This window comes from Eudoraea sp. (assembly GCF_049669105.1).
Classification (GTDB): Bacteria; Bacteroidota; Bacteroidia; order Flavobacteriales; family Flavobacteriaceae; genus Eudoraea.
Map to the genome: position 1 here is coordinate 1 of NZ_JBATKE010000107.1, position 57,671 is coordinate 57,671.

The following is a 57,671-nucleotide window of genomic DNA, read 5'->3' on the forward strand; positions in this document are numbered from 1 at the left end:
GGTCCTTGTGGTCCTGTTTCTCCTATGTCACCCTTGTCACCATTTGATCCCTGAAGACCTGTCTCCCCAGTATCTCCTTTGGGTCCAAATTCTCCTACATCACCTTTGTTACCTTTATCCCCTTTGGGTCCCTGTGGGCCTATTTCACCCTGTATTCCTTGTGACCCCGTTTCTCCAATGGGACCTTGTGGTCCAATTTCACCGTCTGCTCCGTCAACGCCTGCTGGTCCCTGAGGTCCGGCATCACCTTTAGGCCCTTGTGTGCCATCGGCACCATCAGATCCTGCAAGCCCTGTATCTCCCTTTTCTCCTTTTTCACCTTTGGGTCCCTGAACTCCGTCGGTACCGTTATCACCAGCAGGTCCTTGTGTTCCTTGAGGACCATCAGCACCTGTAAGTCCGGTTAATCCTATAAGTCCTTGCGGACCAGTTTCACCCGTATCACCAGTTTCACCGGTATCACCCTTATCGCCTTTAGGGCCTTGTGGACCGGTATCTCCTATGTCACCTTTTGGTCCTTGTTCACCGGTGGTTCCATGAATTCCATTTGTGCCCGCTGGTCCTGTTAATTCTGCCTGCTCTGTCTCTCCTCTTTCGCCGCTATTCTGGCCATATGTAAATGAAGAACCTTCAGAATCTATTATGGTGAAAGTGCCATTGCCATTATCCGTAAAAGAAATATTAGATTCATTAGAATTACCGCAAAGGCTTCGCCAGTTTTTGCCATCATATTGATATACGCATGAAGTATCTGTATTATAAACCAACGCCCCAGCTAAGGGTTTGATCTTTTGCATCAATGAAGTGTTTACACGGGAAAGGACCAGTGCTTTATTCCTGCTTTCTAATTCTAAAAGTGAAGCCCCGTCAATTTCGTCAGGATTATCGCCAACTTTTAATTGCGAAACTGCAACATTGGTCAGTAAGAATAGAAATATAAATATTGAATGAGTAAATTTCATAAAACTAAATTTATTGGGTCTTATAAATGACTAAAGAATCGCGCTAACCATCAGTTATTTAAGGTCTGAAAATTGTTACTGTATCCCTTAATCATGTTTGAATTTATAGTGAGCTCATCCCTCTTATCCCTGAAAATCCAGTAGGAACGATATGCAGAATTAAAATTGTTTCTAATTTTGTTGAGAGCAGGAGTGCAATGAAGTAAACTGAAAAGGACTCTTAACGGATATGAATAGAGCATAGGGGTACTTCTTATATCGGGTCAAGCTAAGTTAAAAGCACTACTGTGAGAAATAAAGGTTGTAAACTTGTAGGAATAATATGTAAAACACAGTAATTATGTGGTTACAAAAAAGTAAGACAATACATATTTAATAATTCAATTATGTATTTATGGCGATTATTTTAAACATTTTATCGGTAAAATCAGGTAAATTTTAATAATTAGACTTAAAAATGATTCCCGTAATTTATTGACGATCCAAAAACAAAAAGCCCTGATAATTGAGGCCCAGATCATCCAGAGAGACCACATAAAAATAGACCCCTTCAGGAAGGCCCTGTTCCCTGTTAATTACCAGATTATCTATATTGGAAATACCTCCAAATTCATTCGTGTAATTAATCATTTCAAAAACCTTCAAACCATAGCGGTCAAAAATCTGGATGCTGTTGTTGGGGCTTAGTTCCATTTCTTCAATAACCAAAACATCATTTATGCCGTCTCCGTTAGGGGAAACAAAGTAATTGTCCAGGGTTAAAATATCCTCGGGTTCGGCCAGACTTCCAAAGGTGATCACTTCAAAGTCATCCGGGACAAAGGTTTCAGAACTTACAAATCCGTTCGTAAGATCGCCTCCAATTGCAGCATTCCCAAGAGGAAGCCATCTGCTGGCTTGTTTATTCCAGCCTATAAGGGTTACCGCATTAATTTCGGTGGCCAGAGTGGCTATGTCGCTTCTAGCATTCCAGCTTAGTGTTATGGTGGAAGGGACATTACCTTCCAGTCGCCAAAATTCCCGGGTACTAATCGCATCTATGGATCTGGGTTTCAGATCTGTATCGAAACCGGGAAAAGTGGAAGGATTATTAGGATCTTCAAAAAAATACGCACATCTGGCAAATGCATTTGGACTCTCTGAATTAAGAATCAAAGGCCTCAGTTGCTGAGAATCACCAACAGGAAATGTAAAGCTTTGTTGCTCCGTTATTGTGGCATAACCGTCTATTTTAGAACCGTCTCCTGCTCCCACATAGAAGGCATCCCGTATAAAATTGAAATAGACGTCTACGGAATTACGCGGCGTACTAAAGTCGCCCACCACAAAATTGGTATTGTTTATTACATTCAGGGAAGTGTTGAGCTGTACTCCGCTGTCATTCGCGATTTCTGTGTCGAAAAACACTGGTGCAAATGCCCCGCTAACGGAGATCAGGGAATTGCCGTAAAAGCCTGCCAGGCCTAAGTTTTCATCAAAAGAGGCATTATTGATAAGGTTGGTATGAAAGCCCAGCTGCCCCTCCTGATGAATACGTATGTTCCCGCTGTTGTACAGGGCGGTTTGGGCGGTTAAATTCAGCAAAGGGAGTGCCCCTAAAAAGAGGAAATATAAAATCCTTTTTCTACTATTAAAAAACGCCGATATCAAGGTTGTAGACCTAATCATTTTAATCCAGCTTTTTGTTTTTAAGCAGTTCTTTTATTTCTTCCAGATCTTTCTTTACCAAATCCAGTTCAGTGGCTAAAGATTCATTTTTAGTTTTTAACTGGTTGATTTCTTTCTCCTGGTTTATGGTATGTAAGAACAGTTCTTCAATTTTTTCGAGGTTTTGCAGATTCGACTCGCTTAAATTCCAAAACCCATCTTTTTGAACGTCTTTGGCTGATTTTATTCCGGGTAAATGATGGTTTTTCTTTACAAAGGCCTCAATTTCCTCAAGACTCGAGAAATTATAAGTTTCATTTATATCAGAGTGGTCTAAAAAGTATTTTTGAAAGACATAGTCGGGTACAACAGCATTTCCGTTCAAAAGTATATCTGCTCCAACACTCAGGCCACCAGTTGTTACAATACCTAAATTGAAATTTGGAATAATTTTTGTCCCGTCAATTGCAGCAGTAGCACTAATATCTACATTTAATATTGTACCATTAAGAATTTCTGTGGTTGTCACCGCATCGTCGGCAATTTCAGATGATCCTACGGCATCAATTCTAATTTCAGAGGCATCCACTGAATCAGGTTGTAAGTCTGACGCTGTTATTGAATTATCAACAATTGCTCCACCAGCTCCTCCTGAAATTGCTCCAATTGCAATTTTTGCTGCCGTAACACCACCGTCGGCAATTTGAAACTCATTTCCCATTGTACCATCGCCGTCAATTGTAACTTGATCTGCAAGTTCTGTTGTTCCTGCTCCTCCTGGTATGGTCACGGTATTCCCCCCGCTAATGGAAAGGTCGCTTCCTGAAATAGATAGTGATTGTATTTCGTTGGCTGGATCGCCATCGGCCTCGATAAGGAGGAACCCGTTGTTTGCCACAAAGGCATCAACCGCGGCTTCGTCTAAAGTTGTGTCATCGTCCACGTTGTCAGCGAACCCGGCGGGAATGCTGGTTATTGTTGACCAGTCGGCCGTACCTGCGGCGGGCAGGGTCACGGTATTCCCCCCGCTAATAGAAAGATCGCTTCCTGAAATAGATAATGATTGTATTTCGTTGGCCGGGTCTGCATCAGCATCATCAATTGGAAATGCAGCAAGTTCGATGTCCGTAGCCAGAGCGCTTAGATCTGCAATTGCGGCTGTACCGTCTTCAATGGCAATGGTCAAATCAGTTCCTGCAAGAATAGCTGAAGTTAGATTTTGATCATCTGACCCTCCAGTTACAGATAAGTCAAAACCTATTCCAGCTGATGCTATAGTTACTGAGCCATCACCAGAAGTAATATTTTGTAATTCATTGGTGTCATCCGTGTCACCATCTGCGGCATCAGAAACTGCAATGGCTGCGGTAACTTCTGTTTCAAGAGCAAAAGCAGCTAGATTGACATCTTCTCCTGTACCACCTTCAATACCGATGGTTAGTAATTCACCTGCGAGTCCGGATCCTTGGATATTCTGATCATCCGAACCAGCTGCAACTGATAAGTCAAAACCTATTCCCGCAGGCGTAATGGCTACTGAGCCATCACCAGAAGTTATGTTTTGAATTTCGTTAGTAGGATTTGCGTCAGCATCATCAATGGATAATGCAGCAAGTTCGGCATCTGTAGCCAGGGCACTAAGGTCTGCAATTGCAGGGTTTCCATTTTCAATTGCAATTGTGAGGTTTGTCCCAGCTAAAGTGGCTGAGGTGAGGTTTTGATCATCTGAGCCAGCGGCTACCGATAAATCGTAGTCATCACCTGTTTGAACCAGGTTAACTGATCCATCGGTGGAGGTAATATTTTGAATTTCATTAGTATCATCGGTATCTCCATCCGCAGCATCGGAAGCGGCAATAGCTGCTGCCAGTTCTGTTTCCAAGGCAAAGGGAGCGAGGCTCACATCCTGTGAAGTACCATTTTGAATACCAATAGTCAGTGTTTCCACGGCAAGTCCTGATCCCTCAATATTTTGGTTGTCCGACCCTGCTGGGACTGATAAATCAAAACCAGTACCCACGGGATTAATGGTTACCGAAAGGTCAGCGGAGGTAATATTTTGTAATTCATTAGCAGGATCCGCATCGGCATCATTTATAAATCCGGATAGATCTACATTATTTCCAACCGTTGCAGGATTGGTTAATGATAAAATATTACCCGCGAGTTGTAAATCCTGTAATTCATCAATAGGATTTCCCCCACCAGCAACAACAACGGCATCTAGTTCATCTTTCAATTGTGCAACAGCCCCTTGAACATTTGGAGAAGTTATTGAAAGATAATCCGTAAAGGGCACTTCAGCTGCTATCTGATCGTCTGTACCAGCAGCAGCTAGAGCAGAAAGATCAACGGTGGCAGATGTTCCGTCTTCAATATCTATCTGCAGGATATTAGCCGGACTAAGCGTGGCACCTGTCAGGTTTTGATTATCAGTCCCTATTCCACTTAGAGTAGAAAGGTCAACCGTGGCAGATGTTCCGTCTTCAATATCTATCTGCAGGATATTGGCTGGACTAAGCGTGGCACCAGTCAGGTTTTGGTTATCAGATCCCACACCACTCAAGGTGGAAAGGTCAACGGTAGCAGATGTTCCGTCTTCAATATCTATCTGCAGGATATTAGCCGGACTTAGCGTAGCGCCTGTCAAATTTTGGTTATCACTCCCTGTTCCGCTCAAGGCCGAAAGATCTACTGAGGCAGATGTTCCGTCTTCAATATCTATCTGCAGAATATTAGCAGGACTAAGAGTAGCTGCAGTCAGGTTTTGGTTATCAGTCCCTGTTCCACTCAATCCGGAAAGGTCAACGGTGGCCGATGTACCGTCTTCAATATCTATCTGCAGAACATTTGCGGGACTAAGGGTAGCACCTGTAAGGTTTTGGTTATCCGTACCCGTGCCACTCAGGGCGGAAAGATCCACTGTAGCTGACGCCCCATTTTCAATATCTATTTGTAAAATATTTGCCCCGCTTAAGGTGGCTCCGGTTAAATCCTGCTCATCTGTTCCAGGGTTGTTTAGTATGGACAAATCCACAGTATTCCCATCTTCAATGGCCAAAGTATTTCCTGTCAGCGTAAGTTGCTGATCATCTGTCCCTGCGTTGTTAAAAACACCCAAGTCAACTGTATTGGCTCCCGAAATAGTCAGGTTATTTCCGGCAAGTGCAAGATTTTGTATTTCATTCCCAGCATCCGTATCCCCATCTGCAGCTATAGCGGCCGCATTGGCTGCGATATCATTTTGTAGTGGGGTATTGTCGTAAAAAGCGCCTCCATTGTCCGTGATAGCATTGTTTGGGGCTGCACTTACAATATCTGCTCCGGTAATAAAACCTGCATCGTTGTTAAAATCATTCAGCGTTACCTGGTTATAATCTATTTCGGCATCTGCAACCGTATTATCCTGTAATTCTTCGCTTCCTACGGAATCCGGCGCTAATTTATCTGCCGTAATTGAATTATTTTGAATGTCATTACCACTGATGCTGAAATCCACAATGTTTGCCCCGGTTATTTCACCAACTTCAAAATTGCGATTATCGCCGTTTTCGGTAATCACAATGGTGCTGCTAGGATTTACAATAGGGTCTGCCGTAAATGTGAGCCCAAAGGTCTCGCACATATTTAACCAGGCAGCACCGTCGTAAAAGTATAAACATTGCTCGTCTGTGTTATAGATAATAGCACCCTGGGAAGGCACAATGCTGTTCATTTGGGAGGTGTTAATTCTTGTAATTACCAATACCCTGTTTGAACTTTCCAGTTCCAAAACAGAAGATGCGTCAATATTTTGTGGATTATCGCCAATTTTAATCTGACCTGAAAGAACATTGCAAAGGCAAAAACTTAGCAGGACTATCAGAAATTTCATTTTCATTTTGGTATGTATTTAGTTACCGGGAATCATATATTTTGGCTATTTTATCATACTTTTTCATACAATAAAAATGCTAGGGCACATTAACTATAAATCTCTTTACTATTCTCGTACATTGGGGACTAACAAAAATAGAATTATATCCACATTTAGCTAACTTTATACTCCAAAATACTTGATTATGGGGTAAAAGGATTAGTTGTAAGGTTAATAAACCCAATTTATCTGATATGACTGCATATCTAGTGCATGACAAGCCTGAATTTTTGGCTGCACATTCGGAAATTAACAAAAGTTTAATGGCGTTAAATTTTTTTATGACAAGAACATACATTTTCTTTATAAATTAGAGCATTCTTTTAATAAGCACAGTTGCCTATGAATACCAAACTACTTTTTATTTTATCATTATTTTGTATTTCCATAGGTACTTCTCAGGGGGATGAACGGGTTATTATGCGCGGTCAGGTCCTGTACAGAAATTCATTCGTACCCAACGAAAATGTTATCAATAGTACTTCACAAAGAGCGACGATTACCAATGATAAAGGTGAATTTAGTATCAGGGTAAAACTAAATGATGAAATAGTTTTTACTTCTGTAAACTATCAGATTGAAGTGGTTAAAATAACGCAGCAGATTTTGGATAATAACCGACTTGTGGTTGAGGTTAATGAGAAGGTAACTCAACTGGATGAAGTAGTGGTGAGCCCTGAAAATCAAAGAAAATTCCTCGAACTGCAAAATGAAGAATTTAAAAAGTTTGAATACGAGACCGACCAGACTACGGAAATTGTAAATATCGCGGAGGACAAAATAACACGGGGTATAATGAAAGATGGGATTAATTTTGTAAACATATTTAAGGCCCTTGTGAATACCAAAAAAGATGAATCAGATGAAAATAAAGAGCCTTTAAAGGTTAGCGAAGTCTTGCGACTTGTTTATGATGATGAATTTTTTGTTTTAGATCTAAAGATTCCACAGGATCAAATAGACGCTTTTTTAATCTATTGTGATGAAAAAATACCACCTCGCGCCTTATTGAAAAAAGACAATGAATTTGAACTCATTGAATTTTTGGTAACCCAAAGCAATATATTCTTAAAACAGATGAATGCTAAGGAATAAGAAATTTTTCTTGTTTTTTTTTCTGATTGTTACAGGAGCTTCAGCACAATCCGTTTTTTTTTCCAATTTAGAGGGAAAAGTCACCAATTTAAATAAGGGTATTGCAGATGTTCATGTTATGAATACGACTTCTAACAGAGCAACTATTACAGATGAGGAAGGCCGATTTTCAATTGCTACTAAACTTAATGACACTATAATGTTCTCTGCAGTTCAGTATAAACGTATGACCCTGGTAGTATCCAGAGCAATGCTGGAAAGCCGATCTATTATAGTACCCCTGGAGGAATTTATTAATGAATTGGATGAAGTAGTCGTGCGGCCCTATGACCTATCCGGAGACCTAAGCAGGGACATGAATAGTTTAAATAAAGAAAAGGTTTATGTAGCGGCCACATTAGGACTTCCAAATGCTTATGTAAAGCCAATCACTCAGGCAGAACGCAAGCTTAATGAGGCAACAACCGGAGGAGGATTAGTACCCTTAAACCCAATTATTAATGCCATTTCCGGCAGGACAAAATACCTTAAAAAAGTATTGGCCTCACAGGAAAAATATGCGCGCACAGTTAGGGTGAGGGAGTATTATCCCGATTCTTTGTTCGTAAAGCTTCTAAAAATACCTGAGAATAAAATAGAGGACTTCATGTATTTTTGCGAAGTTGATAATGCTTTCAGCGCTGTGGTAGACAGTCACGATAAACTTAAAATCTGGGAGTACCTTAAATTGCGCAGTAATGCCTATTTAGAGGAGGCTGATGAAGAGTAATTTTTCGCATGGCACGAATCTTGCAAAACCAAATTATGTATAATTTAAAAAAAGTTCTTTTGCGATATAGTTTCATATTGTTACTACTGCCTCTTTTTGCATTTACCCTAATGCATAAGTTCTATGTAAGCGTGACCAATATTCAATATTCAGAAGAGGATAACTCACTTCAGATTACCAGCCGAATATTTATTGATGACCTCGAAAATGTGCTGGAAGACCGCTATGGTGTTATAATGGATCTCGCAACGGAAAAGGAATCTGATGAGGCAAATTTTTATATTGAAAAATATATGAGGTCTAAGTTGGTTTTAAAAGCAGATGGCAAAGAAAGGGCTTTTGTGTTTTTGGGAAAGAAATACGACAACGACCTAATTATTTGTTATATGGAAATCGAGGACATTGATTTGCCTAACCTTAAGACTATCGAAGTTGAAAATGATATACTTACGGATATGTTTGAAGAACAACAGAATATAGTCCATTTTAGATTTAACGGTAAAAAGAAAAGTTTTGTATTGGTAAAGGGAAATAATAAAGGAATGTTAAACTTGTAACATTTTGAACTGCAATTAGTTGAAAAATTCTAAATTCGCCAATTCTAATAACAATTCAACTACATGAAGAAATTAAATTGTTCCCTCACATTCATATTGTGTTTAACTGTTACTTTGGGTTTTGCACAGCAGGAAATTAAAAAAGAAAGAGAATCTGGTCATTCTAATCAAAGCAAATTTAAACAACTTTACGAGGAATTTGCAACTCCAAATACATACAGGTCCGCTTCCGGAACTCCGGGTCCCGATTATTATCAGCAACAGGCAGATTATAAGATAGATCTTGAATTGGATGATAAGAATGCCAAAATTTATGGTGAAGAAACCATTACTTATTTCAATAATTCACCAGATGACTTAGAATACCTATGGCTTCAATTAGATCAGAATGTAAGGGCTAAAGATTCAAAATCTCCGTTGAGAGATGAAAGTGAATTATCTATCGCCTACAGTTCGGAGAAATTTGTGGAGACTCTAATGCAAAAACCTTTTGAGGGAGGTTTTAATATTGAATTTATCAAAGATGCCAATGGCAAAAGTTTACCATATACTATAAATCAAACTATGATGAGAATAGATCTTCCACAGGTACTTAAAAGTGGAAGTCAGGTTTCATTTTCAATAAAGTGGTGGTACAATATACCCGATCATACGATAGACCGGGCCAGATCTGGTTACGAATATTTTGCCAAAGACGGGAACAGGTCTTATGTAATCGCTCAGTTTTTTCCAAGGATGGCAGTTTATAGCGATGTGGAGGGATGGCAAAATTATCAGTTCTGGGGTCGGGGAGAGTTTGCCCTGCCTTTTGGGGATTATGAGGTAAATATTACTGTGCCGGCAGATCATATCCTAGATGCTACAGGGGAATTAACAAATAGGAAGGAAGTATTTTCAAAGGAAATGATGCAGCGATATGAGCAGGCCAAAAAGTCATATGACAAGCCGGTTCTTATTGTGACTCAGCAGGAGGCAGTGAATGCCGAAAAGGGATTTTCCGAAGATAAAAAGACCTGGAAATTTAAGGCCGAGAATGTCAGGGATTTTGGATTTGCCACTTCCAGAAAATTTATTTGGGACATGCAAGCCGTTAAAATTGGGAACAAAGATGTAATGGCTGTTTCCTTATACCCCAAGGAAGGTAATCCGCTATGGGAAGAATTATCCACCAGGGCTGTGGCCAGCACCTTAAAATCTTATTCGGCGCATACTTTTGATTATCCGTACCATAAGGCAATTTCTGTACATGCCCAAAATCAGGGAATGGAATACCCAATGATTTGTTGGAACCATGGAAGACCTGCTGAGGATGGCAGTTATTCAGACCGCGTCAAATTCGGGATGATAAGCGTTATTATTCATGAGGTTGGGCATAATTTTTTCCCCATGATCGTCAATTCAGATGAGCGCCAGTGGGGTTGGATGGATGAGGGCCTTGATACCTTTATGCAGTATATGGCGGAACAGGAATTTGGTGAAGAATTCCCCGAAGTTATTGCGCCAAATAAAGCTTATCCATCGAGAAGGGGCGCTCCTTCAAAGATTGTACCTTATATGAGTGGTGATCAATCTACAATATCACCTATTATGTCGAATCCGGAAAATGTATTCCAGTTGGGGCCAAATGCTTACGGTAAACCGGCTACAGCTTTAAATATTTTGCGTGAAACCATAATGGGTAAAGAATTATTCGATCATGCCTTTAAGACCTATGCACAAAGATGGAAATTTAAACACCCTACTCCCGAGGATTTCTTTAGGACCATGGAAGATGCTTCAGCAGTAGATCTCGACTGGTATTGGAGAAGCTGGTTTTATACCACCGATTATGTAGACATTGGAGTTAAAGGAGTTAAAAAATACTACGTAAGCGATAAGCCAACAAAAAAAATGAAAGATTATATGGTTTCGAGGGGTCTCACAGAAGCTAATTTTCCTCCATTGGTATACCTTGTGGATGAAGAGAGTGAGGATTTTGAAGAAGGCCTCAAGGGTAAGGCACCTTCAGAAACTTCACAAACCTTAAAGGAATATATGATGGATAATATGACGGCTGAAGAACGTTCTCAGGTTGAAGAACCAAAGTACTTTTATGAGATAGTTTTTAATAAACCCGGAGGGATACCAATGCCAATAATAGTTGAATACAAATACGCAGATGGTTCTACCGAGAATGTTACTTATCCACCACAAATTTGGAGGAAAAATGATCAGGAATTTAAACGAGTTATTTCTTCAGAAAAAGAGCTTGTTGGAATTGTAGTAGACCCAAAATCCGAGACTGCAGATATTGATTCAAGTAACAACTCCTGGCCCAAAAAGGAACAGAGATCTGAATTTGAACAGTTTAAACAAGATATAAAAGGAAAATAACTTTGCTCCTCCCAGGTTAAAAATACAAGGGAGTATTATAATAAAAACAGATGCCTTGGCTTAAATATTATTTTAAAGTCAAGGCATTTTCTTTTTACACCAGTTACATAATATTGTAATAAATAAGAAGTGAATAACGAATTTCAGAACACGGCGTTTATGCTTTTTTGAAATATTCGTTAGAGGTCCGTATTGAGATATTCAATAAGCTTTATAAGGTCTTCTTTATTCGTTGATTTAATTTTATGTTGCTTTACAAAGTCTTTTATGCCCGCGGCCTTTTCCTGGCCAAAAAGTTCGGTTAGATCCTTTTTAGAATGTTTATAATAGACTGGGAATTCATTGTCTGTTGCCAGAAAATAATCATGCTTATCCTCAAATTTTGGTGGATAGCTAGGGTGCATTGAAGTGGCTGCCTTTTTACCTTCTTTGTAAATTTTAGATTTTTTCTGATATAGAGTATATTTTTGTTGTGGATTCAATCTTATCAGGTACCCCTCCTGTATTACTCCTTTCTGATTGAAGTATTTGGTATAGACATATTTTTCATTATCAATATCGCAGCTAAGCGACATACTTTTATAGACAGATTCCATCTTATTACTTCCGCTTCTTTGAATTTCTACCTCATCGCTGAAAGCATTGTAGCGCATTGGAAAGTTACCGTATACTTTGTCTAAATAATACACGTTGCCTGCGATGAATTTTTCATTGTAATACACAGACCCTTCAATACCTGAAAGATCCAGGTTTTGATTGCTTTTTATGGCTTGAGGGTTATTCACATCATTTAGCCATTTTACAACTCCGTCACGTACAAGTGGGCTTCCGGAAACACGGATGGTACCTGGAGAGTTTTTTTGACCAAAAAGGCTCATGGTCGAAAGAAGGACGCTCAAGGAAAGTATTAGCGTATTTTTCATTGATATAATATTTTATTGCCTTACAAATTACATAGAAGCTTTTGGCCATTAAAATATTTAACGTCTTATGTAGCTAAAATTTATCCTATATCAATAATAGGATGGGTACTTAAATTATTTTCAAGAATTTCTTCCTTGATAACGCACAATAAAATCTTAACCTACGGGTTACAATAGTCTATTACGGATTCTCAAATGCGAACATAATTTACCAGGAAATATTTTCTATATGTTCTTTTAGTAGATTTATAAAGATATTATTCGATGGGTATCAGACACTCATTTGATTAGGTCAGCTCAAAAGATTAACGTACTTATTTGAGTTATTTTTTAAACAGACAAAGGAAGTTCTTGATAGTTTTTTTGAAATAGATAGATTGTACTTTTTTAAAAAGGACCCAAAACTTAACTATATTTGTGGTATGCAAGCAATGGTTTTTTTATTTATTAGCGGAGCTGAAATATTTTTTATCATGTTTATTGTGGTAATGGTATTTGGGGCAGATAAAATTCCGGGAATTGCCAAGGGACTTGGTAAAGGAATGCGGCAATTAAGGGATGCCACAGATGATATTAAGAAGGAAATTCAAAAAAGCGCCGAAAAACAAGGAATTGATACCAGCTTTACAGACGACATAAAAAATGAAATTGACAAAGTAAAGAAAAATGTTGACGATGTTACCGGTACAATTAAGCGTAAATAAGTGGGTTTATGCTCAATCATCTTCTGGAATGGGATAGGAATACTTTTATATATCTAAATAATCTGGGTACAGAAGATTATGATTTGTTTTGGGTGATAGTTACCAATATCACTTCCTGGATTCCACTTTATATTTTACTTTTAGCACTTATTTTTCTTAAATACCCAAAAAAGGAAGCATTATTCATTTCCTGTACAATAGTCCTGCTCTTAATTTGTATTTTGGGTCTTACCGATATATTTAAGACTTATTTTGAACGGCTCCGGCCCAATAATGACATTGAAATCAATTCCATTATAAGAATTTTAAAAAATCCGGCCGGCTTTAGTTTTTTTTCAGGTCATGCCTCCTCTTCCTTCTCATTAACCACCATATCTTTTTTATTTCTCAGGAAAAAGATTTCAATTATTTGGCTACTTTTTATTTGGCCTTTTATATTTGCCTATAGCAGAATATACGTAGGGGTCCATTATCCTTTGGATCTTATAACGGGGGCATTAATTGGCATGCTTTTGGGCTTTCTGTTTTACCTGTTTTATCGCAGGTTTATAAAACCCTGCATAGTGTAAGTCCATCTCTAACGGACAATATAACAGTCTCAACTCTTGGATCGTTTTTTAGCTTTTTATTGTAAGCCAGAAGATTCCGGGTTACCATATCTTTTTTGTCTAGCGGTTCAACTACTTTGCCAGACCAGAGGACATTGTCGGTTATTATGATACTTCCCGTTCTTGTCTTTTCAATCACAGCTTCGAAATAGGCATCATACATTTTCTTTTCGGCGTCAATAAAGATGAGATCAAAAACCTGGTCCAATTCAGGAATAATTTTTAAAGCATCACCGGTATGCTGTATTATTTTATCCCCAAATCCACTTCGATCAAAAAATTTACGCTGCATTTCCGAAAGTTCTTCATTGATGTCAATAGTATGCAATAACCCATCATTGGTCAATCCTTCTGCTAAGCAAATTGCTGAATATCCTGTATATGTGCCAATTTCCAAAATACTACTGGGTTGAATCAACTTAGAAAGCATGCTAAGTACCCTGCCCTGATAATGCCCTGTAATCATTCGGGGTTGAACTACCTTTAAATGTGTTTCACGGGTTAATTCACGTAGAATAGCGGGCTCATTTTCAGAATGAAGTGTGATATAGTTTTCTAAAGATTCCGGTAGAAAATGCATAAATCCTTTTTAGTAAAAATATGGATTTATATGCTATCTTAGGCTTAAAAATAAGCGCGATAAGGATGGGTGAAATAACCATTAGGACGGCTGCATTATCTGATTTGGAGGTTCTTTTAGCTTTTGAACAAGAGTTGATTAAGGCAGAAAGGCCATTTGATAAAACCATACGAGAAGACCCAGTGTGTTACTATGATTTAGAAGGGATGATTTTAGACAATGAAGTGGCTGTAATTGTAGCAGAGATAAATAACACTATAGTTAGTTGCGGTACTGCGGTTGTAAAAAGGGCAAGATCTTACTTAAATCATAAGGAGTATGCCAATTTTGGTTTTATGTATACCCTTCCTGAATATAGGGGAATGCAAATAAATAAAATGATTTTGGAATCACTTAGGACATGGGCACTGTCAAAAGGATATAAAGAAATGCGCCTTACTGTTTACTCAGATAATATTCCTGCTATAAAAGCCTATGAGAAAGCGGGGTTTGTAAGTCATATCATTGAAATGAGAATACCAGAGGACCAATCAGGGAATAGATAATTTAATCAGTGCTATCTTTTATATGGATATTGTATTTTTGGTTAAAAATTAGCCATGCCATTTCAAAATACATTGTCCTACGCCAAGGAATTGGATAACAATGATCCTCTTAAAAAATACAGAGATAAATTTTACTTTCCGCAATTAAATGGCAAAAATGTAATTTATTTTACTGGGAATTCTTTAGGGCTTCAACCTAAAAATTCACAAGAGTTTGTGGATGAGGTAATGGAAGAATGGAAGAATTTAGGGGTAGAAGGTCACTTTCATGCAAAGAAACCCTGGTGGGATTACCACGAAAGACTGGCAAAACCCTTAGCTAAGATAATTGGAGCTAAACCTGAGGAGGTATCTGTTATGAATACCCTTACGGTAAATCTGCATCTTTTAATGGTTTCTTTTTACTCGCCTACTAAAGAGCGCTATAAAATAATATGTGAAGAGAAAGCTTTTCCATCAGATCAGTATATGCTGCAAAGTCAGGTGCGTTTTCACGGTTTTGATCCAAAAGATACTATAGTTGAAGTAAGTAAACGCCCGGGTGAACATCACTGGAATACTGAGGATATTGTTAAAAAAATCAATGAAACAGGAGATCAGTTGGCATTGGTAATGCTTGGGGGTGTAAATTATTACAATGGTCAGGTCTTTGATATGAAAACCATAACCAGTGCCGGTAAATCTGTTGGTGCCAACGTGGGATGGGATCTTGCTCATGCCGCAGGGAATATAGAATTGAAACTACACGATTGGGGCTGTGATTTTGCAGCATGGTGTAGTTATAAATATATGAACAGCGGACCGGGAAATGCCTCGGGAATCTTTATTCACGAAAGGCATCTGGATCAGGAAAAAATTACAAGATTTGAGGGTTGGTGGGGTACCAAAAAGGAAACACGTTTTTTAATGAAACAAGAATTTGAACCTATTGCTACTGCAGATGCATGGCAGTTGAGCAATCCTCCGGTATTGGCACTGGCACCTTATCTCGCTTCTTTAACCCTCTTTGAAGAAGTAGGAATGGACGCTTTGATAGCGAAGCGCAATAAAATAGTCTCATATCTGGAATTTATCCTGCATGAAATTGATAGTGAAGTGGATAGTAGTTTTGAAATTATTACACCTGCTGAAAGAGGATGCCAATTATCCGTATTGCTCCATGGCGAGGGGAGATCTTTATTTGATTATTTGATGGCAAATGGGGTAATTACAGATTGGAGGGAGCCTAATGTCATACGACTTGCTCCGGCACCATTTTATTGCAGTTTTGAAGATATGTACAATTTTGGACAAATTTTAAAAACCGGGATACTTACAAGGGCTGGAAATCTGGAAACTTGATGAAAATAGAACACGTGGCTATCTGGACAAGTAAACTTGAATTGCTAAAGGATTATTATGTCAAATATTTTGATGGAATAGCCAATGCTAAATATTTGAATCCTGCAAAAAGATTTCAGAGCTACTTTATCACTTTTGATTCCGGAGCTAGGTTAGAGCTGATGCAGAGACCGGATATACCTGAGAACACCAATGATACAGTTGGTAAACAGCATTTAGGAATTATTCATCTGGCATTTGAAGTTACCAGTATGTCTGAGGTTGATAAAAAAGCCATTGAATTGCAAAAACACGGTTTTAAAATTCTTAGTGGACCCAGAAAAACAGGTGATGGATACTATGAATTTGAGACACTTGATCCTGACAATAATCGTTTGGAGGTGACTACATTGTTTATTGAATGATTGTATATTTGTTGGCTTTTTAAAAGGCGACTTATGAGATCTCTTAGACTAATCCTTTCAAATCCCAGATATTTTGGTCCCGCCTGGGTTTTTACCAGCCTGAATATTTTATTTGGCACATGGGCTATTTATATCCCATCGGTTAAAGAAGATCTTGGAATAAACAAGGCCACTCTGGGAATTGCCATATTTTTTCTTTCACTGGGCGTTTTTACAATTTTTCCGGTCGCATCTAAAATCATTAATAAAATTGGAGTAGGTAGGGCAACATCAGTAGGGATTGTCCTTTGTTGTATTGCTGCTTTGTTTCCCTTAATTGCACCAGGATTTATTGGCCTGGCTATTGCACTTTTTCTATTCGGGGCTACCAACGGTTTTACCGATATTTCAATGAACACCCTGGTTACTGAGATTGAAAAAGAAGACAAACAAAAATTTATGTCTGCTTCCCATGGGTTTTTTAGTCTCGGGGGTGTGCTGGCAGGGCTTGGCAGTTTTTTAATACCTGTATTGAACAATAGGGGGTTACATATGCTTTTGGCGGTCTTATTGGTTCTCGTGGTAAATTTTATTTTCTATAAGAAATATCACAATGTTGTAGCGGCACCAATTGAAAAAGAAGCGTTTAGATTTAAAAATTTTAAGCCTTTAGTACTGCTTGGAGTCGTATCGTTTGTAGTAATGGGCAGCGAAGGAGCTATAGTGGATTGGAGTGGATTATTTTTAAAGGAGGTTAGTCTTGCGCCTGAAGCTATATGGGGTGCAGGATTTTTAGGATTCCAGGTATTTATGACCCTTGGGCGTTTTTTAGGGGATTCAGTAAGTTCCAGAATAGGGTCAATTAAAATAGTAGCATTAGGATCTTTATTATCCGTTGTTGGATATCTGCTGGTACTTACAACTGATATGTATTTGGCCATTGCCGGATTTGCACTTACCGGTCTTGGGTTTTCTGTGATTGTCCCTGAATTATTCAGAATTGGAGGTAATGTCAAAGGAGTAGAATCTTCTCAGGGGGTTGCTTTTATTGCCGGCACAGGATATTCAGGCTTTCTTGTAGGTCCTGTAATATTGGGTTTTATAGCAGAACAATTCTCGTTAAGTCTGAGTTTTATTACTTTGATGATCTGTTCTGTCGCCGTTTTGGGTGCCACTTTCCTGCTGAAAAGGAAAAAACCAGTTTAGGTATTGTAAGGAGCTATTTCACCTGAATATTTGTAAAATACAGTTTAAAATTCCCTTCGGCGTTTTTATGGGTTTTTGACATTACCAGGCCATTAAAGTCTGAATATTCTTCCCAGGTAGTTGCAAGTGAGGCCTCTGCCTGATTTCCTTTACGAAATACCCATTCTTTTATTACGTAATCATCCCCAAAGTAAAAATCATAAGCATCCCCTGGGGTATAACCACCTTCACCGGTATAAACAATGGTCAGTTTTTGCATTGGTGTTTTAGCTATTGGTGCCTCTGCAGCTTCTGTAACTTCATAGCTGAAGCTACCTTTATCCCAGACCAGGTTAAATGGTGCCAAAAACCAATATTTGTCATTGATAAAACTGGCATCAACTTTAGCTATTGTGCTATCTATCTCACTGCGGTTATAGGTAACCAAATCTCCTTCAGAGCTTCCTGTAACCTCATTTTTCTTAATATTCCATATCCAATCGCGTTCAAAATGAGTAGTATCCCGGTCAACATTAAAAGTAAATTTTAGTTCTTCTACATTTTTCCATTCCTTCAGACCATGTGCATAGGCTATTTTTTCGGGAACGGTTTGTTCAATTTTTTCTGAATCCGCCTCTTTTTTTTGTTCGGTTTTACAGCTAACTATAAGCGCCAAAGAGAGTATCGCAAACAAGTGTGGAATTTTCATAATAATGTTTTTTCAAATATAACTGCTTTTCAATTGTTAATTGATATTAAACCATGACTTTATTGGGGTATGAAATCCCAATAAAATGATTAATTTTGATTTTTAACAAAAAGTAAAAAATGAGTAAAAAAAAGGGAAAAGTACAAGAAGCCATTGATGAAAGATTATTAGAAGATAGAAAAGTATTTCTTTGGGGGATGGTTGATGATGATTCTGCCAAACATGTTATTGATCGTTTATTATATCTCGATATGCAGAACAATAAGGAAATACAATTGATTATAAATAGTCCTGGTGGTTATGTTACTTCAGGTTTTGCAATTTATGATACAATTAAATCACTGAAGAGTCCGGTATCAACTGTTTGTAGTGGGTTAGCAGCTTCAATGGGCTCCATTCTCCTCTCAGTTGGTAAAAAAGGCCGACGTTTTATTCAGCCTCATGCACGGGTGATGATCCATCAACCAAGTGGAGGAGCGAGAGGTCAGGCGTCGAATATTGAGATTCAGGCCAAAGAAATAATAAAGACCAAAGAGCTAGGTGCCAAAATATTAGCTGATAACTGCGGACAGCCCTATGATAAAATCTTGAAGGACTTTAACCGTGATTATTGGATGGATGCCGAAGAATCCATAGCATATGGAATAGTCGACGGTGTTTTAAAGTAAGACAGATCTATTTAAAAGAAAAAGACCTTCATATTTATTGTATGAAGGTCTTTATAAATATATATGGACGCCTTGGCGGAAAATTTCTTGTTTGTTATATATACGAATATTCCATTCAATCAGATCTTAAAGTGAGGTAAAATATTGCAAAAGTTCAACTTTAGTGCAAATAATGGAGCCATTATTTCTTAAGGCAATGGTGAACAGGAAAACGAACTTTGATGCTTTAACCGGGCTTTCCGGGAAGATAAATGAAAGGAAACTTTATTTTAGTACATTTACTTTCAAAATTAGCCATTCTCCCGGCTTAAATTATGAGGCAAACTCCAAAAGATATAGCCATTATAGGATCCGGTTTAATAGGATCTTTATTAGCGATCTTCCTCAAAAGAGCAGGACATAAAATTACGGTGTTTGACCGCCGTCCAGATATTAGGACTATAGAATTTTCCGGACGCTCCATAAACCTCGCAATGAGTGACAGAGGTTGGAAAACTTTGAACGAAGTGGACATTGAAAAGGAGATAAAAAAGATTGCTATACCACTTTATAAACGGGCGATGCATGTAAATGGAAAGCCTGTTTATTTTCAGAATTACGGTAAAGAGGGGGAGGCCATCTGGTCTATTTCCAGAGGATTACTGAACAGGAAGATGATTGATCTTGCAGAAAATGAAGGCGTCAATTTTAGATTTAATGAAAAAGTCTGGGATATTGACTTACCCGATGCCAGATTGTATACAGGAGTAACAGAAAAAGGTGAATGGAAAGCGTATAATTATGATATTGTGTTCGGATGTGATGGCGCATTTTCCAGAATTCGCCATAAAATGCAACGCAGAAGCCGATTTGACTATTCCCAGGATTTTATAGAGGTTGGATATAAAGAACTGACTATTCCGCCAAATGATGACGGGACACATAAACTTGAGAAAAACTCCTTTCATATCTGGCCTAGAGGCAATTTTATGTTTATTGCCATGCCTAATCTCGATGGTAGTTTTACATGTACATTGTTTTTGCCATTTGAAGGTGAAATATCTTTTGAAAATATCAAAACCAAAACCCAGGCCAAGGATTTTTTCAAAACCTATTTTCCTGATGTAATAAACGAAATGGACAATCTTACTGAAGACTTTTTCAAAAACCCAACGAGTGCAATGGTTACAATGAAATGCTACCCCTGGACTTATTGGGATAAGGTAGCTCTGGTAGGTGATTCTGCCCATGCTATTGTTCCTTTTTACGGACAAGGCATGAATGCCGGTTTTGAAGATATTTATATTTTAAATGGATTAATTTCCAAATATGGCGATGATTGGGAGCGTATTTTTCAGGAGTTTCAGAAGGAAAGAAAACCCAATGCAGATGCTATAGCGGAATTGAGCTATAGAAACTTTATTGAAATGAGTAGCAAAACAGCCGACCCGCTTTTTTTGCTTCAAAAGAAAATCGAAAAACATTTTGCAAACAAGCATCCGGATAAATGGATCCCAGTTTATTCAAGGGTAACATTCTCTGATCAGCCTTATTCAGATGCACTGGCCATAGGCGATGAGCAGGAAAGAATTATGCAAGAGGTTATGCAAATGCCAAATATTGAGTTAATATGGGATAGCAAGGAAGTAGAAGAGAAAATGTTAGAGTTGCTTACTAAAAATTGAACTTTCGGTATAATTATCTATTTTTCATTTCGGCCCTTCGCATAGGCATTTGGTCAATCAGATCAAAAACCTCATTTGCTTCCACAAGGTACTTCTTCCTGAATTTCACGCCACCATCTTTTCCAATTAAAATAATGCCCTGAAATTCACCATAAGTTAAATTATCGGGATTTATATTGGTTAACAGTCCATCTCTGTCCAAAACTTCCTTACCGTTATAAACAAAAAGCACCAAATCTCTTTCTTTCATTTCGTTATACCGGGCATTAAACTCACTCAGTTGCAAGTTTCTGGTATTAAGATCATTCTTCGTATCCATTAAAAGAAGAATTCGTTTTTTCCACTTAAATTCTCTCAAATCCTGTGAAGACATCGTATTTAATTGTAGCATTAAAAATAAAAGTACTATACATCTGAGATTAAACATATTCATTCATATCTGGCACTAAAATAAAAAAACCACCCAGATACAGGTGGTTTTAAGTAAATATTTAAATCCATTAAATCTTTGCAAACATTTTGTGCATCTTCTGTTGTTCTTCTTCAGCTAAAACTGGATCTACCAGAATTCTACCGCTATGTTCATCAGTAATAATCTTTTTTCTGGAAGCAATTTCTACCTGTACCTGAGGAGGTATGGTAAAGAAAGAACCCCCTGAGGCGCCTCTTTCAATTGGGACTACGGCCAGGCCGTTTTTAACGTTATTTCGGATTCGTTTATAAGCTTGGACTAATCTGTCTTCAATTTGCTTTTCAAATTTTTCAGATTTAGCTAAAAGTGCTTTTTCCTCCTTGTCAGTTTCTGCAAGAATGGCGTCTAATTCACTTTTCTTATGTTTTAAGTGCGACTCGCGCTCTACAAGTTTTTCTTTAGTCTCGCTAATTACTTCCTTTTTTTGCTCGATTTGAACTTTAAATTCTTTAATGTTCTTTTCAGCTAATTGTATTTCCAATTCCTGAAATTCCACTTCTTTCGCAAGTGAATTGAACTCTCTGCTGTTTCGTACATTTTTTTGCTGATCCGCATATTTTTTTATCAGTACTTTGGCTTCCTCAATTAAATTCTTTTTAGCACCAATTTCATAATTTATGGTTTCCAAATCGGTTTTTAACTTATCCATCCTTGTTTTTAAACCAAGCACGTCGTCTTCAAGATCTTCAACTTCAAGGGGTAATTCCCCACGTACATTTCTAATTTCATCAACTCTGGAATCAATCAATTGCAAATCGTATAATGCTCTTAATTTGTCCTCCACGGATGTTTCTACTTTTGTTGCCATATTTAATAATACTTGATAGGATTTGTAATACTCTCAGATAAAGAGATTGCAAAATTAGGCATTTTTTTTGTAAGATAGTCAACCAATAAATTTTTTGTAAACTGCTCAGTTTCATAGTGCCCTATATCTGCAAGAAGTATTTTGTTTTCAGCTTCGAAAAACTGATGATATTTTATGTCCGAGGTAATAAAAATATCTGCACCAGATTTTATTGCCGCGCTAATAGCGAAGGCACCACTACCTCCTAAAACCGCGACTTTACGAATTTTTTTACCTAAAAAATCTGAGTGCCTTATACAGGATACATTCATTTTGTTTTTTATGATATCGAGAAAGTCTTGTTCAGCTTGAGGTAATTCCAATTCACCTATCATTCCCATACCAATTTGCGAATTAACATTGTCTAAGGTGCTTATTTCGTAAGCTACCTCCTCATATAGATGATTTTCAAATAAAGCGGTCAAAACACTTTTCTCTTTGCTTTTAGGAAAAGTAACATGGATCTGAGTTTCTTCTTCTAAATGCAGTTCTCCTTTTTTCCCCTTTACCGGATTTGCATTTCTCCCGGCTTTATAACTACCTGTACCATCTACTGTAAAGCTACATTCACTATAATTTCCTATACTTCCCGCCCCAGCTTTAAAAAGACCTTCCAACAGAACTTTAGAATGCGTTCTCGGTACATAAGTGGTTAATTTTTTTATGGTTCCTTGTTGTGGGAGTAAAATCCTGGGGTCTTTTACCTCCAATACTTCGCAGATTTTGGCATTAACCCCTTCAATAGCATTGTCGAGGGCTGTGTGCAGGCAATAAATGGAAATATTATTTTGAACGGCCTTTATAACAGCGCGCTCTACATAATTAGAACCGGTTAGGCTCTTAATACCTTTAAATAATATAGGATGAAAACTAATGATCAGATTACAGGATTTGCCAATTGCTTCATCAATTACATTTTCGAGTGAATCAAGCGCAACTAGGATATTGGTTACACTCATGTCCAGATCACCTACAAGAAGCCCAACATTGTCAAAATCCTCAGCGTATGCCAGAGGGGCCAATTCTTCAAGTATTTCAGCAACATCTTTAACCTTCATATTTAAAAATTTAGGGCTATTAAAACAAGCCATGTCTATTAGACGTAAGTATGATAAAGCCCAAATAACGTTTAAGGCAATCTTCTGGTATTTTGCAATTAATCCTGTTTAGCTTTAATCTTAAACAAATTAAAATTAATACAATTGGGCATAATTTAATAGTATGTTTTAAAGCTAAGTGCGTGCATCAAAGATAAAATATTATATTTTCGTTCCTATGCAACTGCTAAGAATTCTAGCCTTCCCATTTTCGTTGATCTATGCCCTTGTGGTATATTTTAGGAATGTTTTATATGATTCAGGTATTTTACAATCCACAGAATTTAAAACCCCAATTGTAAGTGTCGGAAACTTAAGTACAGGGGGTACAGGCAAGACACCAATGATAGAATGGCTTTTGTGTCATTTATCGGCTGGTTCAGGACTTGCAGTTTTAAGCAGGGGATACAAAAGAAAAACCAAGGGGTTTGTTTTGGCCCAACCAATTAGTACGGCTGAAGAAATTGGAGATGAACCCTTACAGATATATACTAAGTTTCCTGAGGTTTCATTAGCGGTAGATGAAGATAGAATCAGAGGCATTAAACAGCTCGTAGCCTCAAAGCAGCCAAACCTTATACTTTTAGATGACGCATACCAGCATAGAAAAGTAAAGCCACAATTTTCAATTTTATTGACATCCTACGGAAAATTATACACTAAAGATTGGTATTTGCCCACTGGAAATTTAAGAGACAATAAAAGATCATCAAAGCGAGCAGATCTAATTATTGTGACTAAATGTCCCCCAGATCTTGATGATGATAGTCAAAGGCGAATCATATGGGAGCTGAATCCCGGAAAAGATCAAAAGGTATTATTCTGCACTTTAGAATATGACATTAATTTAAAAGGAAAAAAAGAGGGATTATCCCTCAGCGGTTTACAAAATAAAGAAGTCACCCTGGTAACAGGGATTGCCAACCCCAAACCCTTGATTGATTTTTTACGAAGTGCGGAAGTTACTTTTGATCATCTTCGGTATAGGGATCATCATTATTTTACCGAGAAAGAGATAGATTTTTTTAACTCCAAACCTTTAATTCTGACAACAGAGAAGGACTATATGCGTTTGAAGGATAGTGTTGATAATCTTTACTTTATATCTGTCCGGCATCGATTTTTGGGTGAAGGAGAGGTAGTTCTTTTAAAAAGCCTTGAAAAATTAGGAGACTGATTTCTTTAATTTATGTTCAAGGATGTTTTCACCGATTTTTTGATAAAACACCTCTGGTTTAAAAGGTTTGGTAACTACGTCATTACAGCCTGCTGCATAGAAACTTTCTAAACTGTCATCTAAGGATATTGCTGTAAGCGCAATAATTGGTGTGTCAGAATCAAATTTTCTAATTTCAATAGTAGCTTCAACCCCACTTATGCCCGGCATATGTATGTCCATTAGTATGCCATCATATTGACTGGCATTAGCCATTTCCACTGCCGTGTTTCCGTTTCCGGCTATTTCACAGCTAACACCCCTTTTATCCAACATTTTTTTGGTTATTACCTGATTTATCTTATTGTCTTCAACAACGAGCACATGAAGACCATTTAAATCATAGTCTATTTGGGTAATCTCAAAAGCAATGTCATCTACTAAACTATCTTTACTTTTAAGGTCTAATTCAAAGAAAAATGAACTACCCTGGCCCAAGGTACTTTTAAGCTGTATTTTACTGTCAAACAGACCTAACAGACTCTTCACAATAGTAAGACCAAGGCCAGTACCACCATATTCCCTGTTAATTTGAATTGAGCCTTGCTCAAAACTATCGAAGATATTTTGTTGTTGTTCAGTTGAAATGCCTATTCCATTATCCTTGACTTCAAAATATATTGTGACTTCTTCTTCTACCTTTTTCAGGAGTTTGGCTATTACAATCACTTCTCCATTTTTGGTAAATTTTATTGCATTACCAACCAGGTTCATAAATATCTGGGATAATTTAAGAGGGTCACTCATTAAATGTTTAGGAATTTCCTCGTCGTATTCTAAGATTAGTTTAGTTTTATTTTCTTTAGCACTTTGGTGTAGAGAACTTATTACATCTGCAAGAACTTTCTTTAGATTAAATTCCATATTTAGGGCCTCCAGTTTGTCGGCATCTATTTTATTTATTTGCAGTATGTCATTTATAAAATTCAGTAAATAATCCCCTGAAAACTTCAGGGACTTTAGGTGCTCTTTCTGATCATCACTTGGGTTCTCTTCCAAAAGTAGATGGGCTAAACCAGTAACGGCGTATAGCGGTGTTCTCAGTTCATGACTCACAGTAGACAGAAAGTTCGTTTTGGCTTCCATGGCCTGTACTGCAGCATCTCTTGCAGTTTGTAGCTCCCTGTTTTTAGTTTGCAGAAGATCATTAGTCTTTAACTTAATCTGATTGTTTCGGAATAGTGATACTGCTAATAAAGAAATAATAGTTAAAAACGCTGAGGTTAGGATAGCAGTAATTTCCGATCTGTTCCGGGATTCATTTAATTCCTCTATTTTAGTATCCTGACGTTTAATTTCTTCCGACATAAATTCAAATTGAATCCTGTCTGCAGTTTTGGCTTCGGCCTTAATTTTTTCTATGGTGAAAATAGAATCTTTAAGTTTTAAAAGATTCCTGTTATGAACAAGCGAGAGATTGTATTTTTCTCTTTTCTCATAAGCCTGCCCCAATATTTCATTAGCCTCAAATTCCTCTTTGGAGAAGTTATTTGCTTCAGCGATTTCTAATGCACTAACCCCATTTTTAATACTCTCATCATAGTCTTCAGTTTTAAGATATAATCTTGCTAATCCCATGTATGCTCTTGCCGTTAAGGATTCTTTTTCAAATACATCATTATTTACTACGAGAGAATTAAAATTTAATGCTGCACTATCATATTTTTCTATGGTGAGATATATATTGGCCTCTAATAGTAGTATGTTGTTGAGAAGATTACGGTCATTACTAAGCTGCTTAGATTCATTTAGCATAAAAATTGCCTGAAAGTTATTACCGCTGTCATAGAGTAAAATAGATTCAATGTATTTGTGTACTGCTTGCCCATATGGATACGCCAGTTCATTCAGTAGAACTGTCGCACGATCCCAATAAAAAAGTGTAGTTTCTCTTTTATCCAGTTCCATGTAAAGCAACGCAAATTTGTGATAACAATCCACTAGGGCCTTTACATCTTCTGTTTCTTCAGCCAAGGCAGCAGCTTTGTCCAGGGATTCCAGGGCAAGATTTATTTTGTTCTGGTTTTTATAAGTTGTGGTTTCATTAAAAAAAGTTTCTAAGCCATTTACCTGATTTGTTCGCTCCTGGGCCAGGACAATAGGAAAGTAGGACATGAATATCAATAAGAACAATGCCTTGGGAATTATTGTATGTTGTAATAAGAATCTCAAATGATTTTTTATTTAGCAAAGAAATTAATAAAACACATAATTCTTTTGCCGTACTCTGATTACTTTTTGATATTTTATAATTTATAATAAATGTTTCACAAACCTCGCCTTAGAATCAAACGTCTAGGATAAGCAACTATTGTTTATTTGAACAGAAACTATGGGTTCCTTCCTGTAAAAAGGACTGTTTTTTAGTTCTTTTTGGAAAATTCTTTTAAAAGTATTATTTATTTAATGAACAATTACGCCTTTTTTAACATAAAACAGCACGGTAAAGCCTATAGTTTATGGGTTGATGCTCGTGCTAAAACCCGTATTTCTCTTCAAGAAATATTTGGAATACAGAATGTATCTAATTTTTTTTAATGAATATGTTTATGTGCTTTATAGGAAGACCTAACCAAAGCTCCACTCTCAACATGCCTGAATCCCATATTAAGCCCTAATTCCTCATACTTGGCAAATTGTTCGGGTAGAATAAATTCTTTTACCGGCAAGTGTCTTTTAGAAGGTTGAAGGTACTGTCCAATAGTAACCACATCAACCTTTGCATCTCTAAGGTCTTCCATGGTTTCTATAACTTCAGATTCAAGTTCTCCCAGACCCAGCATAATTCCAGACTTGGTTCTTTTAACACCATGTTCTTTCAGGTAGCGGAGTACATTAAGGCTGCGCTCATATTTTGCCTGTATCCTAACCTCTCGTGTAAGTCGTTTTACAGTTTCCATATTGTGAGAAACAACTTCAGGAGCAACATCTACAATACGATCCAAATGAATTCCAAGGCCTTGAAAATCAGGGATAAGAGTTTCCAATGTAGTACTCGGATTCATTCTTCTAATAGCCTTTACGGTTTCCGACCATATAATAGACCCCATATCTTTAAGGTCATCCCTGTCTACAGAAGTAATTACTGCATGCTTAATTCCCATAATCTTTATGGAACGTGCTACTTTTTCCGGTTCTTCCCAATCTACAATCTCAGGCCGGCCAGTTTTCACTCCACAAAACCCACAGGACCTCGTGCAGATATTACCTAAAATCATAAAAGTAGCTGTACCCTCTCCCCAACATTCTCCCATATTCGGACAACTACCTGAAGTACATATGGTATGTAAATCGTATTTATCAACCAGACTTCTTAGTTGGGTATATTTTTTCCCGGTTGGCAATTTAACTCTTAACCATTTTGGTTTGCCTTTAGGCGGGTGTACATGGGTAATAGTTTCAACGCTCATAGAAAATTTTTAAACAAATATACGACCAAATCGAAAAACAAAAGTTACTGGATAAGGATTCAACTTTAAAACAAAAACTTCATGAACAAGAAACTATCTTTTGCTTTTGATGATTTCTGCTAATAATTTTTTCGCCCGGAGCAATTTCACTTTAACATTGTTCACCGGTTCACCTAATTCTTTGGCAATATCTGTATAGGATAGTTCATTAAAATACCGAAGATTAATAACTTTTTGATAGTGCGGCTTTAATTGTTTAATATTTTGAAGGAGCTTAGCCAGATTCTGATCGGTGATTAATTGATCTTCTGCCGTTGGTGCATCATCAAGTACTTTTTTTATAGCCTCATTATTACGGCTATCAGTGCCATCAAGGACATTCCTTTTTCTTTTTCTTATGAGATCTACATGCAAATTTTTTGAAATTGTGATTAGCCATGTTTTAAACTCATAAGCGGGGTCATAAGAATCTAATTTGTCGAAAGCCCTGGAAAAGGTTTGTATGGTTATATCCTCGGCATCATTTTCATTTTTAGTCCGAATTAATTGAAAGCCATACACATCATTCCAGAATGTATCAAGCAAACTACTAAAAGCAATCTGATTACCTGCTTTAGCCCGTTCAATAGTGCTCTTGAGTGTTTCGTCAGTTTTATCCAAACTCTGCTCTTTAATAAATCTAAAGGTAACTTAAATGTTATAGTGATTTTGCAGAAGCCTCTTTTCCGCAATCCTGCTCATCGGGAAGTTTACCGCAAAAGCCGCAGGCCTCTCCACTGCTATTCAAATAAGGATTTTGACTAGCGCAAGTGCCGGCAAACTTACCATCTTTTTTAGACCATATTTTAATTGCAATACCTGCGAATGCCAGGGCAAGAAGACCTATAGTAAGAAAAATTAACGTCATAAAGAAAATTTTCACAAAGATACAAAAATAAAGCCCCTAAAAGGGGCTGTATAATTTGTAAAATATTTGTTTCTTAATACGAAATATTGGCTACAATGTTCTGAACAGTAGGAGTGTCATTTCCGCCTTGAGGCTCTATAGTGATATAACCAACCGCATTTTCTGCATAAGGTAGGGGTCTGAGGCGATCTTTATCATCAACATTCTTAATCACCCCTAAATTCACCATTTTACCATTAACTTCAGCCCACATCTGATAACACTGGTTGTCAGGTAAATTAGGTAAACTCCTAACATTAATATAGGATAGTTTTTTAACAGGATTAATATAGGCCACAGCTTTTAATTCCTTTGCCTTTTTATTCCCATTTACAGTATACTTTTTGGTCTGTGGATTATTAAGAACTATAAACTGGTTTCTTACATCTTCCAGTTGTTCTTTCATATCTTCTTCCAGTGTTTTAATCTTATTATTTACGATGACATTTTCATCTTGTAAATTTTGATTTTGATTCCAAAAGAAATAAGATGATCCAGCAAAAAGTAATGCCGCTATACTTGCAGCAATAGCATATCTTTGAAACTTTCTTCTACCTGTATTCTGTGCCTTAATTCTACTTAAAATCCTTTCTTTAAGGCCTTCCGGGGTTTTAAGGGCATATAATTTAGCAAATGTTTCAAGATTTTCTTGTAACTCATCATAGGTCTTTCTAACTTCAGGATACATGGCAATATAGCGCTCTACTTGCATCGATTCCTCCTGAGTGGTAGTTCCCAACAGATACTTTTCAAGTAAATCAGTATCTAAAAATATTCGTATTTTTTCTTTCATGATATTAATATTATTAGGGGCAAAAGTATCATAGAGTTTCCATAAATCTTTTTAAGTTCTCTTAGTCCAATTTTTAACCTGGATTTGATAGTTCCCAACGGAATATTTAATTCATCGCTGGCCTCCTGCTGTGTCATTCCCTGAAAAAACAAGGCATCCAACACCACATGATATTTATGTTCTATCTTCTCCATGTTCTCTTTGACGTCCATGAACTCGGGTCTGATACTGTCTATTCCTAGATTATATACGTCGGAAACATCAATTTGGATTTCCTTATCAGATTTCGTGTTTACACTACGTAACTTGTCAATGGCGGTGTTTCTTGTAATCCTGAAAAGCCAGGTAAATAATTTTGCTTTCGAGGAATCATAAGAGTCAGATTTTTTCCAGATCTTCACAAAACTCTCCTGCAATACATCCTGTGCTAATTCGGAATCTCGGACTACTTTAAAAGCAACCCCGTAAAGGGTATCACCATAATGTTCATACAGCAATGAAATAGCCTTGTCATTGCGCTCATGCAATAATTCTACAATATGTTTTTCAAGTAGTGAACTCATATTAGATTAACGACATCAAATAATTCGGAAAGAAAGCATCCAAAATATTATTCTGACCCGTATATAGTGTAAACGCTAAATTATAAAATTGATTGTTAAGAAAGCGTTTTCTCAATTTTAATTAGATAAATGTACAACTGGTTATTGTACATTTAATTTTTGGTTAGTTTGGTTTGGTATAACCCCCGTGAATCCTTTCACGGGGGTTATTTTATGGCTTTTTACTATTCCTTTTAGCTAATTATATTAACTTCAGGGATAATATTGATCCCAAATCGCGTTAATACGGCGTCCTGAATTTTATGTGCTAATAGTAGTAACTCCTGTCCGCTTGCTCCTCCGTAGTTGACCAGTACTAGGGCTTGGTTCTTATGAACCCCGGCATCGCCAAATCTTTTTCCTTTAAATCCGCATTTTTCAATTAGCCATCCGGCAGGAATTTTATACGAAGTTTCTGAAATTTGGTAAAAGGGCGCATCAGGATTATTATCCAGAAAAGTAATAAATTTTTCTTTTGTGATTACTGGATTTTTAAAGAAACTTCCACTGTTGCCCAATTTAATTGGGTCTGGGAGTTTCTTTTGGCGAATTGCAATTACAGCGTCGGAAACGTCCTTGATTGTTGGATGGTCAATCTTATTTTCTTTTAATTCAGTTTCAATTGCACCATAAGAGGTATTTGGGCTGTGTGGCGGCTTATTTAGTTTTAAATTTACCGAGGTGATAATGTATTTACCTTTCCCTGCATTCTTAAAAATTGAATCTCTATAGCCAAACTGGCAGTCAGATTTTGAAAAAGTGATAAGTTGCTGAGTAGCAACATCTATTGCTTCACAGCTTTCAAAACTATCCTTAAGTTCAACCCCGTATGCGCCTATGTTTTGTATTGGTGAGGTGCCAACATTACCGGGAATTAGTGATAGATTTTCCAATCCTCCATAGTCTTGATTAATTGTCCAAATTACTAATTCGTGCCAGTTTTCTCCTGCCATAATCTTTAGGACTACGTGATTTTCATCTTCTGAAATTATGGTAATACCTTTGATATTGATATGCATGACCAAGGCATTTAAATCATTGGTAATTAGCATATTGCTTCCACCGCTTAAAACAATTTTTTTCGGGTAATTCTCTTGTTGTAGTACTTCTTGAAGATTCTGGATCGTGGTTATTTCTACAAAATGACTTGCAAGGGCTTCTATACCAAAAGTATTATACTTCTTTAAAGATTTATTATGCTGTATCTTCACAAAGCCCGGTAGGTTTTAAGTGCTTCTTTTAATATTTGCACTGCTTTTTTTAAACGTTCTTTTTTGAGAACATAAGCAATTCGTATCTGATTCTTACCCATTCCTTCGGTTGCGTAGAATCCTGCAGCTGGTGCAACCATGACGGTCTCACCGTTTAAATCATATTTCTCCAATAACCATTGTGCAAAATGATCTGCATCTGCAATAGGTAATTGCGCTATACAGTAAAATGCACCGTGAGGTCTACCTACAATTACCCCCTCTATTTTATTCAATTCAGTGATAAGCAGATCACGCCTTTCTACATATTCTTCTATAACTTCCTTAAAATACTCCGGAGGTGTTTCTAGTGCAGCTTCACTGGCAATTTGGGCATAGGTAGGAGGAGAAAGCCTGGCTTGGGCAAATTTTAAGGCGGTTTTAATAACCTCTTTGTTTTTTGTGACAAGACAACCAATTCTTGCGCCACACATGCTATATCTCTTGGAAACAGAATCTATAACGATGGCGTGTTCTTCCAAACCTTTTTCCTGTAATATGGAATAATGCTCTTTTCCGTCGTAGGTGAACTCTCTGTAGACTTCATCTGCAACCAGAAAAAGGTTATATTTTTTTACCAGCAACGCCAGTTTCTGAATTTCAGTTTTAGTGTATAAATACCCTGTGGGATTTCCAGGATTGCAAATGAGGATTGCTCTTGTCTTATTGGTAATGAGCTTTTCGAATTCCTCGATGGGAGGTAGGGCAAAATTGTTTTCAATTCTCGAAAGCACGGGAGTCACTCTAATTCCCATAGCAGTCGCAAAACCGTTGTAATTGGCATAAAAAGGTTCAGGGATTATGATTTCATCCTGAGCATCAGCAATACTTCCCATTGCAAAGGAAAGAGCTTCAGATCCCCCGGTTGTTACCAAAATGTCATTGTGTGTGACTTGTATTTGTTGCTTTTCGTAATAGTCACTTAATTTTTTACGATAGGTTTCTGAACCTTCAGTCCTGCTGTAGGCTAAAACTTCAATGGTGTTGTTTTTGACAGCATCTAAAGCCTGCTTAGGGGTTTTTATATCCGGCTGGCCAATATTTAGATGAATTACGTCAATACCCCGTAATTTGGCATCTTCCGCATAGGGAACTAATTTCCGGATCGGAGATTCTGGCATTAATTGACCCTTCCTTGAGATGGCTGGCATAACATTCTAAATTTTAGCAAAAATGGGAAATCATTATGGACAAAACAACTTAAAGTTAAATATAATCAGTTCATCTAATGGAATGTTAAAGTATTATAAACTTTGATTATTATTTGATATCTTTAATAGACATTGAACTAATTATTAGCAAGTTGCGTACAATTTTTAAATTTCTTTTATTACTAACATTGTGTATTCCATTTTATGGTTTAACACAAGGTTTTGAATTGCCAAATGGGAAAAAATTTGAAAAGGTAAATTTTAAATTAATCAATAATCTCATAATTGTACCTATTGAAGTCAACGGGGCGATGTTGTCCTTTATCTTGGATTCAGGTGTAAGTAAACCTATTCTTTTTAATGTTTCCGGCCAGGACTCCATTCAATTAAGGAATGTGTCTGAAATTACTATAAGCGGTCTTGGTGGAGGAGAGCCGATTAAAGGGTTAAGTTCAAAAGATAATTTTTTCAAATTAGAGGAAATTAGGAATTTCAAACAGTTATTATACGTTGTTCTGGACAAGGAAATGAATTTCTCCCCAAGTCTTGGAATACCTATTCATGGAATCATTGGTTATGACCTTTTTCGAGATTTTGTTGTTGAAATTAATTATAGTTCGGAATATATTAAATTTCACGATCCCAAATTTTATTCAGAGAAAGAAAACACTAAATCACAGACTTTACCTTTAACTATCAGACGAAACAAGGCTTATGTTGAAGGGAGTGTTGGTTTAAATACGGCAAACGATGTACCTGTAAATCTTTTAATTGATACAGGTAGTAGTGATGCTGTTTGGCTCTTTAAGGATGAAGTGAAAGGACTTGGTATTCCTGAACAAAACTATCAGGATTTTTTGGGTCAGGGATTGAATGGAAGTATTTTTGGTAAACGTACCATGGTAAATAGAATTAACTTAGGGGATTTTGCATTAAAGGACGCGAAAGCGGCATTTCCAGATATGGAGACCTTTAGTACCTCTGCGATTATAGGGAATAGAAACGGCAGTATTGGCGGGGCCATTCTAAAACGCTTTAATATTGTTTTTAACTATCCTGCAAAAGAAATTACCCTAAAAAAGAATAGACATTTTAGTGCTCCTTTCCAGTATAATATGTGTGGCTTGCAATTGCAACATAACGGTGTTCGATATATCGCAGATCGGATTGCAAATAGTAGCGGCGTTGTTATGAATAGTGAAAAAACATTTGGAAATGTGCAGATTCTTATGGGAAACCAGACCCGACTTAGTTTGGTGCCCGAGATTATTGTTTCAGGTATCAGGGCAGGAAGCCCTGCAGAAGAAGCAGGTCTAAAAGAGGGAGACATAATTTTAGCAGTGAATGGTAAGCGTATTCATAGTTATAAACTTCAGGAAGTCATGAAAATGCTCAATGAAAAAGAAGGAAAGCGCATAAAGGTTCTTATTGAAAGATACAACAAGGATTTATTGTTTTCATTTGTCCTCAAAAAAGCATTTAAATAAAAAAACCGGAATGAAAATTCCGGTTTTTATTTATCTATCTTAATGCAGATTGTGCTATTTCCCGTCTACACTAGTCACTTCGCCTTTAATTTTTAACACCTTGGTAGGCGTATCAGCGTTAGATATTACGGTTATAGCTTTTCTAATTGGTCCAACCCGCTTAGTGTCATATTTAACTTGTATTTCTCCTGTTTTACCAGGTAAAATTGCTTCTTCAGGTTTTTTGGGGATGGTACAACCACAACTGGAACTTACTTTACTTATAATTAAAGGAGCTGTTCCTGTGTTTGTAAATTCAAATACCCTAACTCCATCACTACCTTTTTCGATTACGCCATAATCCACGGTTTCCGCTTTAAATTCAATCTTAGCCGTTTTATCCTGGGCGTTTACACTTAATGTAAGTAGGCCTACAAATAATATTAATACTATTCTTTTCATTACTTTTTGGTTTTGGGTGAATCTCAAATGTAAATGTTTTAGCATGAACATCCAAAATTCTTTTGTTATCTTCTAACGTTACTTATTTTTGTTTCGTATTTCCAATCTGGTAAAAATTAAAATGATTATCGCAAGTTTAACATTTTTAGTGATAATCATTTTTTGATACCGGTATTGATCTAACAAAAACTGTACCGAAATTATGGATATTCCTTCAAAATATGAGCCTCAGATAATAGAAGACCATTGGTATAACTATTGGATGGCCAATAATTATTTTCATTCAACACCCGATAGTCGTAAGCCTTATACCATAGTTATACCGCCACCTAATGTCACAGGTATTCTGCATATGGGGCATATGTTGAATAATACCATTCAGGATGTGCTTATAAGAAGAGCGCGCCTGCTTGGTCTGAATGCATGCTGGGTTCCCGGAACAGACCACGCGTCTATAGCAACAGAGGCAAAAGTGGTTGCTAAATTAAAGGAACAGGGAATAGATAAAAAAGATATTTCAAGGGAAGAATTCTTGGTTCATGCCTGGGAATGGACTCACGAATATGGAGGTGTAATTTTAGAACAGCTTAAAAAATTGGGTTGTTCATGTGATTGGGATCGCACAAAATTTACGATGGATGAAGACATGTCTGCATCTGTAATTAAAGTTTTTATTGAATTATTCAATAAAGGTTTGATCTATCGCGGATATCGCATGGTGAATTGGGATCCTGAAGCAAAAACCACACTATCAGATGAGGAAGTAATTTATGAAGAGCGAAATGGCGAATTATATTACCTCGCATATTCCATTGAAGGTTCTGATGATAAAGTTACCATAGCAACCACGCGTCCTGAAACCATTCTCGGCGATACGGCCATTTGTATCAATCCAAACGATGAACGTTACAGCAATTTGAGAGGTAAAAAGGCAATCGTTCCCATATGCAATAGGGTTATTCCAATAATTGAAGATGAATATGTTACCATGGAGTTTGGAACTGGTTGTCTAAAAGTTACACCTGCACATGACGAAAATGACAAGCTTCTTGGTGAAAAGCATCAACTTGAAACTATAGATATTTTTAACGAAGATGCATCATTAAATTCTTTCGGGATGCATTATGAAGGAATGGACAGGTTTGAAGCACGTAAAGCGATTGTTAAAGAATTAAAGGAAAAAGGCGTATTGACAAAGGTGGAACCTTATGTAAATAAAGTTGGGACTTCAGAACGAACAAAAGTCGTTATAGAACCAAGACTTTCAGATCAGTGGTTTCTTAGAATGGAAAATTTAGCAAAGCCGGCTTTAACTGCTGTACTGGAAACCAGGGAAGTTAAATTTTTTCCAAGAAAGTTTGAAAACACATATCGTCATTGGATGGAGAATATTCGGGATTGGAATATTTCCAGGCAACTTTGGTGGGGTCAACGAATACCTGCGTATTACTATGGCGATGGTGAAAATGATTTTGTTGTTGCAGAATCAATAGAGGATGCTCTGGTCAAAGCAAAAGATAAATCTGGGAATATTGGGTTGGCTGCAAAAGATTTGAAACAAGATGAAGATGTGTTGGATACCTGGTTTTCTTCCTGGCTCTGGCCAATCAGTGTTTTTGGTGGAATTATGGAACCAGATAACAAAGAAGTTAATTATTATTATCCTACAAGTGATTTGGTTACCGCGCCCGATATTTTGTTTTTTTGGGTGGCCAGAATGATTATTGCTGGTTATGAATTTAGAGGAGAAAAACCATTTGATAATGTTTATCTAACCGGTTTGGTTCGCGACAAAGAAAGGCGTAAAATGTCTAAATCTCTTGGAAATTCCCCTGATGCACTTAAATTAATTTCAGAATTCGGGGCAGATGCTGTACGAGTTGGCTTATTACTAAGTTCTGCAGCCGGGAACGATCTTTTATTTGATGAAGCTTTGTGTCAGCAGGGAAAAAACTTCGCCAATAAAATATGGAATGCCTTTCGTCTTGTTCAAGGATGGGAAATTGCCGAACTACCACAACCTGAGTACTCTTTAAAAGGAATAGAATGGTATACCGCCAGATTTAATCAGGTGCTTGTGGAGATAGAGGACCATTTTGCTAAATACCGTATATCAGAAGCATTAATGACAATTTACAAATTGGTTTGGGATGATTTTTGCTCATGGCTGCTGGAAATAGTAAAACCGGCCTATCAGCAACCAATTGATAGGAAAAGTTACACTGCGATCATATCTATTTTCGAGAATAATTTAAAACTTCTACACCCATTTATGCCATTTTTATCTGAAGAAATATGGCAGCGTATCTCAGAACGTAAACCATCTGAGGCCCTGGTTATTGCTGCCTGGCCGGAAATGGAAAGTTATGACCCTGAACAAATTAAGGCATTTGATTTAGCCGCGGAGGTAATATCTGGTATTCGCAATATTCGCAAAGAGAAGAATATTCCTTTAAAAGAAACTCTGGAACTTTCGGTTCTAAATAAAGAGGGAATATCCGAAGATTGGGATGTGGTCATCAAAAAACTGGCTAATGTGGAGCCAATTAGTTCTGTAGATGGTGCTGTAGATGGTGCGCTGTCTTTTAGAGTTAGAAGTAATGAATATTTCATACCAGTTTCGGGGATGCTCGATATAGAGGCTGAAATAAAGAAAATCCGTGAAGAACTGTCATATACCAAAGGTTTTTTACAATCCGTTACTAAAAAACTGGCTAATGATCGGTTTGTGAAGAATGCCCCCGAGTCGGTCGTTACTATGGAAAAGAAGAAAGCGGCAGATGCAAAGGCAAAGATCTTAACACTTGAAAAAAGTCTTAGCAATTTCGAATAATAAAATTAATGTATTTTTGTAGTTGATACCTTACTGCCTGATTTGTAAGACATTATGATATGAATTGAAAAAGAAAATAAATAATGAGAAAAGAATTATATGTATTTACCTTAATATTTCTACAGTTCGTTTTTAGTTGTTCTTCGGATAACAATAATAACGAGATTATCGATATTCAGGTTACGAAACCCAGGACAGATATTCCTGATATTATGTTTGAAAGGGCACTAATAGAATTAAAATTTGATGATGTGGAAGATGGTTCTGTACTTACAAAGTCAATTGAAAATGTAAAAGACCTGGTTATCGAAAATAAAGACATTAGCAGTTTATCGGGAATAGCAGACTTTACTGCTTTGGAAGGTCTTTGGGCAAAGGAAAATATGCTTACTACTTTGAATGTTACTGAAAACACCAATTTAAAATTTGTATATGCCAATGATAATAATCTTACAAGGCTTAACGTATCTGATTTGAGTAATTTAGAAAAGATAAATATGGAAAACAATGGACTTACACAACTTGATATTTCCGGGAATCCAGCATTACAACAATTGAGTCTGGCTAATAATTCATTACAGGCTATAGATATTTCCAATATTTCCAGTCTTATTCAGTTAAACACCTTTTCCATAGAAAATAATCCATTGGATTGTATTAAGGTAAATTCAACACAAATTGCAAGTATACCTGCTCAGTGGACAAAGGACGAAACAGATGTATACGCCTTAGAATGTAATTAGTATCCGGGTATTTATATTAGAGGGCTCTCTTAATTAATGATTTAAGGATTATTTTTTTTGAACATTTCCTATCAGATGGTTACCTTTAAGATAAAATAAACACATATGAAAACTTCGTTATTTACCTGTTTTCTATTTATTTCAGGTATTGTTTTGGCCCAGGATAAATCAGCAAAAATTCTCCCCGTGGAGGTTCAAATAAAAACTGCGGTCTTACCGGCACCTGAAGAAGATAAAGCAGATGCTATGGTATACGGATATGACAAACAAGGCAAATTGATAGTGTTACGTGAAGGAACCAATAACCTCGTGTGCCTGGCTGATGATCCAACCAAAGAAGGGATAAGTGTAAGCTGCTACTATAAAAAGCTAGAACCCTTTATGGCCAGGGGTCGAGAACTGACTGCTCAGGGTAAAAACTTTAAGGAAAAACGAGCAATCAGAGGTGAAGAAGTAGCTTCGGGCAAACTAAAAATGCCTGAAGAACCTAGCATGATGTACATATTTTATGGAACCGATGAAAATTATGATATATCTACAGGCGATCTAAAAGACGGAAAGTTTCGATATGTCATTTACACCCCTTTTGCTACAACAGAATCCACAGGGCTTCCCAGTAAACCCCATGCACCCGGAATGCCATGGCTTATGGATCCCGGAACTCATAGAGCCCATATCATGGTTGGTCCATTCAACTAGTATTGGAACTCATCAGTTTTAATAAGGAACTATCATTTGCACATTACCTCTAATTGATGAATTTTTCTATCTTTGAGTGAAGCATATTTTTTAAATGGAATCTTACGCAACTGCACTCCTTTATGCCATTCCCTTTTTTATATTTTTATTGGGTATAGAAATACTCTATGGATACTTTGTTAAAAATCAAAAACACAAGGTTCTGGATACTGTAAGTAGTATTAGTTCAGGTCTTACTAATATTTTGAAGGATTCCCTTGGTTTGGGGGTCATAATTGTAAGTTATCCTTATTTATTGGAACACCTTGCACTAACAGAAATCAAAGCCAGCTGGTTAGTATGGGTTGTTGCCTTTATTGTTATCGATTTTGCAGGCTATTGGAATCACCGCCTAAGCCATCACATTAACTTTTTTTGGAATCAACATGTTATTCACCACAGCAGTGAAGAATTTAATTTAGCATGCGCCTTGCGACAGTCAGTTTCTAATTTAATAGGTTATTTCCCTCTATTTTTGATACCTGCGGCAGTTCTTGGGGTTCCAACAAAGGTTATTGCAATTCTGGCACCCATCCATCTTTTTGCTCAATTTTGGTATCACACACAGCACATAAGGAAAATGGGCTGGTTAGAATATATAATTGTTACACCGTCTCAACATCGGGTTCATCATGCAATAAATCCGGAATATATTGATAAAAACCTGGGTCAGGTATTATGCATATGGGACCGTTTGTTTGGTACTTTTCAGGAAGAACTGGCAGAGGTGCCTCCCCAATATGGAGTTTTGAAACCAGCTCGAACCTGGAATCCGCTCCTTATTAATTTTCAGCATATTTGGCACTTAATTAAAGATGCCTGGCGTACGGAGAACTATTGGGATAAAGTAAGAATTTGGTTTATGCCTACAGGGTGGCGACCGGCTGATGTTAAAGAGAATTATCCATTAGATATTATTCAAGATGTATATCATTTTCAACGGTATCGGACAAAGGCTTCTTTTGCTTTTAAAGGGTATGTAATCTTTCAAATGTTAGCTACTTTAATATTATTACTCTTTATGTTTTATAACTATTCGGAAATTGGCTTTAATGGCCTGCTTTTATTTGGAGCCTTTGTGTTTATGGGAATATATGGCTATACTACGCTTATGGATAGAAGCAAAATTGCTGTATGGATAGAATTATGTCGAGGAGTGCTTGGACTTTTTCTAGTTTTCAGGACAGGAGATTGGTTTGGTATTAATTCCCAGGTTACAGGGGGAGGGTATTTTGTTGCGATGTATTTTGTTATTACAATTATTGGAGGTATTTATTTTACCTATATGGAAAGAGAATCATTAACTGCCAAAGCGGTTTTAAAAGAATAAATTATGGGTATAAGGCCATACATACTTGCTGAATCTAACTGGGAAACCATCAAGGACGCCGATTTTGAACTGGCTATATTGCCTTGGGGAGCTACGGAAGCACATAATTATCATTTACCTTATGCCACAGATATTTATGAGGCTGATTATATTGCCGCTGCTGCTGCAAAAATTGCATGGGAAAAGGGAGCAAAGCCCATTGTTTTACCGACAATTCCGTTTGGTGTAAATACAGGGCAATCTGATATATATCTTGATATAAATCTTAATCCCACTACTCAACTGGCCATCTTAAAGGATATTATAGAGACCCTTAATCGTCAGGGGATATACAAACTTCTGATCTTTAATAGCCATGGCGGAAATAATTTTAAGCCCTTGGTTAGAGAATTAGGATTAAAATATCCGGATATGTTTATTTGCTTCTCCAATTGGTTTCAGACCATGAATAGGTCAGATTATTTTGAAAATGAAGGAGATCATGCTGAAGAAATGGAGACAAGTCTTATGTTATATCTCAAACCTGAACTGGTATTACCAAAAGAAAAATGGGGCACTGGTAAATCTAAAAGTTTTAAGATCAAGGCATTTACAGAGGGTTGGGTATGGGCAGAGCGAAAATGGTCAGAGATAAGCGAGGATACCGGAGTTGGGAACCCCGAACTTGCAACCCAGGAAAAAGGCAGGCGATTCTTTGAAGATATATCTTTAAAAATAGGAAATCTAATTTATGATTTATGCAAAGCCGATTGTAAAGATCTATATGAATAATAGTCCTTATTTTTTGTTAACGATCTCCTTTTGAACCAAATTTACATATAGGTCCATAGCTTCTTTACGATCAATATTCTGTGCCTGAATCAAGGCATTAGCCTTAAATGCATTTATTAATGGGGTCTTACTTCCAGGATTATTGTAGTTTTTATTAGCAATTTTATAATAGGCATACAACTTTAATAACAAGTCAGCAGGTAAAGGCTTCTTATAGTCATTTACCAGCTTCACGGCTTCTAAAAATTCGCTATATAATTTATCACTTTTCATCCTTATGCGGAGTTGTGGCAATGCAGGTTTGGGCACCGACAACTTTCTGGTTTAATTTTACGGTGATTGCACTGTCTAATGGTAATAATACATCTACCCTGGACCCGAATTTAATAAAGCCCGAATCTTCACCCTGTTGAACGTTTTCTCCTACCTCTGCATAATTTATAATACGCCTTGCCATTGCTCCTGCTATTTGTCTGTAGAGAATATCCCCAAATTTTGGAGTACGAATTACCACAGTGGTTCGTTCATTTTCTTCACTTGATTTTGGATGCCAGGCAACAAGATATTTACCTGGGTGATATTTAGAGTATTTAATAACCCCACTAGAAGGATACCGGGTTATATGCACATTGGTTGGTGACATAAATATGGAAACTTGTATGCGTTTATCATTAAAATATTCTTCCTCATCTACTTCCTCTATAACAACTACTTTACCGTCAACAGGAGCCAGTATATCATTAAAATTTTTATTAATAACTCTCTTTGGGTTTCTAAAAAACTGGAGAATAAGAATTAAAATGATTAAAGCTAAAATTTGAACTGTATACTGTAACCAGGGTTCAACTATATAAAAGTGAGCCAATACAATAGCAATACCAACACTAAAAAAAGTTGTTAATATAATTTTCTGGCCTTCTCTATGAAACATATGAAAACAACATTAAAGTTAAATAGGCAAATGGGGCAGCAAATATCAGGCTATCCAAGCGATCTAACATACCGCCATGTCCTGGTAAAATGGCGCCACTATCTTTAACACCCGCCTGTCTTTTTAATTTAGATTCAATAAGGTCTCCCAAACTCCCGGTTACAACAATGACTCCGGCTAGAATAACCCATTGTGTCGGGTTTACAATATCTTCATATATTGCCATAATATAGGCGGCTCCCAAAGTGAAAACCAAGCCTCCCAGGCTTCCTTCAATAGTTTTTTTAGGTGATACCGCCGGATATAGTTTTGTACGCCCCAATGTCTTACCTACAATATAGGCAAATGAATCATTAACCCAAATTAATATAAAAATCCCCATAATAAGGTATTTAGCAAATTCATTATCCTTATATGGGATCATAGTCAAAAAAATACATCCGCCACCAACATAGAAAAGACCTGCAATAAATTTTTCGTAATTATAATAGATTTTTTTCTTTTTAGAAAATAGGTAGTAAAGCAAACTAAAGTTCACAATGATGGTCAGAAACATGAGCACATTGATCAAAATTTTATCATCTATAAGATAAATATAAGCCCACCACAGCCCTAGATAGGCTATAAAAATATAGTATCCCCTGAGGGCTACCAATCTTTTATATTCATACAAACATGCCAGACCAAAAACCATAAAAAGAAAGTCAAATGCATCTGAACTAAGAAAAACGGCAGAAAGAAGTAGAATTACATAAACAGCTCCGGTCAATAATCGCCTAAGAAGTTCTTTCATACTAAAGGTCTTCCATAAGTAATAAGTACAAGTGCTTTGTACTGCTACCGTAGGTTAGAAAATCCTTGGCATTTTCTTCAGTACTTTGAAAATGTTTAATAGTAGTAATATTTGCCGGAATACCTTGTCTGTATTTTTTTTTGATTGTTTTTAAACCCTCTCCAATAGTATCTACTAACTGACTGGTTGTGGCGAAAACAATGACATTGTCGGGCACTTCGTTAAGTTTCTTTTCTTTAAGCTGGTTTGAGCAAACTAAAATAGATCCGTTTTGGGCAACCAAATGTTCACAAGTAGTAAAGAAAATTTCACTATCGTTTGCTTTATTTGTAAACCTTAAATTGGCTTTAGAAAATTTTTCTTCTAAGCGGGGATTCATTACAAAGAAAGGAAGTTCCTCCCAATGATTTTCCTCAATTATATTTTTTAAAGCTTCTGAAACTTCATCAAAAGAATCGCAATAAATGAATTTACCACCATTCTTTTTAAAATGAATAGTAAACTTCTCATCAACAGGGATATTTAGGTCGGGCATATGCATACCTCTGGTTTCCACTGTTTCTTTGGAAACTTTCTTTTTACCACCACCAAATAGCTTGTCAAATAGACCCATCGATATATTTAATCTTCAAATAAAGCTCGAATCACTTAAAAAAACAACACCTAGAATTACTTATTATTTTCTTCAGCAGATTCTTCAGGAGTAAGAGTATCAGCAGAAACTATTTCCTGACCTTTTTTATCAAAAACTTTTTCAAAAGGGCGACTGCCAAAAATTTTAAGTAAATCCTCTTTAAAGATAACTTCTTTTTCCAATAAGCGTTCAGCCAAGGTTGTAAGTTTATCTTTATTTTTTTTCAGTACGTCAACAGCTCGTCTATACTGCTCTTCAATTAACTTAGAAATTTCCTGATCAATAACCTGCGCAGTTTCTTCACTGTAAGGCTTGGTAAATCCGTATTCGTTCTGACCAGATGAGTCGTAGTAAGTAAGATTTCCTATTTGGTCATTAAGTCCATAAATAGTTACCATTGCACGGGCCTGTTTGGTTACTTTTTCCAAATCACTTAGAGCACCAGTAGATATTTTATCAAACATCACTTTTTCAGCGGCCCTGCCTCCCAAAGTAGCGCACATTTCGTCTTTCATCTGATCAGGACGAACTATAAGGCGTTCTTCGGGCAAATACCATGCTGAACCCAGAGATTGACCTCTTGGCACTATTGTAACTTTCACTAAGGGCGCAGCATGTTCCAGCATCCAGCTTACAGTGGCATGGCCAGCCTCATGATAGGCAATAGTCCTTTTCTCTTCCGGGGTAATGATTTTATTCTTTTTTTCAAGTCCACCGACAATTCTGTCTACTGCATCAAGGAAGTCTTGTTTGCCGACTGCCTTTTTTTCTTTACGGGCTGCAATAAGTGCAGCTTCATTACAGACGTTGGCTATATCTGCTCCCGAAAATCCCGGAGTTTGTCTGGCCAGAAAATCAAGATCAAGTGTCTCAGAAGTTTTTATTGGTCTAAGATGTACTTCAAATATTTCCTTTCTTTCCCGAATATCCGGAAGATCTACATAAATCTGTCTGTCAAATCTACCGGCACGCATCAAAGCTTTATCCAATACATCAGCTCTGTTGGTGGCAGCCAATACAATTACATTTGTATTTGTGCCAAAACCATCCATTTCGGTTAATAACTGGTTCAAGGTGTTTTCACGTTCATCATTAGATCCGGTGAAATTGTTTTTACCTCTTGCCCGTCCTATTGCATCAATTTCATCGATAAAAATAATTGCGGGAGATTTGTCCTTCGCCTGCTTAAATAGATCCCTAACCCTTGATGCACCTACCCCAACAAACATTTCAACAAAGTCCGATCCGGATAATGAGAAGAAAGGAACTTTTGCTTCTCCTGCAACTGCTTTTGCAAGTAATGTTTTCCCAGTACCGGGAGGCCCAACCAAAAGTGCTCCTTTAGGAATTTTACCACCTAAGGAAGTATACTTATCAGGGAACTTTAAGAATTCTACTATTTCTTCTACTTCTTCTTTAGCCCCTTCCAAGCCCGCAACATCCCTGAAGGAAGTTCTTGTATCGGTTTTTTCATCAAACAATTTTGCCTTGGATTTTCCGATATTAAATATCTGACCACCGGCACCTCCACCGGCACCTCCCGACATTCTGCGCATAAGATAAATCCATATACCAATAATCAGTACAAATGGCAGAATAGATAACAACAACTCCATAAAGACATTAGACTCTTTATCAAATTCTACTATGGTATCTAAGTTATTCTCCTTTTTTATTTCGGTTATTTCATTCTGAAAAATTTGCAAATCCCCATAATCCAATACATATTGGGGTATAGAGCCCGTTGAAGGAAACAAAGGCTTTTCAGATACATCTTTATGTACATCCTTGGAAAGTGCTTCATCAGACAGGAAAACTTTAGCCTGATTGGTGTTGGTGATAATCAATATCTTGGTGATATCTCCATTTCTAAGGTATTCCTGTAGCTCAGAAGTAGTTGTTTTCTTTGTTGAGGCCAGATTGTCGCTGCTAAAGAATTGGAAACCAATTAAGAATATTGCAATCAAGCCATAAATCCACCAAGAGCTGAATTTAGGTTTCTTTTGTGGGGTATTATTGTCTTTTGCCATTGTCTTTTTTTACTGATTAAAACTACTTTCTACCATTGTGACTTTAGCGTCTCCCCAAAGCCCCTCCACGTCATAAAATTCTCGTATATGTTTTTGAAATACATGAACAACTACGTTTACATAGTCTAACAATACCCATTCTGCATTTTCAGATCCTTCAACATGCCATGGTTTGTCTTTTAATGCCTTACTTACTGTTTTTTGGATTGAATTTACTATCGCATTAACATGCGTATTAGAAGTGCCATTACAAATTATAAAGTAGTCACAAACAGTATTCTCTATTTCCCTTAGGTCAAGTACATTTATCTCGAGTCCTTTAACTTCTTCTATTCCATCTAAGATTAAGGTAATTAACTCATCTGCACTCGCTTTCCTTTTCTGCATTCAATAATTTTAATTTGTACAAAGTTATTGTTTTTTTGTTTTCTTAGCTATTGTTTTTAACATAACATTGTAGATCAAAAACGAACACGCCTATATGGAAAGGATCAAACTTGATGCCACGGATTCGACAAACACCTACCTGAAAAAGTTAATGCATTCAAAGAAGCTGGAAGATTTTACAATTGTTACTGCGAATCAGCAGTTGAATGGTCGTGGGCAAATGGGGACTCAATGGGAATCCGAAGCAGGTAAAAACCTAACTTTTAGCGTTTTAAAGTATTTTAAAAACTACCAGATTCAAGAACAATTTTTGTTAAATATAATTACTTCATTAGCGGTTTACAATACACTTAAAAACTTATTTATACCAAATTTACGAGTTAAATGGCCTAACGACATTCTGTCAGGTAATTTTAAGATATGTGGTATTCTAATAGAAAATAATTTAAAGAATAATAGAATTCAGTCTTCTATAATTGGATTTGGATTGAATGTCAATCAACTAGAATTCGGAAATTTAAAAAAAGCATCATCGTTAAAAAAAATTAAGGGTAAGACGTTTAATCTTGATGAAGTGCTCACATCCTTAGTACTTAATCTTAAAATACTTTTTAATGATTTTGAATCTGGAAAAGTTCCTGCTATGCGCAAGCAGTATGAAAAGTTACTCTTCAGGATGGACAAACCGTCTACTTTCAAGGACCGGGATTCCAAGATGTTTACAGGCTATATACGTGGAATCTCTAAAGGAGGTAATTTAGTAGTGGAATTGGAAGATTCTATTTTAAAGGAATATGCCTTTAAGGAATTGGAGCTGTTGCACTAAAACGTATTGGATAGACTATGTAAATGAATATTAAATTTTACTCAAATTATCTGATAAGGCATTCATAAAATTAGTAATAGGGGTTTTTATCATCATAGCCATCATTGAATTAAACTCTCCTTCAAAACTCAACCCAACTTCTGTTTCACTATCGTTATTAGAATCGATATCGATGGTAAGTGTAAAAGGTAACTTTTCACTGGCAGCTCCTAATACCAGTTGGTTAAAAGGTTGTTGATTTTTTCTTTTGAGTACTATTTGCGGCATCCCTTTAAGAGCAAATAAGAAAGTGTCTTTGTCTATAACTTCAAATTTATCAATGCTATCGGGCATTAATTGCTCAAAATTTTTAAGATCTATAACAAATTCATATACATCCTTTATGTTTTTTGAGACGGCTTTCTTTTCAGTTTGTATTTCCATGATTTCATGATTTCCAGGTTGAAGGATTATTTCTCCATTCAATTAGTGTTTTTAATTGGTCCTCCTTAATATGTTTGCTGGAAGAAGCTTGCTCTATAAGGTATTGATAATTACTAAGCGTATGAAGTTCTATCTCTTTATCTCTAAAATTCTCTTCGGAGATACTAAAACCGTATGTAAAAATTGCTAACATACCTTTTACGACGGCCCCATTTTGTTTTAAAGCTTCTACTGCATTTAGGCTACTTTTACCAGTGCTTATGAGATCTTCAATAACTACAACAGTCTGATTAGCTGACAACTGCCCTTCAATTTGATTTTGTCTCCCATGTGACTTGGCTTCCGGTCTTACATAAATAAAAGGCAACCCCAGATAGTCTGCAACAAGCATCCCAATACCAATTGCACCCGTAGCCACACCGGCAATTATATCTGGTTTCCCATATAAGTCGACAAGTTGTTTTGCAATTTGTTCTCTTATGTAATTTCTGATGTCAGGAAAAGACAGGATTATCCTGTTGTCACAATAAATTGGAGATTTCCATCCGGAGGCCCATGTAAAAGGATTTTCTGGTTTCAACTTAATTGCATTAATTTGCAGTAGGAGCTCGGCTGTTTTTGACGCAGTGTTCTTATCTAAAACCATTTCACAAATGTATAAAGTTTTTGTTAAAGATGCCCCTTTGATTTTAACAAACAAACTATCTGATACCGTAAATGGTCAATACTTTATGCTGAATGGGGAAGCCATTAATGACGCCATAGATGCGTTGGCAAAAAAAAAGATGGACAGAGCATTTATCTATCATCCCAACCACGAGGAAATTTTAAAAAAGTTTACAAAAAAAATTCCAATGGAAATTGCCGGAGGTGGTGTGGTGACCAATAAAAAGGGTAAAGTTCTTTTTATATACAGGAATGACAAATGGGACCTGCCCAAAGGAAAACTTGAAAAAGGGGAATCTATTGAAGAATGTGCACTCAGAGAAGTTGAGGAAGAAACAGGGGTTAAAGGGTTAAAGATTGAAAACTTTCTGCGGACAACGTACCATATTTTTAAAAAAAATGGCATCTACAAGCTGAAGGAAGTGCATTGGTACGCTATGCAAACGGCTTACAAGGGAAAGTTAGTTGGTCAAAAAAATGAGGGTATAGAAAAAGTAAAATGGAAAGGACCACAGAAAATTCATAAGGCCCTGGAAAATTCTTACACCAATATAAGATCACTATTTGCAGATTAGTTTTGTTTTACTGGTTTAAATGTATCCTTAGGGCATGGATATACAGGATATCGCAAATGTGAGGCTTCATCCGTCTCTTTTTTTAATTCAAAACTTTCGCGTAGATGATCATTATTTTTTATTATTTCTATGGCAAGATCTTCGAATACAAAGTGCGAGAATCCTTCTTTTGCTGTAAAATAGGATAAAAAAAACCTCCAAAAAAAAGGAATCTACTACGGCAAGTTCGATAGTTTCTAAAATAAAAGAAGTACCAAGAAGCGCTTCATGAAATTTGGAAATATAAATTCTGATAAATACCTTATCAAAATTAAACAAAATTCCGGCTTATAATTTAAGCCGCCTTCGTAATCTCTTCAATTTCCTTCTTTTGTATGGGTTTGTTTTTGTAATCTATGATGTGGTGCGTCCTGGTCATATAGAATTTCCAGTTTTCCCTATCGGCGGGATCTATAGACGAAGTTAAAATATTGATTCTTATTTTATGTGTAATGGGCAGTGTTATAAATTCCTCAAGAAATTGCCATCCATCCATTATAGGCATATTTATATCCAAAAATATAACCTCAGGGACTTCTTCTTTATTTTGAATAATTCTTTTAAAATCATCAATTGCCTCTTTCCCATTTACATAACTATTTATGTTCTCGCTTACATTTAAGGCACTAAGCATCTTTTTTATGCCGAATACGGTTATTGGATCATCATCTATTATAGCAATTGATTTAAGCTTTATCATTAAAATATATGTTAAACGTCGTTCCCTTACCCACTTCACTGCAAGCCATAATCTTCCCATTCATGGCCTCAACTTGATTTTTGGTAATATATAACCCAATGCCCCGAGCATCTGAATTATCATGGAAAGTTTTATACATTCCAAATAATTTTTCGCCATATTTATTCAAATCAATACCAAGTCCGTTATCTTCTATACTTAAAATAGTATATTTTTCATTTTCAGATACCGTTAATTTAATGACCGGATCGCGGCTATCGTCCTTATACTTTACAGCATTGGTTATGAAGTTCATAATTATGCTGTCAATATAAGCGGGTATTACTTTAATATAAGTCTCATCGGGTATTTCATTGATGATTTTTGCCTTGTTCTTTTTAAGAAATGCCGCTAAATTTTTCTCCGCAGCTGCAATTTTCTTATTTAAATTAACCGGTTTTTTATCTAGATTTATATTGGTACTAATGGCCACAACTTCATTTAGATTGTCCAGGGTTTCCAATAAGTTATCGGATGCCTCAGTAAGCATTTTTACTATATTCTCCTGTTCATTCGCATCTTCTTCATCAACCAGAAACTCCAGTAACATAGAAAAATTTGCTGTATGAGATCTTAAATTATGCGATACAATATGAGCAAAATTGATTAATTGTTTGTTTTGAATAGAAGTAACATTTATGAGGTCTCTAAGTTCCTGCTCCTTCTGTTTAAGATCAGAAATATCCATGCTTATACCTATCAGACCGCTAGCTTTACCATCAGGGCCAATAAGTGGAATTTTTGAAGTCATAAATTTAGTTATACTTCCATCCTTCTTTACACTTATTGTTTCTTTTCTCAAAATTGGAATCATACTATTGATAACCCTTAGATCTTCTTCTCTGGAAATTAAGGCGGATTTTTCATCGTAAAACTCATAATCACTTTTACCTAAAACTTCTGATTCTTCCTTAAACCCACAATAAATTAATTCTGATTTATTAACTAAAATTTTCCTGGATTCCAGATCTTTTATATAAACATTAAGGGGTAAATTATCTATTAATGTCTTCAAAAGTTTTTGTTCTTCTCTAATTTGTTTTTCTTTTTTCTTTACTTCGGAGATGTCCTGCGCAGTAGACCAAAGTAATTTTCTCCCCTTTTTATTTCCCACTAATGATCCACTTATTAAAACAGGATAACTCATTCCATCCTTTTTAACAAACATATGTTCAAAAGGACCATAGGCACCTATTGAATCAACTTCCTTTAAGAAATTGGTTAATTTATGCTTGGACGAATCTGGTATAATATCCGCGTACCTTAAACTAGTCATGTCTTCTTTACAATAGCCTGTAGCCGTTTCAAAGGTATTGTTAAAATCCAGTATCTCTCCGGTTTCAAAATCGCTAAGTATATAGGCAATTGGAGACAATTCATATAAGGACCTAAATTTCTGTTCACTTATTTTCAACTTCTGTCGGGCTTCAACCATTTCTTTAATCATACGACCCTCGGCTAAAAGAGATACTACTTTATCATTTTCGTTGTAAATGGGTTTTAAACTGAAATCTACAGGGACAGGTTGTTTATTTTTATCCAGAACTACTATCTCACTCCGCATAAACTCTCCTTGGGCAGCAGCAGCTATCACCTGCTTTAACCCTTCTTTTACCATATCCGGAATTGGCCACCAGTAAGCGTCCCAAAACTTTTTATTAATTATATCCTCTTGCCTAAGGTCTGAAAATTGTAAAGCAGTGTCGTTAACCTCCAGGAAAGTACCTTCGGTATCTAAAATACCAGTAAACTGATAAGAAGAATTAAAAATACTACTGAAAATACGCTCTTGTTCTTCTGTTTTTACCTTTTTCAATACTTCATCCGTAATATCTTTGAACGTACCTATAACTCCCAAAAACTTATCATCTTTAAAAACAGGTTTTCCAGCCGCTATAACGGAGATTTCTTTTCCTTTTGCTGTGATCAATTGTAAGGTTTCATTCCAGGCTATCCCTTTTGTTATAGCTTTATCAACTGCCATGGCTATTGTATTCCTGCTATAACCTTCCTTATAAAATTTTATACCACTTTCAATATCTGGCACAAAATCTTCAGATACTTCATGAATTCTTTTGGTTATATTACACCAGGATAATTTGTCCTGGACTGCATCATACTCCCAACTTCCAATTTTTGAAATTTCGGATTTATCTCTAAGTAAAATTTCAAGCTTTTCCAGTTTAATATCATCAAAAATTGTATCAGAAATATCCTTTGTCTGGATAATGACGCCAATAATATTTTCCTTCTCATCATACCAGGGAACATTTACATACTCAAACCATTTTTCATTTTTTTGAGCATCATAAAAATTTTCTACGCCAGAAAGCATGGCTTTGCCTTTAATTACATTATTGAGATCTTTTTTCCAGGATTTGCTGATATCCTCAAAGAGTTCAAATAGCGACAAGCCGATTACATCCCTGTTTGTAAAATCAAAGTAAGTAATCCATTTATCTGAAGTATGGATTATTTTGAATTTTTTATTCACAAATACCGTTGAAACTGGTAACTGTTTTATAAGGTAATCATTAGAAGATGTTTGGGTTTCACGCAACATACTACCGTAATTTCTTACTAAAGTAATCCGATTTTCCATCAATTGTCAATGATTGTTGTGAACTAGTCCAAACTCGTTGTGTGACTTCAATTTTACATGGAGTACACGATAAAATAACATTAAAAGTAAGTAATATCCTACTAAAATAGAATATTTTAGGAAATCAGATGCATTAAATAAAAAAAAAGAAAAAGCCCGCAGCAAAATAAACAGGGGGCGCTAATCGATGAAAATCATGATAATTTAACGGTACTTGGCACTAAAACACTATAATCTCCTCCATTTCTAATTACATCTCTTACAATAGATGAGCTGATAAAGGATTTGCCGGAAGCGGTAAGCAAAAAAACTGTCTCAATGTCTGAAAGCTTTCTATTAGTATGAGCTATTGCCTTTTCAAACTCAAAATCTGCCGGGTTTCGCAGACCGCGAAGAATATATGCTGCATTTACTTTCTTACAAAAATCTATTGTCAGGCCTTCATAGGTCATAATTTTGATCTTTGGTTCGTCTTTAAAAGCTTCTGAAATAAAGGACATCCGTTCTTCCAGAGAGAACATATATTTTTTTTCAGCATTTATTCCAATAGCTATTATTAGTTCATCGAATAGGCATATTCCCCTTTCAATAATATCAGAATGACCCAGGGTAATCGGGTCAAAAGAACCTGGAAAAATAGCACGCTTCATTAGGTTTCTTGGTTTACATGTTAAATGTACTCAATTTACTTCAATGCTTCATTTATGGCGTTTTCAAAAAGTTCCGGTAAACTTATACCTGCTATTTGAGCCTGTTGAGGTAAGATACTCTCTTCTGTTAAGCCGGGAGTTGTATTCATCTCTAACATGTAAGGCTCGTTGCCAATAAAAATAAATTCGCTTCTGGAAAAACCTTTCATTTTTAAAACTTCATACGCTTTTTTGGCCTGATATCTTATATTTTCTTCCTGAGTTTTTGTTAAACGGGCAGGGGTGATTTCCTCTGATTTTCCTTCGTATTTTGCTTCATAATCAAAAAAATCATTATCTGTTATAATTTCAGTCAAAGGCAAAACCATAGTTTTACCTTTAAAGGTTAAGACCCCAACAGATACTTCAGTACCGTTGAGAAAAGATTCAATAATAATCTCATCATCCTCAAGAAATGCCTTGTCAATTGCTGCTGGTAAATCTTCTTTCTTATATACTTTGGAGATTCCAAAACTGCTTCCTGCTTTATTTGCCTTTACAAAACAGGGAAGGCCAACTTTCTCTACAATGGCGAAATGATCAATAGCGTCACCCAAATTCAGATAATAAGAAGTTGCTGCTTTAATACCATAAGGTTTAAGTGTACTTAGTAAATCTCTTTTATTAAATGTCAGGGCTGCCTGATAATGACTACATGAAGTTTGAGGAATTCCTAAAAGGGCGAAATAGGCCTGCATTAATCCATCTTCGCCAGGAGTACCATGAATTGCGTTAAATACGCAATCAAAAAGGACAAGTTGATTCTGAATTTTCACAGAAAAATCATGCCTGTTTACGATTGTTTCATCTTCGTTTTCATCCAGGCAAACCCATTTTTCTTTGGAAATTAAGATACGATAGGCATTAAATTTCTGCTTGTCTAAATATTTAAAAACCACATTACCACTCTTAATTGAGATCTTATACTCACTGGAATAGCCCCCCATAATAATGGCAATATTCTTTTTCATTTAATGTTTTATATATAAACTCTTAAGCTGTTTAGACAAATATCACGATTTTAACGTAAATAAAAAATGATAGGGTTTCCTATATTTGTATCACATATAAAAAAAGCAATGAAGAATTTTTGGAATTTTCTTAGAAGTAAAGTTTTTCTGTTCAATATAGGGCTTGCTTTTATTGTAATAGTTGTTTTATGCGTATTTGCCCTGCAATGGTTAAAAAAATCAACTAACCATGGAGAATTTGTTGAGGTTCCGGATTTATCAAAGTTATCTGTAATGGAAATGAGAGATATAATTGAGGATGCCAATTTACGATATGAAGTATTGGATTCAGCCAATTTTAATCCCGAATATCCCAGGTTTTCTATAATTGAACAGGATCCCCCTGCAGGGAATAAGGTAAAAGAAAATAGAAAAATATATATTACTGTTAATCCTTCCGGTTATAAAAAAGTAACGGTACCAAATATTATTCAGGTTACTCAGCGTAATGCAGGGTCAATGCTCCGGGCTGTTGGATTAGATGTTGAGCGTGTCACTTATATTGATGAGTTGGGAAAGGATATGGTATACTATATTAGATTTAAGGGTAAGACTATCAATCCTGGTGACAAAATACAAAAAACTTCAAAAATTGAACTGGTCTGCGGAAACGGAACAATAACTGGCCAGGCGAAAGTCAAAGCCGATTCGGAATAGGAAATGGCACTTAACAATACTTCAGATCCTGAAGAGGATGATCTTTATGAGCATTATAATTTTGTTGCTTCCAAAGGGCAGGAACCCTTACGGGTAGATAAGTTTTTAATGAATTTTATAGAAAATGCAACTCGGAATAAAATTCAATTAGCTGCAAAGGAAGGCCATATATGGGTTAATGAATCTGTTGTAAAACAAAATTACAAAGTAAAAGCAGGGGATGAGGTTAAAGTGTTTTTTGAACACCCGCCTTATGAGTTTTTGTTAACTCCCGAAGATATCCCTTTGAATATTGTCTATGAAGATGAATGTCTTCTGGTTGTAAACAAACCTGCCGGAATGGTAGTGCATCCGGGGCATGGTAATTATTCCGGCACCTTAATTAATGCCTTATTACATCACATAAAAAGCTTACCTGTAAATTCTGACGAAAGGCCGGGTCTGGTTCATCGTATCGATAAAGATACTTCCGGATTATTGGTAATTGCCAAAACAGATATGGCCATGACTCATTTGGCAAAACAATTTTTTGATAAAACCAGCGAGAGAGAATATATCGCACTGGTTTGGGGGAATATAGAAGCAGACGAAGGCACCATCAAAGGACATATTGACCGTAATCCAAAAAACCGACTTCAAATGCAAGTTTTTCCTGAGGGTGATAAAGGAAAAGATGCAATTACACATTTTAAAGTTTTAGAACGTTTGGGATATGTAACTCTGGTTTCATGTAAACTGGAGACCGGAAGGACACACCAGATTCGGGTACACATGAAATATATAGGGCATACTATTTTTAATGATGAACGCTATGGGGGGAATAAAATATTAAAGGGAACTACCTTTACCAAATACAAACAGTTTGTAGAAAATGCTTTTAAAATCCTGCCAAGACAGGCTTTGCATGCCAAGACCCTTGGATTTGTACATCCGGTAAGTGGAAAAATGATGCGCTTTGATAGTGAATTGCCTGATGACATGGCCAATTGCATTGAGAAGTGGAGGCATTATTCGCGGCATTCTCAATAGCAATAAATTTCGTTGATAGGGGTATTGATAAGTCCTTTCATACTTTTTAAGGAATTCCCAAAAATCCTCTTTACTTTTATCTTAAAATTTTGAAATATGAAGATTGTGCTTTCTCCTGCCAAGTCGCTAGATTTTGAACGTCCAATACCCACGGTAAAATATACACAACCAGCGTTTCTGGAGCAGTCGGAAAAATTAATAAAGGTATTGGCCAAGAAAAACCCCAAGTCCCTTTCCAAATTAATGAGTATTTCAAATGACCTGGCTGAATTAAACTGGGAACGCAACCAAAAGTTTTCGCTGCCTTTCACCCCGGAAAATGCCCGCCCTGCCATATATGCTTTCAATGGTGATGTTTATCAGGGATTAGATGCATACAGTATTTCTGAGAATAACTTAGAAAAGTTGCAGGACACACTTCGAATCCTTTCGGGTTTATATGGCGTTTTAAAACCTCTTGACCTTATTCAGCCCTATCGTTTAGAGATGGGAACACAATTAAAAATTGGTCGAAAAAAGAATCTTTATGACTTTTGGAAACAGAGTGTGACTGACTTTTTAAACGATGAATTGGAAGATGGAGAGCTTTTTATTAATCTCGCCAGTAATGAGTATTTTGGCGCTGTGGATGAAAAAAAATTAAAAACCAATGTAATAACTCCTGTATTCAAGGATTGGAAAAACGATAAGCTCAAAGTAATTAGTTTCTTCGCTAAAAAAGCCCGGGGTTCCATGGTACGTTATATACTGGACACGGATGCAAAAACTCTTGAAGACATAAAGGGATTTAATCTGGACGAATATATCTACAGTAAAGAACACACTTTAAAAGAAAACCAACCTGTTTTTATTCGATAGAATATTTTTCTGAAGCAAACGTTTATAATATGAAGTTTTATCGATAAACAACTTGCAATGAAAAATTTTGGTTTTGTATTACTCGCCTTTTTAGTGTTTACATTTAGCTGCACTGACAGGGATGATAATGTAGATACTGTTAATATCCGCATCAAGAATGATAGTAATATCAATTTTGATGAGGTACAGGTAGGCACTAATGAGGAAATATATACAAATGTAGCCCCCGGCGATTATTCAAATTATTTGGTATATGAGTTGGCTTATCAATACGCCTTTGTTGAAATCAAATCCGGAGAGGACATCTATGTCCTACAGCCAATTGATTTTGTTGGTGAAACGGAACTTCCCATTGGGTTTTATACCTATAAATTAAGTATAAATGAAGAAGGAGAAGTTGGTCTGCAGTTTGTTGTTGACTAGGTTTTGCCTTTAGTCTTTTTTTTCTTTACAACCACGACTTTTGCCTTTGACTTTTTCGGTCTTCGGGCTCCGTATGATTTATTGGAAATTTTTCCTCTTTTGGTTTTTATATCCCCTTTACCCATAAGTATTATATATTTCACTTAAAGTACAAAAATTAGCACTATAAAACAATCTACCGTTTTCCCTTTTTGCAAAATACTATCTTTATAACTTTGGAAGATTATATAGAAATCAGCGATAATTAAAATTCAAATTGTTTTTACATACCCATCCTTATCAACCTTTTTTATTTGATGATGCCACAAAACTCATAGTGGGGACCCTGCCACCTCCTAGATTTACGACTGGCGATTTGAGGGAAGGAGATGTCGATTTTTGTTATGGGAGCAGGGATGGTCAGTTATGGCCTATTTTGAATCAAATTTTTGGATTGAATTTAAAATACGAAACGACCAGTGAGGCCGTAAAACAACGTAAGGATTTTTTAACTGAACAAAAAATAGGAATCTGCGATATTGTTCAAAGTGCAGAACGAACAAAAGTAGATGCCTCCGACTTGGGTATGAAGAATGTTACCCTTAGGAACCTTATTGCCCATTTACATAAATACAACAAGGTAGAATGGTTATTGTTTACCGGAGGAAATAGCAAAAATGGACCGGAATATTTCTTTAGAAAGCATATCAAGGCACATGGTTTGAGATTGGAGCCAATTTCTGAAGAGATTCCGCGGGTACATAAGTTTACACTTCCTGGGAATTTAAAAAGAACCATCAGAACGGTATCCTTAACAGCTCCTTCCGGTTCTGCCAATAGAGCTGTTGGTAGTTTTGTTTCATATAAAAAGATAAAGGCGTTGAATCCTGAGTATACAACATTGCATTACAGAGTAGATCAATACCGTACTTTTTTTAAACAGTAAAATCTAGTCGGGCAGATAAATTGAATAATCTAAGATATCTGGGAAATAAAATTACTCTTATAAAGCTATGATATAAAGCTGGTACGATAGTTTTTCAAATCGTGATTTGAATTGAGAGATATGTTGGTTTTTTTATAAAGACAAATTATTTTGTGATTTGCCACTTTTCCATTTTAAAGATTATATTATAATGCGGATATTTAGAGACTTAAACCAATACTTAGGTACGACAATAAAAAAGATTCAATTGAATAGTTAAGAAAATTTATGCATAAGACGGAAAGATTAGAGGAATTTAAAAAATTGGTTAAAAATAAGTTCTACGTTTATAACAGCTTGTTTTTAAATTTGCCTTATCAGGGTATCGAAAATGTGGGGATGCTCATTCCCCTTTTGTTTGATCAATGTGAAAAAGGACTGAAATCTGGCAAAAACCCACAACAAATTCTGGATTTATTTTTCCAGAACTACGCGAATATAGATACCGAGCAGGAAAGAATTGATTTTATGTTCAGTGTCATTCAATATGTTGAACGACAAGTGGTATTGTATGATAGCGTGGAAGATGCCGCATTTCCGAAATTACATGAACATTCAAGCTCTTTATCCATAAAAGATTACTTTCAGTTAGTAGATAAAAATAAAAGCTGGGAAAAGATTGCCAAGAAATTATCAACCT

At 36.4% G+C, this 57,671-nt stretch carries 57 protein-coding genes and 1 pseudogene (1 of these 58 running past the window's edge); 27 read left to right on the forward strand and 31 right to left on the reverse strand.

The features are described from left to right. The 3 genes and pseudogenes from WBM60_RS09000 to WBM60_RS09010 form a co-directional block, all read right to left on the reverse strand. Positions 1-962, reverse strand: a pseudogene (locus WBM60_RS09000) (hypothetical protein); the annotation flags it as partial. Between the two features lie 471 nt (positions 963-1,433). After that, positions 1,434-2,630, reverse strand: coding sequence for a gliding motility-associated C-terminal domain-containing protein (locus WBM60_RS09005; RefSeq protein WP_424282990.1), 1,197 nt, complete (start codon positions 2,628-2,630; stop codon positions 1,434-1,436). 1 nt (position 2,631) lies between these two features. Then, on the reverse strand, positions 2,632-6,489 hold the full coding sequence (locus WBM60_RS09010) for a hypothetical protein (RefSeq protein WP_424282991.1): 3,858 nt from the start codon (positions 6,487-6,489) through the stop codon (positions 2,632-2,634). Positions 6,490-6,867: 378 nt separating this feature from the next. On the opposite strand from WBM60_RS09010, the gene WBM60_RS09015 reads away from it, so the two are divergent. The 4 genes from WBM60_RS09015 (at position 6,868) to WBM60_RS09030 (ending at position 11,319) form a co-directional block, all read left to right on the forward strand. Beyond that, the gene (locus WBM60_RS09015; RefSeq protein WP_424259225.1) at positions 6,868-7,620 is read left to right on the forward strand and encodes a carboxypeptidase-like regulatory domain-containing protein; all 753 of its coding nucleotides are present in this window, start codon (positions 6,868-6,870) and stop codon (positions 7,618-7,620) included. Next, positions 7,607-8,389: a carboxypeptidase-like regulatory domain-containing protein gene (locus WBM60_RS09020; RefSeq protein WP_424259226.1), complete on the forward strand. Its 783-nt coding sequence runs from the start codon at positions 7,607-7,609 to the stop codon at positions 8,387-8,389. The genes WBM60_RS09015 and WBM60_RS09020 overlap by 14 nt, the downstream gene beginning before the upstream one ends. A gap of 35 nt (positions 8,390-8,424) precedes the next feature. Next, complete coding sequence (locus WBM60_RS09025; protein WP_424259227.1) at positions 8,425-8,946, forward strand: DUF6702 family protein; 522 nt, start codon at positions 8,425-8,427, stop codon at positions 8,944-8,946. 63 nt (positions 8,947-9,009) lie between these two features. After that, the gene (locus tag WBM60_RS09030) at positions 9,010-11,319 is read left to right on the forward strand and encodes a M1 family metallopeptidase (protein WP_424276609.1); all 2,310 of its coding nucleotides are present in this window, start codon (positions 9,010-9,012) and stop codon (positions 11,317-11,319) included. A 179-nt stretch (positions 11,320-11,498) separates the two neighbouring features. On the opposite strand, the gene WBM60_RS09035 is transcribed toward WBM60_RS09030, so the two are convergent. Beyond that, positions 11,499-12,242 (reverse strand): hypothetical protein, encoded by a 744-nt coding sequence (locus WBM60_RS09035; RefSeq protein ID WP_424259229.1) that lies wholly within the window; start codon positions 12,240-12,242, stop codon positions 11,499-11,501. Between the two features lie 422 nt (positions 12,243-12,664). On the opposite strand from WBM60_RS09035, the gene WBM60_RS09040 reads away from it, so the two are divergent. Both WBM60_RS09040 and WBM60_RS09045 read left to right on the forward strand, forming a co-directional pair. Then, positions 12,665-12,946, forward strand: coding sequence for a Sec-independent protein translocase subunit TatA/TatB (locus tag WBM60_RS09040; RefSeq protein WP_424259230.1), 282 nt, complete (start codon positions 12,665-12,667; stop codon positions 12,944-12,946). Between the two features lie 8 nt (positions 12,947-12,954). Further along, on the forward strand, positions 12,955-13,515 hold the full coding sequence (locus tag WBM60_RS09045; RefSeq protein ID WP_424259231.1) for a phosphatase PAP2 family protein: 561 nt from the start codon (positions 12,955-12,957) through the stop codon (positions 13,513-13,515). Here the strand turns inward: WBM60_RS09045 and WBM60_RS09050 are convergent. Continuing rightward, complete coding sequence (locus tag WBM60_RS09050) at positions 13,493-14,134, reverse strand: O-methyltransferase (protein ID WP_424276769.1); 642 nt, start codon at positions 14,132-14,134, stop codon at positions 13,493-13,495. The two genes, WBM60_RS09045 and WBM60_RS09050, sit on opposite strands and share 23 nt — an antisense overlap. A gap of 65 nt (positions 14,135-14,199) precedes the next feature. Between WBM60_RS09050 and WBM60_RS09055 the strand changes: the two genes are divergently transcribed. From WBM60_RS09055 to WBM60_RS09070, 4 genes are read left to right on the forward strand one after another with little or no spacing between them, the layout of a single operon-like run. Then, complete coding sequence (locus WBM60_RS09055) at positions 14,200-14,679, forward strand: GNAT family N-acetyltransferase (protein ID WP_424259233.1); 480 nt, start codon at positions 14,200-14,202, stop codon at positions 14,677-14,679. 54 nt (positions 14,680-14,733) lie between these two features. Next, positions 14,734-16,020 carry a kynureninase gene (gene kynU / locus WBM60_RS09060; protein ID WP_424282992.1) on the forward strand — a complete coding sequence of 429 codons (1,287 nt, stop codon included), beginning with the start codon at positions 14,734-14,736 and terminating at the stop codon, positions 16,018-16,020. Beyond that, positions 16,020-16,424, forward strand: a complete 405-nt coding sequence (locus WBM60_RS09065) for a VOC family protein (protein ID WP_424276768.1) — start codon at positions 16,020-16,022, stop codon at positions 16,422-16,424. The genes kynU and WBM60_RS09065 overlap by 1 nt, the downstream gene beginning before the upstream one ends. Before the next feature lie 33 nt (positions 16,425-16,457). Beyond that, positions 16,458-17,609, forward strand: a complete 1,152-nt coding sequence (locus WBM60_RS09070; protein ID WP_424276767.1) for an MFS transporter — start codon at positions 16,458-16,460, stop codon at positions 17,607-17,609. A gap of 13 nt (positions 17,610-17,622) precedes the next feature. On the opposite strand, the gene WBM60_RS09075 is transcribed toward WBM60_RS09070, so the two are convergent. Beyond that, positions 17,623-18,297 carry a hypothetical protein gene (locus WBM60_RS09075; RefSeq protein ID WP_424259237.1) on the reverse strand — a complete coding sequence of 225 codons (675 nt, stop codon included), beginning with the start codon at positions 18,295-18,297 and terminating at the stop codon, positions 17,623-17,625. 119 nt (positions 18,298-18,416) lie between these two features. On the opposite strand from WBM60_RS09075, the gene WBM60_RS09080 reads away from it, so the two are divergent. Next, entirely contained in the window at positions 18,417-18,965 is a 549-nt protein-coding gene (locus WBM60_RS09080) for a ClpP family protease (protein WP_424259238.1), read from the forward strand. Positions 18,966-19,279: 314 nt separating this feature from the next. Beyond that, positions 19,280-20,629 carry an FAD-dependent oxidoreductase gene (locus WBM60_RS09085; protein WP_424259239.1) on the forward strand — a complete coding sequence of 450 codons (1,350 nt, stop codon included), beginning with the start codon at positions 19,280-19,282 and terminating at the stop codon, positions 20,627-20,629. A gap of 13 nt (positions 20,630-20,642) precedes the next feature. Here WBM60_RS09085 and WBM60_RS09090 read toward each other — a convergent pair whose 3' ends face one another. The 3 genes from WBM60_RS09090 to WBM60_RS09100 all read right to left on the reverse strand — a co-directional run bounded on the left by WBM60_RS09090 (position 20,643) and on the right by WBM60_RS09100 (position 23,006). Further along, the gene (locus WBM60_RS09090; protein WP_424259240.1) at positions 20,643-21,002 is read right to left on the reverse strand and encodes a DUF4174 domain-containing protein; all 360 of its coding nucleotides are present in this window, start codon (positions 21,000-21,002) and stop codon (positions 20,643-20,645) included. A gap of 127 nt (positions 21,003-21,129) precedes the next feature. Beyond that, positions 21,130-21,909 (reverse strand): zinc ribbon domain-containing protein, encoded by a 780-nt coding sequence (locus WBM60_RS09095; RefSeq protein WP_424259241.1) that lies wholly within the window; start codon positions 21,907-21,909, stop codon positions 21,130-21,132. Positions 21,910-21,911: 2 nt separating this feature from the next. Further along, the gene (locus tag WBM60_RS09100) at positions 21,912-23,006 is read right to left on the reverse strand and encodes a Nif3-like dinuclear metal center hexameric protein (RefSeq protein ID WP_424276764.1); all 1,095 of its coding nucleotides are present in this window, start codon (positions 23,004-23,006) and stop codon (positions 21,912-21,914) included. Positions 23,007-23,223: 217 nt separating this feature from the next. Between WBM60_RS09100 and lpxK the strand changes: the two genes are divergently transcribed. Continuing rightward, the gene (gene lpxK / locus WBM60_RS09105; protein ID WP_424282993.1) at positions 23,224-24,222 is read left to right on the forward strand and encodes a tetraacyldisaccharide 4'-kinase; all 999 of its coding nucleotides are present in this window, start codon (positions 23,224-23,226) and stop codon (positions 24,220-24,222) included. On the opposite strand, the gene WBM60_RS09110 is transcribed toward lpxK, so the two are convergent. From WBM60_RS09110 to WBM60_RS09145, 8 genes are all read right to left on the reverse strand, one after another. After that, complete coding sequence (locus WBM60_RS09110) at positions 24,211-26,376, reverse strand: response regulator (protein ID WP_424259244.1); 2,166 nt, start codon at positions 26,374-26,376, stop codon at positions 24,211-24,213. The genes lpxK and WBM60_RS09110 overlap by 12 nt on opposite strands. 419 nt (positions 26,377-26,795) lie before the next feature. Beyond that, positions 26,796-27,671, reverse strand: coding sequence for a lipoyl synthase (lipA, locus tag WBM60_RS09115; protein ID WP_424259245.1), 876 nt, complete (start codon positions 27,669-27,671; stop codon positions 26,796-26,798). A 93-nt stretch (positions 27,672-27,764) separates the two neighbouring features. Continuing rightward, positions 27,765-28,331, reverse strand: a complete 567-nt coding sequence (locus WBM60_RS09120) for an RNA polymerase sigma factor (protein WP_424259246.1) — start codon at positions 28,329-28,331, stop codon at positions 27,765-27,767. A 37-nt stretch (positions 28,332-28,368) separates the two neighbouring features. Further along, positions 28,369-28,578, reverse strand: coding sequence for a membrane or secreted protein (locus WBM60_RS09125; RefSeq protein WP_299164744.1), 210 nt, complete (start codon positions 28,576-28,578; stop codon positions 28,369-28,371). Between the two features lie 73 nt (positions 28,579-28,651). Next, entirely contained in the window at positions 28,652-29,410 is a 759-nt protein-coding gene (locus tag WBM60_RS09130; RefSeq protein ID WP_424276763.1) for an anti-sigma factor domain-containing protein, read from the reverse strand. Further along, a complete protein-coding gene (locus tag WBM60_RS09135; RefSeq protein ID WP_299164741.1) occupies positions 29,407-29,973 on the reverse strand; it encodes an RNA polymerase sigma factor in 567 nt (188 codons plus the stop codon). The genes WBM60_RS09130 and WBM60_RS09135 overlap by 4 nt, the downstream gene beginning before the upstream one ends. Before the next feature lie 233 nt (positions 29,974-30,206). After that, positions 30,207-31,223 carry a UDP-N-acetylmuramate dehydrogenase gene (murB, locus tag WBM60_RS09140; protein WP_424276762.1) on the reverse strand — a complete coding sequence of 339 codons (1,017 nt, stop codon included), beginning with the start codon at positions 31,221-31,223 and terminating at the stop codon, positions 30,207-30,209. Continuing rightward, positions 31,220-32,413 (reverse strand): pyridoxal phosphate-dependent aminotransferase, encoded by a 1,194-nt coding sequence (locus WBM60_RS09145; RefSeq protein ID WP_424259249.1) that lies wholly within the window; start codon positions 32,411-32,413, stop codon positions 31,220-31,222. The genes murB and WBM60_RS09145 overlap by 4 nt, the downstream gene beginning before the upstream one ends. A gap of 152 nt (positions 32,414-32,565) precedes the next feature. Here WBM60_RS09145 and WBM60_RS09150 point away from each other — a divergent pair, with 152 nt between their 5' ends. Further along, on the forward strand, positions 32,566-33,900 hold the full coding sequence (locus tag WBM60_RS09150; RefSeq protein WP_424259250.1) for an aspartyl protease family protein: 1,335 nt from the start codon (positions 32,566-32,568) through the stop codon (positions 33,898-33,900). 54 nt (positions 33,901-33,954) lie between these two features. Here WBM60_RS09150 and WBM60_RS09155 read toward each other — a convergent pair whose 3' ends face one another. Continuing rightward, positions 33,955-34,341 (reverse strand): DUF1573 domain-containing protein, encoded by a 387-nt coding sequence (locus tag WBM60_RS09155; RefSeq protein WP_424259251.1) that lies wholly within the window; start codon positions 34,339-34,341, stop codon positions 33,955-33,957. 202 nt (positions 34,342-34,543) lie between these two features. On the opposite strand from WBM60_RS09155, the gene WBM60_RS09160 reads away from it, so the two are divergent. The 5 genes from WBM60_RS09160 to WBM60_RS09180 all read left to right on the forward strand — a co-directional run bounded on the left by WBM60_RS09160 (position 34,544) and on the right by WBM60_RS09180 (position 40,756). After that, on the forward strand, positions 34,544-37,174 hold the full coding sequence (locus WBM60_RS09160) for a valine--tRNA ligase (RefSeq protein WP_424276761.1): 2,631 nt from the start codon (positions 34,544-34,546) through the stop codon (positions 37,172-37,174). An 83-nt stretch (positions 37,175-37,257) separates the two neighbouring features. Next, on the forward strand, positions 37,258-37,917 hold the full coding sequence (locus WBM60_RS09165; RefSeq protein ID WP_424259253.1) for a hypothetical protein: 660 nt from the start codon (positions 37,258-37,260) through the stop codon (positions 37,915-37,917). A 105-nt stretch (positions 37,918-38,022) separates the two neighbouring features. Next, positions 38,023-38,616 carry a hypothetical protein gene (locus WBM60_RS09170; protein ID WP_424259254.1) on the forward strand — a complete coding sequence of 198 codons (594 nt, stop codon included), beginning with the start codon at positions 38,023-38,025 and terminating at the stop codon, positions 38,614-38,616. A 94-nt stretch (positions 38,617-38,710) separates the two neighbouring features. Beyond that, on the forward strand, positions 38,711-39,985 hold the full coding sequence (locus WBM60_RS09175) for a sterol desaturase family protein (RefSeq protein WP_424276760.1): 1,275 nt from the start codon (positions 38,711-38,713) through the stop codon (positions 39,983-39,985). Positions 39,986-39,988: 3 nt separating this feature from the next. Further along, entirely contained in the window at positions 39,989-40,756 is a 768-nt protein-coding gene (locus tag WBM60_RS09180) for a creatininase family protein (RefSeq protein ID WP_424259256.1), read from the forward strand. Between the two features lie 6 nt (positions 40,757-40,762). Here the strand turns inward: WBM60_RS09180 and WBM60_RS09185 are convergent, their stop codons facing one another. From WBM60_RS09185 to rsfS, 6 genes are read right to left on the reverse strand one after another with little or no spacing between them, the layout of a single operon-like run. After that, entirely contained in the window at positions 40,763-41,029 is a 267-nt protein-coding gene (locus WBM60_RS09185; RefSeq protein WP_424259257.1) for an acyl-CoA-binding protein, read from the reverse strand. Further along, entirely contained in the window at positions 41,019-41,687 is a 669-nt protein-coding gene (locus WBM60_RS09190; protein WP_424282994.1) for a phosphatidylserine decarboxylase family protein, read from the reverse strand. Before WBM60_RS09190 ends, WBM60_RS09185 begins: the two co-directional genes overlap by 11 nt. After that, complete coding sequence (locus WBM60_RS09195; RefSeq protein ID WP_424259259.1) at positions 41,677-42,480, reverse strand: phosphatidate cytidylyltransferase; 804 nt, start codon at positions 42,478-42,480, stop codon at positions 41,677-41,679. The genes WBM60_RS09190 and WBM60_RS09195 overlap by 11 nt, the downstream gene beginning before the upstream one ends. 1 nt (position 42,481) lies before the next feature. Then, on the reverse strand, positions 42,482-43,093 hold the full coding sequence (locus WBM60_RS09200; protein ID WP_424282995.1) for an LUD domain-containing protein: 612 nt from the start codon (positions 43,091-43,093) through the stop codon (positions 42,482-42,484). 56 nt (positions 43,094-43,149) lie between these two features. Next, positions 43,150-45,144: an ATP-dependent zinc metalloprotease FtsH gene (gene ftsH / locus WBM60_RS09205; RefSeq protein ID WP_424259261.1), complete on the reverse strand. Its 1,995-nt coding sequence runs from the start codon at positions 45,142-45,144 to the stop codon at positions 43,150-43,152. Between the two features lie 9 nt (positions 45,145-45,153). Next, entirely contained in the window at positions 45,154-45,531 is a 378-nt protein-coding gene (gene rsfS, locus WBM60_RS09210; protein ID WP_299164720.1) for a ribosome silencing factor, read from the reverse strand. A 94-nt stretch (positions 45,532-45,625) separates the two neighbouring features. On the opposite strand from rsfS, the gene WBM60_RS09215 reads away from it, so the two are divergent. Then, complete coding sequence (locus WBM60_RS09215) at positions 45,626-46,357, forward strand: biotin--[acetyl-CoA-carboxylase] ligase (protein WP_424259262.1); 732 nt, start codon at positions 45,626-45,628, stop codon at positions 46,355-46,357. 30 nt (positions 46,358-46,387) lie between these two features. On the opposite strand, the gene WBM60_RS09220 is transcribed toward WBM60_RS09215, so the two are convergent. Both WBM60_RS09220 and pyrE read right to left on the reverse strand, forming a co-directional pair. Next, complete coding sequence (locus tag WBM60_RS09220; protein ID WP_424259263.1) at positions 46,388-46,780, reverse strand: SRPBCC family protein; 393 nt, start codon at positions 46,778-46,780, stop codon at positions 46,388-46,390. 4 nt (positions 46,781-46,784) lie between these two features. Continuing rightward, entirely contained in the window at positions 46,785-47,426 is a 642-nt protein-coding gene (gene pyrE, locus WBM60_RS09225; RefSeq protein ID WP_424259264.1) for an orotate phosphoribosyltransferase, read from the reverse strand. Positions 47,427-47,433: 7 nt separating this feature from the next. Between pyrE and WBM60_RS09230 the strand changes: the two genes are divergently transcribed. After that, a complete protein-coding gene (locus WBM60_RS09230) occupies positions 47,434-48,021 on the forward strand; it encodes an NUDIX hydrolase (protein ID WP_424259265.1) in 588 nt (195 codons plus the stop codon). A 334-nt stretch (positions 48,022-48,355) separates the two neighbouring features. Here WBM60_RS09230 and WBM60_RS09235 read toward each other — a convergent pair whose 3' ends face one another. The 4 genes from WBM60_RS09235 to WBM60_RS09250 form a co-directional block, all read right to left on the reverse strand. Further along, on the reverse strand, positions 48,356-48,760 hold the full coding sequence (locus WBM60_RS09235; protein ID WP_424259266.1) for a response regulator: 405 nt from the start codon (positions 48,758-48,760) through the stop codon (positions 48,356-48,358). Next, positions 48,747-51,401, reverse strand: coding sequence for a PAS domain S-box protein (locus tag WBM60_RS09240; protein ID WP_424259267.1), 2,655 nt, complete (start codon positions 51,399-51,401; stop codon positions 48,747-48,749). The genes WBM60_RS09235 and WBM60_RS09240 overlap by 14 nt, the downstream gene beginning before the upstream one ends. Before the next feature lie 194 nt (positions 51,402-51,595). Next, positions 51,596-52,051 carry a pantetheine-phosphate adenylyltransferase gene (gene coaD, locus WBM60_RS09245; RefSeq protein ID WP_424259268.1) on the reverse strand — a complete coding sequence of 152 codons (456 nt, stop codon included), beginning with the start codon at positions 52,049-52,051 and terminating at the stop codon, positions 51,596-51,598. Between the two features lie 35 nt (positions 52,052-52,086). Then, positions 52,087-53,061, reverse strand: a complete 975-nt coding sequence (locus WBM60_RS09250; RefSeq protein ID WP_424259269.1) for a D-alanine--D-alanine ligase — start codon at positions 53,059-53,061, stop codon at positions 52,087-52,089. 108 nt (positions 53,062-53,169) lie between these two features. Here WBM60_RS09250 and WBM60_RS09255 point away from each other — a divergent pair, with 108 nt between their 5' ends. The 4 genes from WBM60_RS09255 to WBM60_RS09270 all read left to right on the forward strand — a co-directional run bounded on the left by WBM60_RS09255 (position 53,170) and on the right by WBM60_RS09270 (position 56,067). Beyond that, positions 53,170-53,757, forward strand: a complete 588-nt coding sequence (locus WBM60_RS09255; protein WP_424259270.1) for a PASTA domain-containing protein — start codon at positions 53,170-53,172, stop codon at positions 53,755-53,757. Positions 53,758-53,760: 3 nt separating this feature from the next. After that, the gene (locus WBM60_RS09260; protein WP_424259271.1) at positions 53,761-54,786 is read left to right on the forward strand and encodes an RluA family pseudouridine synthase; all 1,026 of its coding nucleotides are present in this window, start codon (positions 53,761-53,763) and stop codon (positions 54,784-54,786) included. A gap of 96 nt (positions 54,787-54,882) precedes the next feature. Continuing rightward, complete coding sequence (yaaA, locus tag WBM60_RS09265; RefSeq protein WP_424259272.1) at positions 54,883-55,644, forward strand: peroxide stress protein YaaA; 762 nt, start codon at positions 54,883-54,885, stop codon at positions 55,642-55,644. 57 nt (positions 55,645-55,701) lie between these two features. Then, positions 55,702-56,067, forward strand: a complete 366-nt coding sequence (locus tag WBM60_RS09270; RefSeq protein WP_299164701.1) for a hypothetical protein — start codon at positions 55,702-55,704, stop codon at positions 56,065-56,067. Here the strand turns inward: WBM60_RS09270 and WBM60_RS09275 are convergent. Further along, positions 56,064-56,192: a 30S ribosomal protein THX gene (locus WBM60_RS09275; protein ID WP_299164771.1), complete on the reverse strand. Its 129-nt coding sequence runs from the start codon at positions 56,190-56,192 to the stop codon at positions 56,064-56,066. The two genes, WBM60_RS09270 and WBM60_RS09275, sit on opposite strands and share 4 nt — an antisense overlap. 131 nt (positions 56,193-56,323) lie before the next feature. Between WBM60_RS09275 and WBM60_RS09280 the strand changes: the two genes are divergently transcribed. Continuing rightward, positions 56,324-56,992, forward strand: coding sequence for a uracil-DNA glycosylase family protein (locus WBM60_RS09280; protein ID WP_424259273.1), 669 nt, complete (start codon positions 56,324-56,326; stop codon positions 56,990-56,992). 267 nt (positions 56,993-57,259) lie between these two features. Then, positions 57,260-57,671: the beginning of a phosphoenolpyruvate carboxylase gene (locus WBM60_RS09285; protein WP_424276756.1), read on the forward strand. The gene runs 2,135 nt beyond the window's last position; 412 of the gene's 2,547 nt are visible here — the first part of the coding sequence; it begins with the start codon at positions 57,260-57,262; its stop codon lies beyond the right edge, outside the window.

Excerpts from the sequence above, each read along its gene's own strand:
- yaaA (WP_424259272.1), top strand. The coding sequence starts at position 54,883 with ATGAAGATTGTGCTTTCTCCTGCCAAGTCGCTAGATTTTGAACGTCCA.
- WBM60_RS09040 (WP_424259230.1), top strand. The coding sequence starts at position 12,665 with ATGCAAGCAATGGTTTTTTTATTTATTAGCGGAGCTGAAATATTTTTT.
- lpxK (WP_424282993.1), top strand. The coding sequence starts at position 23,224 with ATGCAACTGCTAAGAATTCTAGCCTTCCCATTTTCGTTGATCTATGCC.
- WBM60_RS09035 (WP_424259229.1), bottom strand. The coding sequence starts at position 12,242 with ATGAAAAATACGCTAATACTTTCCTTGAGCGTCCTTCTTTCGACCATG.
- WBM60_RS09165 (WP_424259253.1), top strand. The coding sequence starts at position 37,258 with ATGAGAAAAGAATTATATGTATTTACCTTAATATTTCTACAGTTCGTT.
- WBM60_RS09200 (WP_424282995.1), bottom strand. The coding sequence starts at position 43,093 with ATGGGTCTATTTGACAAGCTATTTGGTGGTGGTAAAAAGAAAGTTTCC.
- WBM60_RS09050 (WP_424276769.1), bottom strand. The coding sequence starts at position 14,134 with ATGCATTTTCTACCGGAATCTTTAGAAAACTATATCACACTTCATTCT.
- WBM60_RS09185 (WP_424259257.1), bottom strand. The coding sequence starts at position 41,029 with ATGAAAAGTGATAAATTATATAGCGAATTTTTAGAAGCCGTGAAGCTG.
- WBM60_RS09020 (WP_424259226.1), top strand. The coding sequence starts at position 7,607 with ATGCTAAGGAATAAGAAATTTTTCTTGTTTTTTTTTCTGATTGTTACA.
- WBM60_RS09275 (WP_299164771.1), bottom strand. The coding sequence starts at position 56,192 with ATGGGTAAAGGGGATATAAAAACCAAAAGAGGAAAAATTTCCAATAAA.
- lipA (WP_424259245.1), bottom strand. The coding sequence starts at position 27,671 with ATGAGCGTTGAAACTATTACCCATGTACACCCGCCTAAAGGCAAACCA.
- WBM60_RS09045 (WP_424259231.1), top strand. The coding sequence starts at position 12,955 with ATGCTCAATCATCTTCTGGAATGGGATAGGAATACTTTTATATATCTA.
- WBM60_RS09195 (WP_424259259.1), bottom strand. The coding sequence starts at position 42,480 with ATGAAAGAACTTCTTAGGCGATTATTGACCGGAGCTGTTTATGTAATT.
- WBM60_RS09065 (WP_424276768.1), top strand. The coding sequence starts at position 16,020 with ATGAAAATAGAACACGTGGCTATCTGGACAAGTAAACTTGAATTGCTA.
- WBM60_RS09090 (WP_424259240.1), bottom strand. The coding sequence starts at position 21,002 with ATGTCTTCACAGGATTTGAGAGAATTTAAGTGGAAAAAACGAATTCTT.
- WBM60_RS09095 (WP_424259241.1), bottom strand. The coding sequence starts at position 21,909 with ATGGCAACAAAAGTAGAAACATCCGTGGAGGACAAATTAAGAGCATTA.
- WBM60_RS09080 (WP_424259238.1), top strand. The coding sequence starts at position 18,417 with ATGAGTAAAAAAAAGGGAAAAGTACAAGAAGCCATTGATGAAAGATTA.
- WBM60_RS09125 (WP_299164744.1), bottom strand. The coding sequence starts at position 28,578 with ATGACGTTAATTTTTCTTACTATAGGTCTTCTTGCCCTGGCATTCGCA.
- WBM60_RS09175 (WP_424276760.1), top strand. The coding sequence starts at position 38,711 with ATGGAATCTTACGCAACTGCACTCCTTTATGCCATTCCCTTTTTTATA.
- kynU (WP_424282992.1), top strand. The coding sequence starts at position 14,734 with ATGCCATTTCAAAATACATTGTCCTACGCCAAGGAATTGGATAACAAT.
- WBM60_RS09075 (WP_424259237.1), bottom strand. The coding sequence starts at position 18,297 with ATGAAAATTCCACACTTGTTTGCGATACTCTCTTTGGCGCTTATAGTT.
- WBM60_RS09190 (WP_424282994.1), bottom strand. The coding sequence starts at position 41,687 with ATGTTTCATAGAGAAGGCCAGAAAATTATATTAACAACTTTTTTTAGT.
- WBM60_RS09005 (WP_424282990.1), bottom strand. The coding sequence starts at position 2,630 with ATGATTAGGTCTACAACCTTGATATCGGCGTTTTTTAATAGTAGAAAA.
- WBM60_RS09260 (WP_424259271.1), top strand. The coding sequence starts at position 53,761 with ATGGCACTTAACAATACTTCAGATCCTGAAGAGGATGATCTTTATGAG.
- WBM60_RS09145 (WP_424259249.1), bottom strand. The coding sequence starts at position 32,413 with ATGCCAGCCATCTCAAGGAAGGGTCAATTAATGCCAGAATCTCCGATC.
- WBM60_RS09015 (WP_424259225.1), top strand. The coding sequence starts at position 6,868 with ATGAATACCAAACTACTTTTTATTTTATCATTATTTTGTATTTCCATA.
- ftsH (WP_424259261.1), bottom strand. The coding sequence starts at position 45,144 with ATGGCAAAAGACAATAATACCCCACAAAAGAAACCTAAATTCAGCTCT.
- WBM60_RS09110 (WP_424259244.1), bottom strand. The coding sequence starts at position 26,376 with ATGTCCTACTTTCCTATTGTCCTGGCCCAGGAGCGAACAAATCAGGTA.
- WBM60_RS09180 (WP_424259256.1), top strand. The coding sequence starts at position 39,989 with ATGGGTATAAGGCCATACATACTTGCTGAATCTAACTGGGAAACCATC.
- WBM60_RS09240 (WP_424259267.1), bottom strand. The coding sequence starts at position 51,401 with ATGGAAAATCGGATTACTTTAGTAAGAAATTACGGTAGTATGTTGCGT.
- WBM60_RS09230 (WP_424259265.1), top strand. The coding sequence starts at position 47,434 with ATGTATAAAGTTTTTGTTAAAGATGCCCCTTTGATTTTAACAAACAAA.
- WBM60_RS09155 (WP_424259251.1), bottom strand. The coding sequence starts at position 34,341 with ATGAAAAGAATAGTATTAATATTATTTGTAGGCCTACTTACATTAAGT.
- rsfS (WP_299164720.1), bottom strand. The coding sequence starts at position 45,531 with ATGCAGAAAAGGAAAGCGAGTGCAGATGAGTTAATTACCTTAATCTTA.
- WBM60_RS09170 (WP_424259254.1), top strand. The coding sequence starts at position 38,023 with ATGAAAACTTCGTTATTTACCTGTTTTCTATTTATTTCAGGTATTGTT.
- WBM60_RS09085 (WP_424259239.1), top strand. The coding sequence starts at position 19,280 with ATGAGGCAAACTCCAAAAGATATAGCCATTATAGGATCCGGTTTAATA.
- WBM60_RS09255 (WP_424259270.1), top strand. The coding sequence starts at position 53,170 with ATGAAGAATTTTTGGAATTTTCTTAGAAGTAAAGTTTTTCTGTTCAAT.
- WBM60_RS09135 (WP_299164741.1), bottom strand. The coding sequence starts at position 29,973 with ATGAGTTCACTACTTGAAAAACATATTGTAGAATTATTGCATGAGCGC.
- WBM60_RS09270 (WP_299164701.1), top strand. The coding sequence starts at position 55,702 with ATGAAAAATTTTGGTTTTGTATTACTCGCCTTTTTAGTGTTTACATTT.
- WBM60_RS09070 (WP_424276767.1), top strand. The coding sequence starts at position 16,458 with ATGAGATCTCTTAGACTAATCCTTTCAAATCCCAGATATTTTGGTCCC.
- WBM60_RS09100 (WP_424276764.1), bottom strand. The coding sequence starts at position 23,006 with ATGAAGGTTAAAGATGTTGCTGAAATACTTGAAGAATTGGCCCCTCTG.
- coaD (WP_424259268.1), bottom strand. The coding sequence starts at position 52,051 with ATGAAGCGTGCTATTTTTCCAGGTTCTTTTGACCCGATTACCCTGGGT.
- WBM60_RS09220 (WP_424259263.1), bottom strand. The coding sequence starts at position 46,780 with ATGGAAATACAAACTGAAAAGAAAGCCGTCTCAAAAAACATAAAGGAT.
- WBM60_RS09030 (WP_424276609.1), top strand. The coding sequence starts at position 9,010 with ATGAAGAAATTAAATTGTTCCCTCACATTCATATTGTGTTTAACTGTT.
- WBM60_RS09055 (WP_424259233.1), top strand. The coding sequence starts at position 14,200 with ATGGGTGAAATAACCATTAGGACGGCTGCATTATCTGATTTGGAGGTT.
- WBM60_RS09215 (WP_424259262.1), top strand. The coding sequence starts at position 45,626 with ATGGAAAGGATCAAACTTGATGCCACGGATTCGACAAACACCTACCTG.
- WBM60_RS09235 (WP_424259266.1), bottom strand. The coding sequence starts at position 48,760 with ATGATAAAGCTTAAATCAATTGCTATAATAGATGATGATCCAATAACC.
- WBM60_RS09010 (WP_424282991.1), bottom strand. The coding sequence starts at position 6,489 with ATGAAAATGAAATTTCTGATAGTCCTGCTAAGTTTTTGCCTTTGCAAT.
- WBM60_RS09250 (WP_424259269.1), bottom strand. The coding sequence starts at position 53,061 with ATGAAAAAGAATATTGCCATTATTATGGGGGGCTATTCCAGTGAGTAT.
- WBM60_RS09130 (WP_424276763.1), bottom strand. The coding sequence starts at position 29,410 with ATGAAAGAAAAAATACGAATATTTTTAGATACTGATTTACTTGAAAAG.
- WBM60_RS09025 (WP_424259227.1), top strand. The coding sequence starts at position 8,425 with ATGTATAATTTAAAAAAAGTTCTTTTGCGATATAGTTTCATATTGTTA.
- pyrE (WP_424259264.1), bottom strand. The coding sequence starts at position 47,426 with ATGGTTTTAGATAAGAACACTGCGTCAAAAACAGCCGAGCTCCTACTG.
- WBM60_RS09160 (WP_424276761.1), top strand. The coding sequence starts at position 34,544 with ATGGATATTCCTTCAAAATATGAGCCTCAGATAATAGAAGACCATTGG.